This is a genomic window from Hymenobacter defluvii, assembly GCF_017589435.1.
Lineage (GTDB): Bacteria > Bacteroidota > Bacteroidia > Cytophagales > Hymenobacteraceae > Hymenobacter > Hymenobacter profundi.
Genome location: NZ_JAGETX010000018.1, coordinates 1 through 57,671 on the forward strand (window position 1 = coordinate 1; position 57,671 = coordinate 57,671).

Annotated in this window: 39 protein-coding genes and 1 pseudogene (1 of these 40 running past the window's edge); 27 read left to right on the top strand and 13 right to left on the bottom strand. The window is 56.5% G+C overall.

Annotation, left to right across the window (positions count from 1 at the left end):
- From J4D97_RS19345 to J4D97_RS19365, 5 genes are all read left to right on the top strand, one after another.
- The coding region (locus tag J4D97_RS19345; protein WP_347879370.1) for an MBL fold metallo-hydrolase at positions 1-978 on the top strand (978 nt) is incomplete at its 5' end.
- Positions 979-1,009: 31 nt separating this feature from the next.
- The gene (locus J4D97_RS19350; protein WP_208309004.1) at positions 1,010-1,609 is read left to right on the top strand and encodes a pseudouridine synthase; all 600 of its coding nucleotides are present in this window, start codon (positions 1,010-1,012) and stop codon (positions 1,607-1,609) included.
- A gap of 164 nt (positions 1,610-1,773) precedes the next feature.
- A complete protein-coding gene (locus tag J4D97_RS19355; RefSeq protein ID WP_185281818.1) occupies positions 1,774-2,235 on the top strand; it encodes a cold-shock protein in 462 nt (153 codons plus the stop codon).
- Positions 2,236-2,321: 86 nt separating this feature from the next.
- A complete protein-coding gene (gene rlmF, locus J4D97_RS19360) occupies positions 2,322-3,275 on the top strand; it encodes a 23S rRNA (adenine(1618)-N(6))-methyltransferase RlmF (RefSeq protein WP_208309005.1) in 954 nt (317 codons plus the stop codon).
- A gap of 283 nt (positions 3,276-3,558) precedes the next feature.
- Positions 3,559-5,526 (top strand): glycosyl hydrolase, encoded by a 1,968-nt coding sequence (locus J4D97_RS19365; RefSeq protein WP_208309006.1) that lies wholly within the window; start codon positions 3,559-3,561, stop codon positions 5,524-5,526.
- Positions 5,527-5,634: 108 nt separating this feature from the next.
- On the opposite strand, the gene J4D97_RS19370 is transcribed toward J4D97_RS19365, so the two are convergent.
- From J4D97_RS19370 to J4D97_RS19390, 5 genes are all read right to left on the bottom strand, one after another.
- Positions 5,635-6,420, bottom strand: coding sequence for a S1/P1 nuclease (locus J4D97_RS19370; RefSeq protein ID WP_208309007.1), 786 nt, complete (start codon positions 6,418-6,420; stop codon positions 5,635-5,637).
- Between the two features lie 82 nt (positions 6,421-6,502).
- Positions 6,503-9,895: a TonB-dependent receptor gene (locus J4D97_RS19375; protein ID WP_208309008.1), complete on the bottom strand. Its 3,393-nt coding sequence runs from the start codon at positions 9,893-9,895 to the stop codon at positions 6,503-6,505.
- 406 nt (positions 9,896-10,301) lie between these two features.
- Positions 10,302-11,708 carry a dihydrolipoyl dehydrogenase gene (gene lpdA / locus J4D97_RS19380; RefSeq protein ID WP_208309009.1) on the bottom strand — a complete coding sequence of 469 codons (1,407 nt, stop codon included), beginning with the start codon at positions 11,706-11,708 and terminating at the stop codon, positions 10,302-10,304.
- Between the two features lie 81 nt (positions 11,709-11,789).
- Positions 11,790-13,454 (bottom strand): M1 family metallopeptidase, encoded by a 1,665-nt coding sequence (locus tag J4D97_RS19385; RefSeq protein WP_208309010.1) that lies wholly within the window; start codon positions 13,452-13,454, stop codon positions 11,790-11,792.
- Between the two features lie 118 nt (positions 13,455-13,572).
- Positions 13,573-15,285: a carbamoyltransferase family protein gene (locus tag J4D97_RS19390; protein WP_208309011.1), complete on the bottom strand. Its 1,713-nt coding sequence runs from the start codon at positions 15,283-15,285 to the stop codon at positions 13,573-13,575.
- A gap of 289 nt (positions 15,286-15,574) precedes the next feature.
- Here J4D97_RS19390 and J4D97_RS19395 point away from each other — a divergent pair, with 289 nt between their 5' ends.
- On the top strand, positions 15,575-15,931 hold the full coding sequence (locus J4D97_RS19395; protein WP_185281831.1) for a group III truncated hemoglobin: 357 nt from the start codon (positions 15,575-15,577) through the stop codon (positions 15,929-15,931).
- A gap of 80 nt (positions 15,932-16,011) precedes the next feature.
- Here the strand turns inward: J4D97_RS19395 and odhB are convergent, their stop codons facing one another.
- The 3 genes from odhB to J4D97_RS19410 all read right to left on the bottom strand — a co-directional run bounded on the left by odhB (position 16,012) and on the right by J4D97_RS19410 (position 22,126).
- Complete coding sequence (gene odhB, locus J4D97_RS19400; RefSeq protein ID WP_208309012.1) at positions 16,012-17,673, bottom strand: 2-oxoglutarate dehydrogenase complex dihydrolipoyllysine-residue succinyltransferase; 1,662 nt, start codon at positions 17,671-17,673, stop codon at positions 16,012-16,014.
- Positions 17,674-17,762: 89 nt separating this feature from the next.
- On the bottom strand, positions 17,763-20,690 hold the full coding sequence (locus J4D97_RS19405) for a 2-oxoglutarate dehydrogenase E1 component (protein ID WP_208309013.1): 2,928 nt from the start codon (positions 20,688-20,690) through the stop codon (positions 17,763-17,765).
- A 227-nt stretch (positions 20,691-20,917) separates the two neighbouring features.
- Positions 20,918-22,126 (bottom strand): SMP-30/gluconolactonase/LRE family protein, encoded by a 1,209-nt coding sequence (locus J4D97_RS19410; protein ID WP_208309014.1) that lies wholly within the window; start codon positions 22,124-22,126, stop codon positions 20,918-20,920.
- A gap of 495 nt (positions 22,127-22,621) precedes the next feature.
- Here J4D97_RS19410 and J4D97_RS19415 point away from each other — a divergent pair, with 495 nt between their 5' ends.
- The gene (locus tag J4D97_RS19415; RefSeq protein WP_208309015.1) at positions 22,622-23,152 is read left to right on the top strand and encodes a hypothetical protein; all 531 of its coding nucleotides are present in this window, start codon (positions 22,622-22,624) and stop codon (positions 23,150-23,152) included.
- Here the strand turns inward: J4D97_RS19415 and J4D97_RS19420 are convergent.
- Positions 23,145-24,182 (bottom strand): hypothetical protein, encoded by a 1,038-nt coding sequence (locus J4D97_RS19420; RefSeq protein WP_243900417.1) that lies wholly within the window; start codon positions 24,180-24,182, stop codon positions 23,145-23,147. The genes J4D97_RS19415 and J4D97_RS19420 overlap by 8 nt on opposite strands.
- A 49-nt stretch (positions 24,183-24,231) precedes the next feature.
- Positions 24,232-24,933 (bottom strand): ComF family protein, encoded by a 702-nt coding sequence (locus J4D97_RS19425; protein WP_347879371.1) that lies wholly within the window; start codon positions 24,931-24,933, stop codon positions 24,232-24,234.
- Positions 24,934-25,089: 156 nt separating this feature from the next.
- On the opposite strand from J4D97_RS19425, the gene J4D97_RS19430 reads away from it, so the two are divergent.
- From J4D97_RS19430 to J4D97_RS19495, 14 genes and pseudogenes are all read left to right on the top strand, one after another.
- Positions 25,090-25,641, top strand: a complete 552-nt coding sequence (locus J4D97_RS19430) for a hypothetical protein (RefSeq protein WP_208309016.1) — start codon at positions 25,090-25,092, stop codon at positions 25,639-25,641.
- 119 nt (positions 25,642-25,760) lie between these two features.
- Positions 25,761-26,123, top strand: coding sequence for a carboxymuconolactone decarboxylase family protein (locus tag J4D97_RS19435; RefSeq protein WP_208309017.1), 363 nt, complete (start codon positions 25,761-25,763; stop codon positions 26,121-26,123).
- On the top strand, positions 26,123-26,476 hold the full coding sequence (locus J4D97_RS19440) for a hypothetical protein (RefSeq protein ID WP_208309018.1): 354 nt from the start codon (positions 26,123-26,125) through the stop codon (positions 26,474-26,476). The genes J4D97_RS19435 and J4D97_RS19440 overlap by 1 nt, the downstream gene beginning before the upstream one ends.
- Before the next feature lie 145 nt (positions 26,477-26,621).
- Positions 26,622-27,386: an exodeoxyribonuclease III gene (locus J4D97_RS19445; RefSeq protein WP_208309019.1), complete on the top strand. Its 765-nt coding sequence runs from the start codon at positions 26,622-26,624 to the stop codon at positions 27,384-27,386.
- A gap of 202 nt (positions 27,387-27,588) precedes the next feature.
- Positions 27,589-30,987 carry a DUF4175 family protein gene (locus J4D97_RS19450; RefSeq protein ID WP_347879372.1) on the top strand — a complete coding sequence of 1,133 codons (3,399 nt, stop codon included), beginning with the start codon at positions 27,589-27,591 and terminating at the stop codon, positions 30,985-30,987.
- 43 nt (positions 30,988-31,030) lie between these two features.
- The gene (locus tag J4D97_RS19455; protein WP_208309020.1) at positions 31,031-31,477 is read left to right on the top strand and encodes an ATP-binding protein; all 447 of its coding nucleotides are present in this window, start codon (positions 31,031-31,033) and stop codon (positions 31,475-31,477) included.
- A gap of 8 nt (positions 31,478-31,485) precedes the next feature.
- Positions 31,486-31,962, top strand: a complete 477-nt coding sequence (gene ybeY / locus J4D97_RS19460; RefSeq protein WP_185281840.1) for an rRNA maturation RNase YbeY — start codon at positions 31,486-31,488, stop codon at positions 31,960-31,962.
- Positions 31,963-32,151: 189 nt separating this feature from the next.
- Entirely contained in the window at positions 32,152-32,865 is a 714-nt protein-coding gene (locus tag J4D97_RS19465; protein ID WP_243900418.1) for a GNAT family N-acetyltransferase, read from the top strand.
- Between the two features lie 144 nt (positions 32,866-33,009).
- Complete coding sequence (gene mnmG, locus J4D97_RS19470) at positions 33,010-34,878, top strand: tRNA uridine-5-carboxymethylaminomethyl(34) synthesis enzyme MnmG (protein ID WP_185281841.1); 1,869 nt, start codon at positions 33,010-33,012, stop codon at positions 34,876-34,878.
- A 115-nt stretch (positions 34,879-34,993) separates the two neighbouring features.
- On the top strand, positions 34,994-35,887 hold the full coding sequence (locus J4D97_RS19475) for a class I SAM-dependent methyltransferase (protein ID WP_208309021.1): 894 nt from the start codon (positions 34,994-34,996) through the stop codon (positions 35,885-35,887).
- Positions 35,888-36,011: 124 nt separating this feature from the next.
- Positions 36,012-36,401, top strand: a pseudogene (locus tag J4D97_RS24035) (Ig-like domain-containing protein); the annotation flags it as partial.
- A 1,415-nt stretch (positions 36,402-37,816) separates the two neighbouring features.
- Positions 37,817-39,364 (top strand): FAD-dependent oxidoreductase, encoded by a 1,548-nt coding sequence (locus tag J4D97_RS19485; protein ID WP_208309023.1) that lies wholly within the window; start codon positions 37,817-37,819, stop codon positions 39,362-39,364.
- A gap of 829 nt (positions 39,365-40,193) precedes the next feature.
- On the top strand, positions 40,194-40,685 hold the full coding sequence (locus J4D97_RS19490) for a DUF4385 domain-containing protein (RefSeq protein WP_208309024.1): 492 nt from the start codon (positions 40,194-40,196) through the stop codon (positions 40,683-40,685).
- 98 nt (positions 40,686-40,783) lie between these two features.
- The gene (locus J4D97_RS19495) at positions 40,784-41,272 is read left to right on the top strand and encodes a hypothetical protein (protein WP_185281846.1); all 489 of its coding nucleotides are present in this window, start codon (positions 40,784-40,786) and stop codon (positions 41,270-41,272) included.
- 201 nt (positions 41,273-41,473) lie between these two features.
- Here the strand turns inward: J4D97_RS19495 and J4D97_RS19500 are convergent, their stop codons facing one another.
- Positions 41,474-42,874: an inorganic phosphate transporter gene (locus tag J4D97_RS19500; RefSeq protein WP_208309025.1), complete on the bottom strand. Its 1,401-nt coding sequence runs from the start codon at positions 42,872-42,874 to the stop codon at positions 41,474-41,476.
- A gap of 384 nt (positions 42,875-43,258) precedes the next feature.
- On the opposite strand from J4D97_RS19500, the gene J4D97_RS19505 reads away from it, so the two are divergent.
- Positions 43,259-44,776, top strand: coding sequence for a glycine--tRNA ligase (locus J4D97_RS19505; protein WP_208309026.1), 1,518 nt, complete (start codon positions 43,259-43,261; stop codon positions 44,774-44,776).
- A 79-nt stretch (positions 44,777-44,855) separates the two neighbouring features.
- Here J4D97_RS19505 and J4D97_RS19510 read toward each other — a convergent pair whose 3' ends face one another.
- The gene (locus J4D97_RS19510; RefSeq protein WP_208309027.1) at positions 44,856-45,257 is read right to left on the bottom strand and encodes a hypothetical protein; all 402 of its coding nucleotides are present in this window, start codon (positions 45,255-45,257) and stop codon (positions 44,856-44,858) included.
- Positions 45,258-45,496: 239 nt separating this feature from the next.
- On the opposite strand from J4D97_RS19510, the gene J4D97_RS19515 reads away from it, so the two are divergent.
- The 3 genes from J4D97_RS19515 to J4D97_RS19525 all read left to right on the top strand — a co-directional run bounded on the left by J4D97_RS19515 (position 45,497) and on the right by J4D97_RS19525 (position 52,435).
- Positions 45,497-47,920: an efflux RND transporter permease subunit gene (locus J4D97_RS19515; RefSeq protein ID WP_208309028.1), complete on the top strand. Its 2,424-nt coding sequence runs from the start codon at positions 45,497-45,499 to the stop codon at positions 47,918-47,920.
- 145 nt (positions 47,921-48,065) lie between these two features.
- Positions 48,066-51,446: an isoleucine--tRNA ligase gene (gene ileS / locus J4D97_RS19520; protein ID WP_208309029.1), complete on the top strand. Its 3,381-nt coding sequence runs from the start codon at positions 48,066-48,068 to the stop codon at positions 51,444-51,446.
- A 347-nt stretch (positions 51,447-51,793) separates the two neighbouring features.
- Positions 51,794-52,435 carry a lipoprotein signal peptidase gene (locus J4D97_RS19525; protein WP_208309030.1) on the top strand — a complete coding sequence of 214 codons (642 nt, stop codon included), beginning with the start codon at positions 51,794-51,796 and terminating at the stop codon, positions 52,433-52,435.
- A gap of 211 nt (positions 52,436-52,646) precedes the next feature.
- Here J4D97_RS19525 and J4D97_RS19530 read toward each other — a convergent pair whose 3' ends face one another.
- The gene (locus J4D97_RS19530; RefSeq protein ID WP_208309031.1) at positions 52,647-53,633 is read right to left on the bottom strand and encodes an aldo/keto reductase; all 987 of its coding nucleotides are present in this window, start codon (positions 53,631-53,633) and stop codon (positions 52,647-52,649) included.
- Between the two features lie 247 nt (positions 53,634-53,880).
- On the opposite strand from J4D97_RS19530, the gene J4D97_RS19535 reads away from it, so the two are divergent.
- Entirely contained in the window at positions 53,881-55,863 is a 1,983-nt protein-coding gene (locus J4D97_RS19535) for an ABC transporter ATP-binding protein (protein WP_208309032.1), read from the top strand.
- A 358-nt stretch (positions 55,864-56,221) separates the two neighbouring features.
- A protein-coding gene (gene rnr, locus J4D97_RS19540) for a ribonuclease R (protein WP_208309033.1) crosses the window boundary here: on the top strand, positions 56,222-57,671 show its 5' portion. Its footprint extends 1,175 nt past the window's final position; 1,450 of the gene's 2,625 nt are visible here — the first part of the coding sequence; it begins with the start codon at positions 56,222-56,224; the stop codon falls past the right edge of the window.

Here is a 57,671-nt window from a genome sequence, read left to right on the forward strand (position 1 = left end):
CCCTACCCTATGCTCTCCAACAACACCAGCCGCGCTCATACTCCTGCTTTACAGCCTATAGTTCCTGGTATCGTGGGGTGGCGTAATGTCTTTGTCAATCTATATTATATAAATGAGCCGGAAGTGGCCGGAATAGGCAGGCCTTGGGTACTACTCGATGCGGGTCTACCCTTGTCGGCAGCGCATATTCAAGAATATGCCATACAGCTATTTGGGCCAGCGAATCCGCCGCAAGCCATTTTACTTACGCATGGACACTTCGACCATGTAGGAGCGCTACCCGATTTGCTGGAAGCGTGGCCTACTGTGCAAGTGTATGCGCACCCGTTGGAGTTGCCTTACCTCACAGGACTTTCATCTTACCCCCCACCCGACCCAACCGTGGGCGGCGGTGGTATGGCCGCTATATCCTTTCTCTACCCTAAAGAGCCATTAGATCTAGGTAGTCGGGTGAAAGCGTTGCCAGACGATGGATCGGTTCCGCATCTGCCGGGGTGGCGCTGGGTGCATACACCGGGGCACACGCCGGGGCACGTGTCATTTTTTCGTGAGAGCGACCGTACGTTATTAGCTGGCGACGCTTTCGTGACGGTGAAAGGTGAATCGGTGGTAGCTACTTGGCAGCAAAAGCAAGAGGTACATGGGCCGCCCGCTTACTTCACGCCTGATTGGGAAGCTGCGCGAGCTTCGGTGGAGTTGCTGGCTGGCTTAGAGCCGGAGGTAGCCGCTACGGGACACGGTATTGCTATGCACGGCAACGAATTGCGCCGCCAACTGCAAGAGCTACGTGACCATTTTCAGACGCAAGCTGTGCCGACAAAGGGGCGCTATGTAGGACACCCGGCTGTGGCCGATGCTTCAGGGGTAGTGTCGGTGCCGCCGCCTGTGATTAGCCCTTGGGTGAAAGGCTTGGTAATAGCCGGCTTGGTAGGTGTTGCGGTGGCCGTGTTGCGCCGCCGCGACAAGGAATCGGGGTAGGAGAACAGCCGAAAGCGCTACCTTGCAGCACATGAGTACGCATCAGCATTTCTTACTTCACAAGCCATTCGGTTACCTCAGCCAGTTTGTATGCGAATTGCGAAAGAAGAAACTGCTGGGGGAGTTGTATGATTTTCCGGCTGGTACTATGGCTATTGGGCGTCTAGACGAGCATAGTGAAGGCTTGCTGCTGCTCACCACCGACGGCCGCATGAGCGAGTATGTGCGTGGCCGGAAGGTAGAGAAGGAATATTATGCTCAGGTGGATGGCCTTATTACCGAAGAAGCGGTAGCCCAACTGCAACAAGGTGTAGAAATCGGTATTCGAGATGTGCGGTACCAAACGCTACCTTGCGCGGTACGGCGCCTCGAAACTGTCCCAGACTTTCCTCCTCGTACCCGTAAAATTCGCGACGACCGCCACGGGCCTACCAGTTGGGTGTCGATTACGGTAACAGAAGGCAAATTCCGGCAGATCCGGAAGATGACGGCGGCGGCAGGGTTTCCTACCTTGCGCTTGGTGCGCGTGCGGGTAGGGGATATATGGCTCGGAGATTTAGCGGCGGGCGAGGTGCGAGAAGTGGTTTCCTTCGCGCTAAGTTGTCAGGAGCCGGAACTGAATAATGGGTAGAACAGGTCTATTTCGGCCTTTCGTAGCTGGTAAACAGGTTAGTAGGTAGTTTCTATAGAGCTCTGCTGAACTTTACCGGAAAGTTACCTGTACTATTGTATTCACGAATACTAATGCTTGGCTTTATCGGCCAACGCATCCACCCTATAAAGCTGGTAAAAGACATGGGTAGATCCCAAGCAACGTTTGGTAAGAAAGAAAACGAAAAGAAACGCCTGAAGAAGCGGCTGGATAAAGCCGAGAAAAAGGAGGAACGCCAAGCCAATGCCCAGAAAGGCCAGAGCCTAGACGAGATGATGGCTTACGTAGATGAGAATGGCAACATTGTAGACACTCCGCCAGATCCGAAGAAGAAGAAAGAAATCAAGACCGAAGACATTCAGATTGGCGTAGTGCGCCGGGAAGACATGGATCCGGCCGATTTGATTCGTACTGGTATTGTAACGTTCTTCAACGAGTCGAAGGGCTACGGTTTCATTAAGGATTCGGAGACGCAAGAAAGCGTATTTGTGCACGCCAACAACCTGCGCAACCCCATCAAGGAGAATGACCGCGTGACCTTTGAAGTGGAAATGGGACCCAAAGGCCCCAGCGCTACCGACGTGAAAGCGGCCGCCGTTGCGTAAATTTACCTCTCGATAAGCCCAAGCGGCTGAAGCTCCTGTGGCTTCAGCCGCTTTCTGTTTCTAGCCCTACCCTCTACGCCTTACTGATGCCGCAGCCGCCTAACGCTACCCCTGCTACCCTGCACCCACGCAACCGCCACCATGGCCGCTACGACTTTGCGCAGCTAGTACACACCGCGCCCGAACTAGCCGCATTTGTCATGGCTACTCCTTCGGGCGATGCTAGCCTGGATTTTGCTGATCCGGCTGCCGTGAAGGCGCTGAACCGGGCGTTGCTGAAGCAATTCTACGGCATGCGGCAGTGGGATATTCCGGCTGGCTACCTGTGCCCGCCCATCCCCGGTCGTGCCGACTATATCCACTACCTCGCTGATTTGCTGGCCGATGGCAATGCGGGCGTTGTGCCCACTGGCAAAGCTGTGCGCGTGCTGGATGTGGGGGTAGGCGCCAATTGCATCTACCCCATCATCGGACACTATGAGTACGGGTGGCGCTTTGTAGGCACCGATGTAGACACAACGGCCCTGCGGGTGGGTAAGCAACTAGTGGCCAGCAACCTTACTCTTACGGGCGCCCTAGAACTCCGGCACCAACCCGACCGCAATTCCATCTTCAGCGGTATACTGAAGCCGCGCGAGGTCTTTGATGCGACAATGTGCAATCCGCCCTTTCATAGCTCGGCAGCTGAGGCCGAAGCCAGCAACCGGCGCAAAGAGCGGAATTTGGGCACGAATCGACAGGCACGGCCTACCCCCAACTTTGGCGGGCAGGGTACAGAACTGTGGTATCCCGGCGGCGAGGCGACTTTTTTGTGGCGCATGGCCGAGGAAAGCGCATTGTTTCGGGAGTCGTGCTATTGGTTTACTACCCTCGTGTCGAAAAAGGAGACCTTGCCGGGCTTGTACAAGTCGCTGCAAAAGCTAGGAGCTACGGAGGTGCGCACCATTCCGATGGCGCAAGGGCATAAGATAAGCCGCATTGTAGCCTGGACGTTTTTGGATGCGGCGCAGCAACAGGCGTGGCGGGAGAAGCGGGGGTAGGAAAGCAGTGTAGAACGAAAAGCGACTGAAGCTTCAGCCGCTTTTCGTTCTACCTGTTCAGCATAAGCAAGGCAGGTATATAGTCTAGTGTATGCTGCACTTGGGATGCCATAGCTGTGCGCCATCATTAGGCAAACAGGCTAAGCTCAAGCGTACCGTTCTGTTCTTCATAAAGAAAGACCACCCTATACGGTGGTCTTTCTTTATTGCAACTATCTTTGAAAAACACCAAGTCTAACCAACTGGTGCTAAACGCCCTACTCCACTACTTCACCTTCCTACTATGCACAAGCTTTACAAGATTTTTCACCGGCAAGCCACGGGATGGCTGCTCGGCGCTGCGGCCTTACTGAGTTGCTGGCCGCAGCAAGCCACTGCGCAAACCAAAAGCGCAAAGCGTGGCATCGCCTACGGCTACCACTCGACTGCCGACATGCAAGCGCTGGCGCCCGGCATCAGTTGGTGGTACAACTGGTATTCCAAGCCCGAAGCTGGGGCGGCAAGTGTCTACACCAACCTAGGCATCGACTACGTGCCGATGCAGTGGGGCCGCGACCTGGACGGAACTCCCTTCACCGCCGACCGATTGTCAGCCAACATTCCGGCCGGGGCCAAGTACTTGTTAGGGTTTAATGAGCCCAACTTCCGTAGTCAGGCCAACCTTACGCCTACCCAGGCCGCCGCCCTGTGGCCTACGCTACAGGAAGTAGCCCGCCGCAAAAACCTCAAGCTGGTGTCGCCGGCGGTAAACTACTGCGGCGACTGTGTAGCGGAAAACGGCACTACCTACTACTCGCCCACGCAATACCTTGATGCTTTCTTCGCCGCCTGCCCCACTTGCCAGGTCGATTATATTGCCGTGCACACCTATGTGTGTGAGGAGCAGTGGCTGCGCGATAAGATTGAGGAGCTGAAGAAGTACGGCAAGCCGATCTGGCTCACCGAGTTTTCGTGCGGTGATATGCCCCAAAACCAGATCACGCTGGATGTGCAGAAGCGCTACCTCACTGCCGCCGTGAATTACCTGGAAAACGAGCCGGCCGTGTTTCGCTACGCCTGGTTTTCGGGCCGAAACAATGAGATACCCAACATCAATTTGCTTGGCGGTGCCTCGGGCCAGCTCACCGAGCTGGGTCAGCTGTACGTGAACCTACCCTTCAGCGGCAGCACACCTACGCCTACCCCTACCCGCCTGACGCCCGTTGCCGCCGTGGCGTCGTCCAGCGAAAATAGTGGCACCACTGCTGCGAAGGCCATTGATGGCAACCTGACTTCCCGCTGGGCCAGCGCCTTCGCCGATCCGCAGTACTTACAACTCGATTTAGGCACGGTGAAGGATATCTCACGGGTCAAGATTAACTGGGAAGCAGCTTACGGCAAAGACTACCAGCTGCAAACCTCGCTTGATGGCTCCTCCTGGACCGCCATTCACTCCGTTATCAACGGCGACGGCAGCATTGACGACATTACCGGCCTGGCTGGCCGGGGCCGTTACCTGCGTATCTACGGCACGCGCCGCGCCACCACCTACGGCTATTCCATCTACGAGGTAGAGGTATATGGGCCTGCCGCTGCTACTTCCACTACCATCAACCTGGAAGCGGAGAGCTACAGCAGCATGTCGGGGGTGCAAACCCAAACTACTACCGACACGGGCGGCGGCCAGAATGTGGGCTACATTGATGCCGGCGACTGGATGGCCTACAGCAATATCACCTTTCCTACCACCGGCACCTACACCATTGAGTACCGCGTGGCCAGTCCCAGCGGCGGCACGCTGTCGTCGGATTTCAACTCGGGCTCGACTCAGCTAGGCAAAGTAACTATTCCGGCTACCGGCGGCTGGCAAACCTGGACCACCGTATCGCAAACGGTGAGCGTGACGGCGGGCACTTACAGCTTCGGCGTATTTGCGCAAACTGGTGGCTGGAACCTCAACTGGATGCGCATTAGCCAAGCTGGCAGCAGCGTAGCAGCCAAAGCAACCGCCACCGCAACCGCTTCCATCACCGCTGCGCCTACCGTGCAGTTGTACCCCAACCCGGTAACCGATAAACTGCACTTAGTTTCTACCCTACCCCTTGCTGGCAGCCAATACCAGATTACCGACGCCTATGGTCTTGTGAATGCCCAAGGCACGCTGAGCAGCAGCAATGAACTTAACGTATCGTCGTTGCGTGCAGGCATGTACACGCTGTTGATTATCACCAAAGACCAACAGAGGACTACCTTGCGCTTGGTAAAAGAGTAAGTCAGACCCCATCAACATGTTGAAAGGCTACCAAAATGGTAGCCTTTCTCATTTACTACCTGCTTTGTGTTTCTATCTCTAGTGTAGAATCATCTACAGGACCACCCTTCAACCACCGTACACCTCATTCAGCACGCCCGCCAGCCGGATGCCGGCTTGCAATAGGCGCTGCTCTACAGTAGGGGCGTATTTGGGGTAGTAAGTATAGTCGAGGTCGGGGTGTTGCTCGGCTTCGGTGAGGAGGGGTTGGCTGAGCTGGTAGGACTCCCAGAACCACGTGGCGGGAACTGCCTGCTGCCACTGCCGCACCTCAGATTTCGTGGCGTGGTCGAGCTGCTGGGCCATTTCCAGGTAGGTAATGGCGGGGTAATCTACTAGGCCTGAGTCCCACACGCTGTGCAGGTTCGACTCCCGTCCCCGAAACTTCACTTTGATCTTGTTGCCGCCGCTGGTTTCGGCCGTGGCGGTGTGCATGGGCTGGTGCACATCGCCCACAATATGCACAATGAATTTTAGCGCAAACACTTTGTCCTCTTTCGAGGTAGCGGGGTCCTTCAGCTTCTGTAGCTGCTCCTGCAAGGCGCGGTAGGCGTTGGGCTTTTCCATCGTAGTGATGGTGCGGATGTACTCATCTTGGCCAAGGCCCACGGGCGTGTTCACGTAGTGCCAAGGCGAGGTATGGGCAAACTCAGGGTAGGGGCGGATTTCATCGGGAAAGGTGCTTACCAACGGCAGCCGCTCGGTACCCAGCAACTGCTGTATCTGGGCGCGGGCTTTCTTGCTGAGGTGGTTTTCGGCAATTTTTCCGATAACGCGGTGGCCCTCTACGCCCCAGGCCAGCAGGCTAAACGGCAGGAAGGCAAGCAGAGCTACCAAAGTGATTTTCTTGTACATGACAGTGGGTTGAGGAAATCTGAAAAGGAGGCACAAAAAAGCCTGCTACCACAGGCAGCAGGCTTTTCTAATTGATTAAGTGTTAGTTGAAAATGTAGCGCAGGCCAATCTGCATGTAGTAGGTAGAGGACAGACTCACGGCGTCGCGGTAGGTGTTGGTCAGCAGTTGACCCGTTACGTTATCGCGGCTCATGCGGAAGGTAGGCCGTGTGCCGTTAGCCGTTAGGGTAGGCGCTAGGCTGTTTGTGTTAGCGGGCTCCAGAATAGCAGCGTTATTGAATGTGCGCTGCTGGAAGCGGCCCCAGCTGTTGTTCAGCAAGTTGCCCACATTGAACACATCGAAGCTCAGCTGTAAGGTATTGCGCTTGCCGCCTATGTCGGTGAAGAGGTCCTGCAGAATTTTCACGTCGAACTGGTTGCGCCAGGGGAAGGTAGCACCATTGCGCTCAGCATACTTGCCTTTGCGCTTGCGCAGGTAATCATCCTGGTCAATGAAAGCAAAGAATGCGTCGCTTTGCTGTTGCGGTGTGAAGAGCGTCTGCTGACTGGCGCCGGTACCCGTGGTGATGGGCACAAAGGTGATTTCCGACGCATCGCGCGGGATATACATCAGGTCGGCATTGGCGCCGTCGCGGTTGAAATCCGACGAGTACAGGTAGGAAGCGCGCCCTTGGCTGGCGCCGTCGTAGAACAACGAAATAGTGGTAGCCAAGTGGCCTAGGTACTCGCGACGATACGACAAGGAACCTACCACGCGGTGGGGTAGGGTGTTACCGTTGTAGCCTAGTGCCAAATTGTTAGCCCCGTTCACCGTAGCCGTTTCCTGCCACGCCGACAGTGGCTGGCTACCACCACCATCAAATAGGTTCTTGGAAGCCGTGTAGGTGTAGGCCACTGAGCCAAACAGCCCGTTGTCGAACTGCTTATCGAGCTTGCCAGTCAGCGAGAAGTAGTACCCACGCGAGGCATTGTCGAGCACAATGGCATTGTAAGCACCGCCGCCAGACGTACCATTGGCCACTGGCTTCCCGTTGATGAGCGGATTGACGTACTTGTTGGTATTAGCGCTGGGGTAGATGATACGATTATCAGGATAGTTACTCACGTACAATGAGCTATTGATGGGCTTAACCAGGTTCGCGTTGCGGAACACGGCCGCATTAATATCGCGGTTCAGAATACCTTCCAGCGTACCCACTACCCCAAAAGGCAGCTTGGCATCCACGGCCAGACTGGATTTCCAAGTCTGCGGGAAGCGGAAATTACGGGCCAGCGACGAGGTGGTGCTCGGAATAACAGTGCCAGCGACGGGCGGCGTGTCGGGGCGGTTGCCGGTGGGGCTGGGGTCGAACCGAATGTCGCCAATGGGGCCGCTGGTACCGGGTGAGGAACCGTAGGTCTGCGTAATCTGGAGCAGGCCTGCATCGCCGGCTTGGCTCACAATCCATACGTAGGGCACACGGCCCGTGAAGATGCCTGTACCACCGCGCAGCTGCAAAGAACGGTCGCCTAGCACGTCGAAGTTGAAGCCTACCCGCGGTGACCACAGCAGTTGGGTCTTGGGCAGGTTAGCCACGTTGATCTGCTCGCCACCGGCAAATGACAGCGGCGTAATCAGCGGGTGCTCAGCCAGCTTGTTGGGGTAGCTGGTCAGGTCTACGCGCAAGCCGGGCGTGATGCGCAGGCGGTCGGTCACGGCAATTTCGTCTTGGGCGTAGACTGAATACTGACCGTACTTAAAGCTGGGGAACTGCTGCGAGTAATCGGCCGAGAGGGGGTAGGTGATACCAAAGTCTACCGGCGCGTTGCCCTGTACAAAGTCGTTCCAGGAAGCAAACGTATAATAGCCGGTGCCGAAGCGCTGGAAGCCGTTCTTCGTCTCGCTCAGGTCTACCTGTGCACCCAGGGTTACGTTGTGGCGACCCAGAATCCAGTTGAAGTCATCTTTGAAGGACAGAATCTTCACGTCGCGCAGGTTGCCGTAGGTGAAGGGCTCGTAGCCAAACGACGTGAACGGCGTACCCTCCTTCAGGATATCCACGAAGGGGAATAGCTGGCTGTCGGAGCTGCGTGGGTCGTTTTGGCGGGTGTAGGTAGCGCGTAGCGTATTGAACTTGTTGTTACCGAAGGTCGAGTTTAACTCAGCCGCCAACGAGTAAAAGTTTGCCTCCTGATAGTAGGTAGCGTTGCGGAAGAACAACGCCGTATTTGCTTGACGGTTGCCGCTACCCGCCACAAAAGCCGGCGGATTTGTACCAGTCGGATCTGGGTTAGGATACGTGTAGTTGCCGAACGGACTACGCGACGTGCTGGGGAAGCTGCTGTTTCGGCTTTCTACCTGACTGTAGCGCACATTCACGCGGTGCTTCTGGCTGATATTCCAGTCCAGGCGACCCAAGATCTTGGTGCGCGGAGCCGTGAAGCTGTAGCCTTGGTAGGGACCGGTTTCGTATCCGTACGTAGTGCGCAGGTAGTTGCTGATCTGGTCCAGTTCGGCGGCCGTGGGGCGGGCTACGTTGGTGCCACTGCCAAAGGGCACGGCATCGGTAGCGGCCACACGCTGCTGGCCGGGAGTGCGGTTTTCTTCGTCCTCAAAGTTGGCGAAGAAGAACAGCTTGTTCTTGATGATGGGGCCACCTAGGCGGAAGCCATACTGATAGAAGCGCTGGTCCTGTAGTACCACGCGCTGGTCGCCTACCTTGTCGCCCTGGTAGTTCTGGTTGCGGTAGTAGCCGTAGACTGAGCCGGAGAAGTCATTGTTCCCTGAACGCGTTACGGCATTAATAGCCGCTCCGGTAAAGCCCGATTGGCGCACGTCAAACGGCGTCACGTTCACCGATATTTCCTCAATGGCATCCAGCGAAATAGGAGCCCCACCAGCTGGTAGATTGCCTCCGGTACCAATACCGAAATTGTTGTTAAAGTCGGAGCCGTCGACGCTGAAATAGTTGGAGCGGTTGCTGCCGCCGCCAATAGCCGTGCCGTTGGCTTGGGGTGTGAGACGAGTGAAGTCGTCGAGCGAGCGGCTGATGGATGGTAGGCGCTGTAGAGCGGTGCGGTCGATATTGGTGATGGCGCCGGTTTTGTCAGCGTTTAGAATAGAGCCGGGGTTGGCCGTCACCGTCACGCCTTGCAGTTCTGTGCCCTCGGCCGTCAGGGTAGCGTTCAGCACATAGGGCTGGCCCAGCGTCAGGCTGATGTCATTGAATGTCTGCTCTTTGTAGCCGATGTAGCTTACCGTCACGGTGTAAGGTCCGCCCACGCGCATATTTTGGATGGTGTAGCGGCCCTCGGCATTGGTAGCCACACCGTATTTGGTGCCGCTGGGCACGTGCGTGGCTTGCACAGTGGCGCCAATAGATGCTTCGCCGCCGCTGTCTTTAATCAGGCCCGTCAGGCTACTGGTCGTAACCTGGGCTTGCAGGCCCAAAGCGGCTAGCAACACGAGTAGCCCCGTCAGTAAAAAATGTCTCATCAGGTGGTGATAAGGGTGAGAAAGGGAAATATAAAAGCGCACGCACTCTCCCACCGGCCACACAAGACCACCCTACCCCTCCGCAGGTAGCGAAATCTATGAACACAGAAAATCTTTTGGTACAGCTGCTATGTGGTAGCCGGATGTAAGCATCACTTTTCCAAATAATTACCTGCGACACAAACTAGAACAGGAAAATGGAACCGTGGAGTTGAGCGTGCACTTTTAAAGCGACAAAACTACAGGCGCACGTTTAAGCCAATGTTACCTCCTGTTTACGATACCTTTATTAAGTTAAATTCATCTTGATTAAAGAATATCCCTTGTAGCTAAACCTACACGCAAAAAGCGGCTGGAGCTCTAGTAGCTCCAGCCGCTTTTTGCGTGTAGGTATGCAAGCGCAGACTTACATATGTATCGCCCGGTTCTCAGTAGCCGCCAGACAAGCTTCTTTCATGGCTTCGGCGTAGGTAGGGTGAGCGTGGCTCATGCGGGCTACGTCCTCGGCCGAGGCGCGGAACTCCATGGCCGTTACGGCTTCGGCAATCAGGTCGGCAATGCGCGGCCCGATCATGTGGACGCCCAAGATTTCGTCGGTTTCCTTATCGGCCAGCACTTTCACGAAGCCGTCGAGGTCCATAGAGGCGCGGGCGCGGCCCGAAGCGCGGAAGGGGAAGTTGCCGGTTTTGTAGGCTTTGCCCTGCTCCTTCAACTGCTCCTCGGTATAGCCTACCCCAGCCACTTCGGGCCAGGTATAGACCACTCCTGGAATGAGTAAATAGTTCACGTGGGGCTTTTGGCCAGCAATGGTTTCGGCCACGAATACGCCTTCTTCCTCAGCCTTGTGGGCCAGCATGGCACCGCGCACCACGTCGCCAATGGCGTAGATGCCGGGCGTGGTGGTTTGCATGTGCTCGTCTACCTTAATGCGGCCGCGCTCTTCCAGCTGCACGCCGGCCGCTTCCAGATTTAGGCCCTGGGTGTAGGGCGCACGGCCCACGGCTACCAGGCAGTAGTCGCCTTCCAGCTTGATTTCCTCACCCTTGGGGTTGGTGGCGGTTACGGTCACGGCGTCGCCTTCGCGGGTGGCGCCGGTTACTTTGTGGCTGAGATAAAACTCAATGCCGATTTTGCCCAAGATGCGCTTCAGCTCCTTGCCAAGGGCGCGGTCCATGGTTGGAATCAGCGAATCCAGGAACTCTACCACCGATACTTTCGCACCCAGACGGGCGTATACAGAAGCCATTTCCAGGCCGATAACGCCACCACCAATCACAATCATGTGCTTAGGCACTTCCCGAATGTTCAGGGCCTCGGTGCTGGTGATGATGCGCTGCTTGTCCTGCTTGATGAAGGGTAGGACAGTAGGCTTGGAACCGGAGGCGATAATCACCTTTTTGGTTTCGATCTGCTGCTCCTCGCCGCCTTCAGTAGGCGTGATTTTGATATGCGTTTTGTCGACAAACGAACCCACGCCCCGCAGCACGTCGATTTTATTCTTCTTCATCAGGAACTGAATGCCGTCGGTGTTGGCTTTCACTACGCCGTTCTTGCGGTCAATCAGTTGGTTCATGTTGATCTGCAAGTCACTCAGCTCAATGCCATGCTCCTTGAAGGTAGTGTGGGCATTATGGTAGTGTTCTGTCGAATCGAGCAGGGCTTTGCTGGGAATGCAGCCTACGTTCAGGCAAGTGCCGCCCAGGGTAGGGTACTTCTCAATAAGGGCGGTTTTCATCCCCAGCTGTGCGCAACGGATGGCAGCCACGTAGCCCCCCGGTCCGGAGCCGATAACAGTAACGTCGTATTGATTCATGATGCGGTGAATTCGTTGGTAGTCAACAAGGGGCGAAGGTACGGAAGAAACCGGAGCCCCCACACGTCAAACGCCGCGCCGTTATTCCATCAGCACCCCCACATAATAATTGAAGGTATCGACCTCTACATTGTCGGGGGTAGCGTCGGGTAGGGCCACGGGTTGCAGACGGGTAGTGGGCGTGATGAACTGGTACTCGCTACCCTTGGTCCGAACGCGCACGGGCATAGTAAACCCGGGTGCATTGGCAATCCAGCGGGCTAGCAGCTGGTTCTGTACCACCCGCATTTCCAGCACGGGTAGGGAAGCATGGCGTAGATATTGGTCGAAAATGGGCGTAAGGTCGCGGCCGGTTTGCTGGTTGAAATAGTTGATGATCTGCGCCGTGGTGACGGTCTGATGGTAGAACGTCTGTCCTAAGCCCCGCAACAGTTGCCGCCACTTGGCGTCGTCGTTGAGAATGGTGCGCAGCATGTTCAGCATGTTGGCGCCTTTGTCGTACATGTCGCTAGAGCCTTCCGTATTCACCCCGTAGGGGCCAATGATGGGCTTGTCGTTCTGAATATTCCGGCGCTGGCCGTGTAGGTATTCCTGACCCGCCTGCTTGCCAAACATCGTTTCTACAAACAACGACTCGGAGTACGTGGTGAACGACTCGTGCACCCACATATCGGCAATATCCCTGGTGGTGATGTTGTTGCCGAACCACTCGTGGCCGCTTTCGTGAATGATGATGAAGTCCCACTTCTCGCCCCAGCCCGTGTTAGAGCGGTCGTTGCCGAGGTAGCCGTTGAGGTACTTGTTGCCGTAGGCCACCGCGCTTTGGTGCTCCATGCCTAAATGCGGCGCGTCGATGAGCTTATAGCCATCCTCATAGAAGGGGTAGGGACCAAACCAGCTTTCCATCGATTTTAGCATGGGCTTCACATTGGCCGCAAACTGCTTTTTGGCTTTTGCCAGGTTTTCGGGTAGCACCCAATAGTCGAGCGTCAGCTTGCCTTTCTCGCCCTGGTAGGTATCGCCGAAGTGCTGAAAATCGCCCACGTTCAGGGCCACATCGTAGTTGTTGATGGGGTTGCGCACGGCCCAGTCGAAGCGAGTAGCGCCGTCTTTCAGGGTAGTAATCTTGCGCAAGCGGCCGTTGGATACGTCTTTCAGGCCTTTGGGCACCGTCACGCTGATCAGCATACTGTCTACCTCATCGGCCTGCTGATCTTTATTAGGCCACCAAATGCTGGCGCCTACCCCCTGGCAGGCCGAAGCTACCCAGGGCTTGCCGGCCGCATCCTGCGCATACACCAGGCCGCCGTCCCAAGGTGCGCGCTCGGCCACGGTAGGCTGGCCGGAGTAATGCACCGTAAATTCCTCGCGGCTACCCTGTTTGATGGATTGTGGGAACGTGACAAACACCGCATTGGCCTCGCGGGTGAACGGCACCGATTTGCCCTTATACTCGACCTTTTCCACTGTTAAGTTGGCAAACAGGTCGAACTGCAAACGCGTGAAGTCCCGCGTGGCCGTGAAGCGGAATAAATTGCTACCGCTCAGAAACCGCTTGGCCGGGTCCAGGCGCACGTCGAGGTGGTAGTAGTTTAGGTCGTAGCAAGTACGCAGGGGGCTATCAATGTTACCACGGAGCGAGTCGGCGCGGGTGAAAGCGGCGGGTTTGGGTTGCAGCAGTTGGGCCGAAGCAGCGCTGGACAGGCTCAGCCCGGCAGCCAGCAGAATACTATGAGAAAGACGCATAGGAGCAAGGTAAGCAAGATTAGGCTGACGGGTGTCATTCCGAGCGCAGCGAGGAATCTGAGAAAAGATATAGCCGCGGCTCCGCCAGATTCTTCCCTACCCTCAGAGTAACTCCTTATTACTTCCGCAACAAAAACGGCCCCAGCACCAGCGCATCCAGCCCCGACTGAAAGTAGCAGTCCAGCGCGTCGGCCGGCGACTCTACCAGGGGCATGCCGTTGACGTTGAACGACGTATTGAGCAACACCGGCACACCGCGCCGCTGCTCAAACGCCAGTAATAGTTGATGAAATAACGGATCATCAGCGGCACACACGGTTTGCAGGCGGCCCGTGCCGTCGTCGTGGGTTACGGCAGGTAGGCGTGGGCGCACTTCAGGCCGTAGCGGAAACACACGCTCCATGAAGTAGGATGTTTCGCCGGCGGGCAACTCGAAAAACTCGTGCTGGCGCTCCTCGGGTACGGCCGGCGCAAAGGGCCGGAAGGCTTCGCGGTGCTTCACGCTGGCATTCACCCGCGCCTGCATGTCGGGGAGGGTAGGGTCGGCCAGGATGCTACGGTGGCCCAAGGCCCGCTGCCCCAGCTCCGATGCTCCCTGAAACCAGCCGACCACTTGGCCGGCAGCCAACAGATCGGCAGTGGTAGCAACCAGGTTTGCGGGGCGCTGGTGGGGTAGGCGGCGGCGGTGCAGTTCAGCGGCTATTTCCTCTTCCGTATAAGTGCAGCCAAAGAAATTGTGCCGGGCGGCCTTTCCTGTGCCGGGCGGGTTTCCCGTCAGCTGCTGAAAACCATATAAGGCGCTACCCACGCTGATGCCAGTGTCATCGGGCGTGCCACCGATGAAGATTTCCTGGTAAGGTGTGTGGCTACGCAGCTTGCCGTTGAGCACCGAATTCATCAACACGCCGCCGCCTAGCACCAAACGTTGCTGGCCAGTTTGAGCGTGTAGGTTGGTCAATAGCTCAAATACTACCTCCTCCGTAATACGCTGCACGGCCGCCACAATGTCGTATTCGCGCTGCGTAAGTGGTGCGCCGGTGGGTAGGGCTGGGCCTAGCAGGGCCTCTAGCTTAGGTGAGTAGTAGCGGGGCGTGAAAAACAGGAAAAACTCAAAGTAGCGCAGATCGATTTCGTAGTGCAGCCCTTCTACGGTGATGAGCGGGCGAAGCAGCTGGTAATATGTGTTCCAGTTGCCACGGGCCGCCAGTGCCATCACCTTCCACTCGTCGCTGTTGGGCCGAAACCCGAGGAAATCGGTGAAAGCGGCGTAGAACAGGCCCAGCGAATGCGGCGTGCGGTTGGCAGCTAGCTCGCGCACCGTGCTACCCTGGACAGTGCCCAGCAGCCCGGTGGTAGTTTCGCCAAAGCCATCGGCTACCAAAAAATCAGCTTCACCTCCAAATCCTGACTGCCACAGCGCATTGGCCAAGTGCGCCTGGTGGTGGTCTACGTAGTGCAAGCGCGTGGTATTACCTAGTTCGCCGAGCAGCGTTTGCTGCACGCCGCGCACATCGGTGCGTAGGGCGGCTAGCTCGTTTAGAGTGAGTTGGGCCAGTTGGCTCCGGTCGCGCAAGGCTTCGGTGGTGGTGAGGGTAGGCTGCGCAAGGTAGGGCGCGGGGTTCCAGCCTACGAAAACGTCAGTAACGTCCGTAATCTTCCTACCTGCGGCAGCACAACAATAGGTAATAGCCCGACGCGGAAATGACTTGTCCTGCTTCACGCGGGAAAGTCGCTCTTCGGCAATGGCAACCTGCACTTGTCCATCGGGACTTAGCAAACACGCAGAGGCATGAAAACCGCTACAGTTAATCCCCAGAATAACATGCTCCACAGGCAATAAGAAAAGTAACAAAACGAAACCAGGCTCTAAAATAGAGCTTCTCGAAACTATGCTGACTGTCCGAAGTGACAACAGCGTTTTGTTCTCCTACAATCAACTGCTGAACAGTGGCTTATCTATTCACTCTAATCTTATACATCGAAACTCGTCAATAAAACTTTACTGATAATATATATAACTTTTAAGTTAATTCATTTGTACCTTCGTTGCTGCAACTCCTACTCGATAATAACGTATCTCGGAAATACATCTACCCACAATTAATCTTTTCCTGACCGCTATGGCTACTACCACTTTGCCCGACATCCGTACGGAAGGGGACATCAAGACGTTGGTCGACTCTTTTTGTCAGCACCTTTACAACGACGAAGTATTGGCCCCGGCGTTCAATGCCATGGCTCGTATTCACTGGCCCTACCACCTCACCTCCATGTATCAGTACTGGAGCAGCACATTGCTGAGTGGCAGAACGGATGTCAACGGCGAAGCCATTCCCCACAACCTGGTTCTACCGGTTACCAGCCCCAACTTTCAGCGTTGGGTAAACTTATTTTACGGTACGGTAGCAGAACATTTTTCCGGCTCAAAAGCTGAAGAAGCCAAACTGAAAATGATGAGCATGGCATCGGGTGCCTAATCTGCTGATCATTATTTAGTAAAAACGAAGCGGCCGCTCACCAGATGGTGAGCGGCCGCTTCGTTTTTGTGTTTTCTACCTTATACACCCAGCAGCAGACGCGTAGGGTCTTCGAGCAACTCCTTCACGCGCACCAGGAACGATACCGACTCGCGGCCGTCGATGATGCGGTGGTCGTAGCTCAGGGCCAGGTACATCATGGGGCGAACCACTACCTGCCCGTTTTCAGCTACAGGGCGTTGGATGATGTTGTGCATCCCCAGAATAGCCGATTGCGGCGCGTTGATGATGGGCGTGCTCATCATAGAGCCAAATACGCCGCCATTGGTGATGGTGAACGTGCCGCCGGTCATCTGCTCAATGGTCAGCTTGTTGTCGCGGGCCAAGCTAGCAAGGCGCACGATTTCCTTCTCAATACCATCGAACGACAGTTCTTCGGCGTTGCGAATGACAGGTACTACTAGGCCTTTAGGAGCCGATACTGCAATGCTGATGTCGCAGAAATCGTTGTACACGATGTCGCCACCGTCGATTTGGGCATTCACGGCGGGCCACTCTTTCAGGGCTACGCACACCGCTTTGGTGAAGAACGACATGAAGCCGAGACCCACCGAGTGCTTCTCCTTGAACTTGTCTTTGAACTTGTTGCGCAGGTCCATAATCGGCTGCATGTTCACCTCGTTGAAGGTAGTGAGCATGGCCGTTTCGTTTTTCACCGATACCAAGCGGCGGGCCACCGTCTTGCGCAGGTTGCTCATCCGCTCGCGGCGCGAGTTGCGGTTGACAGTGGTAGCTTCTGTGGCGGCCGGAGCCGGCGCTGCTAGCGCCGGGGCTGCCTGCGGTGCGGGAGCAGCGGGCTTTGCTTGCGCGTTTTGGGCGTCTTCCTTGGTGATCCGGCCGTCGCGGCCGCTACCCTGCACGTCGGCAGCGTTGATACCTTTTTCGCCAAGAATCTTACCAGCAGCCGGCGAGGGCGTACTCGTAGCATAGGAGGTAGTGCCAGCGTTGACAGCAGGTTGCGCTGAAGCAGGCGCAGATTGCGCGGCGGCTGGCGCAGCAGCCGGGGCCGCTGAAGCGCCACTGTTACCACCTTCGATGCGAGCTACTACGGTACCAATGGCAATAGTTTCACCTTCACCTACAGCGTGGCGTAAGGTACCGGCTGCCTCCGCGGGTAGTTCAAACGTGGCTTTGTCCGATTCCAGCTCGGCAATTACCTCGTCGCGGTCCACTTGGGCGCCGTCGGGCTTCAGCCACTTCGACACGGTTACCTCCGTGATGGATTCGCCTACTGTCGGAATCTTCATTTCGATAGTGCCACCGCTGCTGGGAGCTTCGGCAGGAGCCGCGTCCGACGTTGCGCTGTCTTCGGGCGTACCGCCGTAGCCGGCTTGGTCGCTGGCCGCGGGGTTTTCCTCGCCTTTAGAGATGGGGTCGTTGCTAGGTGCAGCAGCAGGAGTCGCAGCGGGTTTTGTAGCGTCTGGGGTAGCGTCTGCCGCCGGGGCATCGGCACCACCGATTTCGGCAATCGTCGTTCCGATACCAATCGTTTCGCCTTCGGCTACCTGAATGCTCAGTGTGCCATCGGCTTCAGCGGGCAACTCAAACGTGGCTTTATCCGATTCCAGCTCGGCAATGATTTCGTCGCGTTTCACGGCTTCGCCGTCTTTTTTCAACCATTTGGCAATGGTTACTTCCGTAATGGATTCGCCAACGGCGGGTATTTTAATTTCCAGACCCATAGGTGGGAGAGTTAAGGGTTGTGGGGCGATGGGATAAGCATTTCTACCCGGCTGCTGACTGAGAGCCAGCAGCCGGGTAGGCAACTGAATTAATCGAGCTTCTTGGCTTCTTCTACGGTTTCCTTGATGTTCTCGTCGGCTACCTCTTCGCGGGGCTTGTCGAAGGCACGCGCTACCAAGTCTTTCTGCTCTTTCACGTGCACTTTGTTGTAGCCGGTAGCAGGCGAGGCCGAGGCTTTGCGGGCTACCACGTCTTCCAACTCGCGGCGCATGAAGCGTAGCAGATAGTTCCAGTAGCCCATGTTTTCGGGCTCTTCCTGTACCCAGTAGATTTTGGCTTTCGGATACTTTGCCAGCTCGGCATCCAGCTGCTTTTTGGGGAAGGGGTGCAGCTGCTCCATCCGCACAATCGCCACGTCGGTGCGGCCCGACTGCTGCTGTTCGTCCAGCAGATCGTAGTACACTTTGCCCGAGCACAGCAGTACGCGCTTCACTTTCTTGGCGTCGGCATAGTCATCACCCAGCACTTCCTCGAAGCGACCCGACGTGAAATCCTCCACCGGCGACACACACAGCGGATGGCGCAGCATCGACTTGGGCGACATCACCACCAGCGGCTTACGGAATTCCCATACCAACTGACGACGCAGAGCGTGGAAGAAGTTGGCCGGCGTGGTGATGTTGGCTACCACAATGTTGTTCTCGGCGGCCAGTTGCAGGAAGCGCTCGGGGCGGGCGTTGGAGTGCTCGGGGCCCTGGCCTTCGTAGCCGTGGGGTAGGAGCATCACCACGCCGTTCATGCGCTGCCACTTGCTTTCCGACGACACCACAAACTGGTCAATCATCGTCTGGGCACCGTTGGCGAAGTCACCGAACTGGGCTTCCCACACCACCAGCGCGGTGGGGTTGGCCATGGCATAACCAAACTCGAAGCCCAGCACTGCATACTCACTCAGCAGCGAGTTGTAGATGCGCAGGTTTTCGTGGTCGCCTTTCAGGTGGTTGAGCGAGTTGTAGGGCGCCGAGGTTTCGGCGTCGTGCAGCACAGCGTGGCGGTGCGAGAACGTACCGCGCTGGCAGTCCTGACCACTCACACGCACAATGTGGTTCTCGGCCAACAGCGAGCCGTAGGCCAGCAGTTCGCCGGCGGCCCAGTTCAGTTGCCGCGTCTCGAAGAACATCTTGCGGCGCTCTTTCAGCAGGTTATCAATCTGCTTAAGCGGTTTGAATCCTTCAGGTAGCGTGGTCAGCGCCTCGCCTACCTTCTGTACCGTCTCCTCGCTCACGCCCGTTTCCGGCGACTGCTCGAAGTCCTGGTTTGTGCTGCGGCGCAGGTTGCGCCACTCATTTTCCAGAGGCTGATACTTATAGGGTAGAGGCTGCTGTTTCACCTGATCGAGGCGGGCTTGCAGCAGGTCGCGGAACTCGCGGTCCATCTGCTTGGCCAACTCCGCGTCTACGTCGCCGCGCTCTACCAGGCGGGCGTTGTAAATCTCGCGCGGGTTCTTGTGCTTTGAGATGATGTTGTAGAGGGTAGGCTGCGTGAACTTCGGCTCGTCCGACTCGTTGTGGCCGTGGCGGCGGTAGCACACCATATCCACAAAAATATCGGCGTGGAACTGCTGACGGTACTCCGTGGCTAGGCGCACAGCGAATACGACTGCCTCGGGGTCGTCGCCGTTCACGTGAATCACGGGCGCGTCGATAATCTTCGCCAGATCCGTGCTGTAGATAGACGAGCGAGCGTCCTCAAAATCAGTGGTAAAGCCTACCTGGTTGTTGATGACGAAGTGAATGGTACCGCCCGTCTTGTAGCCTTCCAGCTGCGACATCTGCGTTACCTCGTAGCCAATACCCTGGCCGGCCAAGGCAGCGTCGCCGTGGATGAGGATGGGTAGGATCTTGTGATAATCGTCTTGGTACTCGTGCTCAATCTTGGCGCGTACCAGACCTTCTACCACGGGGTTCACCGCCTCTAGGTGCGAGGGGTTGGGCGCCAGCTTCAGGTTCACTTGGTGGCCCGATTCGGTGTCTACCTCCGACGAGTAGCCCATGTGGTACTTCACGTCGCCGTCGCCCATGGTTAGGTCGGGCTTGGCCGTACCTTCAAACTCCGAGAAGATCTGCTCGTACGTTTTGCCCATAATGTTGGCCAGCACGTTCAAGCGGCCGCGGTGGGCCATGCCAATCACCACTTCGCGCACGCCCAACTCAGCACCCTTTTCAATGATGGCATCAAGGGCTGGAATGGCTGTTTCGCCGCCTTCCAATGAGAAGCGCTTCTGCCCCAGGAACTTGGTATGCAGGAAGTTTTCGAACACTACGGCTTCATTTAGCTTGCGCAGAATCCGTTTCTTGTAGTCATCCGAAGGGTTGAAGTTCAGCGCGTCGTGCTCCGCTTTGGTGCGGAACCAGTCCAGCACCTGCGGGTCGCGGATATACATGTATTCGAAGCCCACTGTACCCGTGTAAATGGACTGCAAGCCGGCAATAATTTCGCGCAGGGTAGGCGCCTCACCCAATCCCAGAATAGAGCCGTTGCGGAAAGGCGTGTCCAAATCGGCTTCGCTCAGACCAAAGTTCGCCAGATCGAGGCGGGCTTTACGGTCTTTGCGCTGGCGCACCGGGTTGGTTTTGGCCAACAGGTGGCCGCGGCTGCGGTAAGCGTAAATCAGGTTACGCACGGCCGTTTCCTTATCCGGTGCAGCCTCATTGCTGTTGCGCAAAGCACCCGCGCTATCGGTAGAAGCGCTGGTGTTCAGCACACCGTAGCCGGGGCGCTGCTCCGGAATGGCTTCCAGGGTAGGCGCAGCGGGAGCGGGAGGCGTAGACGGAGTAGCCGTACCGTTGATTGCAACGGGTTTTTCGCCTTCGGCTGGGTATTGCTGCGAGAAGTCGAAACCCTCGAAGAATTTTCGCCAGCCGAAATCTACTGAATCGGGGTCCTGCTTGTACGCTTGGTACAGTTGGTCGATATACTCGCCGTGCGCGTTGGCGATATAGGAGTAAGCATCCATAGGTGGGGGTGAGGTAAGGGCGCTATGTAAGTTGAAAGCAAAAGTAAAGTACTTGAATAGAAGTCAAAAACTCATATTCGTGTTTTCAAATAAACTTTATAATCAAAACTTTACAGTAATACTGCATATTGAACTCTGTATTCTTACGAGGTTATAGGCTATAAGTAATAAAAAAAAGCCTTTTCCTGGCGGAAAAGGCTTTTAAAAACATATGCATTTATCTGTCTTTACTTGGGCAGACTCATTTTAAAGATATGATACGGCTGATCCTGTTGGCCAACACCTTTGCTCCAGGTAGGTGTTTTGTGGATGGCCGAGTTCGTTACATATAAGGTAGTGCCATCGGCGGAGAATGCAAACGTATCCGGCCACTCTAGACGGGGGTCCTGCACTACGGTTTCAATCTTGCCCGCCGGCGTGCGCCGTTTGATGGAATGATCTTCAAAAGCTGTCAAGTATAAGTTGTTCTGCGCGTCTAGAATCATGCCGTCGCAAGCAGGCACTTTGCCCAAATCTTCAATCTGCGCGGCCAGTTGCGCATCGCTCAGGCTGGCGTTGCGCAACGCTTCGGTTTTGATACGGTACAGTGCGTAGCTGGTCAGCGGCTTCCAGTAGAGGTACTGTCCATCCTGGCTCAAGGCGATGCCATCGGCGTTGAATTGGCCCTGCTTGCCGGTAGGGTCTACCAGCAGCTTGCCATCGGCCTTAATATTCAGGGTAGTGTCGCCTACCATGGAAGGGTGTTTCGCTAGCAACCGGCGCGCCTTGCCCGAGCCCAGGTCTACTACCACCAAGCTGCCCTCGCCCGACTCGGTGATGTAGGCGTAGTTCTGCTGCGTGTCTACGCGCACGTCGTTGAGGTAGGACTTGCTCGGGGCTACGCTCTCGGGAAAGACAATATTTTGCACGACCGTATTCGTTTTAGGATCGATTTTCACCAGCTTCGGGCCGCCGGGTACGGTGGCTTTCAGGCCAGGAGAGGCCGGATCGAGCACCCATAGCATGCCGGCGCGGTCGGCGTACACGCTTTGCGGGCAAATCCAGTGCTTCTGCGGTTCGTTGCGGACTGTCTCGTTCCAAGTGCACCACGCTGCATTGGGGTAGGGCTTGAGGGAGTTGTTAGCGCCTACCTCGGCTATGGGGTACACAGGGTTATTATCCCAGCGCGGAAAATCGCCAAATACGCGGCCGTCGGGCAGCACGGCTACGCCCACAATTTGCGGCTCGCGGAAGGCGGCCACAATTTGCAGTGGGGAGTTAGCATCGCCTTTGGGAGCTGCGGCCCGGCCTACCAGCGCCGTAGTATCGTTGGCGGCATTGTCTGCCATGGTAGTACCAGGGGTAGGAGAAGAGCAGCTAGCAGCCAGCAAGGCCAGCGCACCAGCTACGGCAAGTGAGCCTGCACGGCGGTGAGCAAAAGAAAAACAAGAAAGCATAGAGGGGAGAAATGGAGGTGAGGAAAAGGGCTATAGCGCAAGGAAAACTTCTTCTCATACGGCGCTCGACAAACGGCGTTAGGACCAATCCAAGTCATTTTTTTACTTCTATGCCAACCCTATGGCGTATGCGCCGTACTATGGCACCTCAAAGAATGGAATAACAACGGCACCCTGACGCTAATTTTTTTAGCACGCTTTTTTTACCTTCGCTTTGCCTTGCAGCACAACCCGTCGCAACGGCTTCACAGGATTCAATTAATAAATAGTTGTACCTTTGCCAGCAAGTAGGCAGTAAATGTCCCGCTTATTACCATTAACAAGCAGTTAAATCGCCTCTTTTCCTGCTTCACTAGCTTAATCAGGCTTCTCAATCTCTTCTGAACACACTGGCTTTGCAAGCGATTTTCGCTGCAAATTGCCTTTCCTGTTAGCCGGAATTAGCCGGCTGCCTACCCTCTTCAGGCTAAGCAAGAGTCCACTAAAGCTACTTTGATGTCCATTGCTTTATTTCTGCTCACGTTTCTCTTTCCGCCCCACGTTGTTATGCAACCGGCGGCCCTACCCTCTACGGTAGCTCAACTGAGTCCACGTCCGGTAACCCTGTTGCTACCCCAACCTGTTGTGTTGGCGCATCACACGCCGCGCCGCCTGACCTCGTACCGCGTCACGGCAACCGTTTACTCGGCCAAGGCCAGCCAGACGGATAGTGAGCCATTTGTTACGGCCGATAACTCGCGCATCTCGCGTCATCATACCAGCAAACGGCGCTGGATGGCCCTCTCCCGGGATATGTTGAAGAACTGGGGTGGTAAGTTTGATTTCGGTGACTCCGTACGTGTGAAAGGCATTTCGCCAGAGTTGGATGGCGTGTACGTCATCCACGACACCATGAACAAGCGCCTGCACCGCACCATCGATTTGCTGGTGGGCCGCCACGAAAAAATTTACGGCAAGTGGGACGACGTGACCATCAAGAAGGTGGAAGACACGCCGCCCGTACTCCCCGAATGGCAGGCTAGTTAAGCCTACTTTTGTCCTCGGGGCGCTGCGCCAGCAGCTCCGCTACCTTTTCTACCGGTTGCGGGTTCCCAGCCTCATCATACAGATAGCTAAGTGGTTGCGCTGAATTTTGCATGATTTCCGCCAGCGGAATATGCCACGTCTTCCACATTTCCAACAGCGCCTGGCCGTAGCCGCTGTTGTCCCAGGGGTTGAAAACCGGCCCCGTCACATCATCTATTAGGGTATCCATCACTACGTGGTCGTCGCCGGCTTGCACGGAACGGGCGAAGTAATCGGGCACTACATTGAACAGGTAGGCCGCATAGTACACGCGCGCTTTAAACTCGGCAATCTGGACCGGGTGTAGCGGCCGCTGGGCCTGCTGGTAGATGCCGCGCATGGCCTGCCGAATAATCCCGTTATCAACCAAGCAGCTCGTAATCACCGCGTTATCAAGCTTGATGCTGAACACCATCGTGGTCAGGTCGTCGTCGTACTCAAAGGGTAGGGCAGGTTGCGTGATATCGGCTTCCAAAATAAATATGGACGCCGGCACAAAATCATCAAACTCCATGGGCACGCGCAGGGCTTGCAGCGTCTGGAAATACGCCTGAAAGCGGCGGAACATCTGCGCGTTTTCGGCCAGCGGGTAGCGGGGCTTGATCAGCGGATTCAGCTCCGTGAGCAGCTCTGTGACCAGCACCCCGTAGAACATCTTGCCCAGCCACAAGAACAACGTTTTCTCGTCCAGTGCGCGCAGGCCGTCCAATCCGGCCGCGGCGGCTTCGGCTACCTGCGCTTCCAGCGGCTCTACGTGCTGGGTGCGGCAGCGGGCACAGCACGAAATGGTGAGGTGTTGATAGGTGGTAATGCTCTGATCGAGCAGTTGAATAGGCCGCTCGGCCAGGTGGTAGCGCTCCATCAGCCACGGTGCAAACACCGGCACGGCATCGGTAGGGGGTGTAGTAGGCGTGCCACACAAAAAGCATTGCTCAGGGCTAAAGCGCATGCCCTCGAAAGGGTCGTACAGGGTCAGATCAGAAATCGGCATACTTCTATAACAAGCGAAACCGCAAAAGTACGGCGCCGTCGGCATAGCCCTACCTGTCGGCGCAAGCCAGGGTAGCAATACTAACGCTGCTGGCGCCGGCGCCTAGCAGCGCGGCGGCACAGGCTTCGAGCGTAGCACCAGTCGTCAGCACGTCATCTACCAGCAAGATACGCTGGCCGGCTACTAGCTCGGGCGCGGCTACTTCGAATACAGTGGCTACATTTCGCCACCGCTCTAAGCGCGTTTTACTGGTTTGGGAACTGGTGTGCGTAGTGCGGCGCAGTGCGTGGGCGTGCCACGGGAGCTGCAAGCCGTTGGCAAAGCCTTCGGCCACGCAATCAGACTGATTATAACCGCGCTTCGCCAGCTTGCGCGGGTGCAGCGGCACGGGCACGACTAAGTCGAAAGATTCGTGTAGGCCGTGCTGGCGCAATTCGGCGCCGTACCACTCGCCCAGCACTACGCCTACTTGCCGCTGTCCGCGGTATTTGAGCTGGTGCAACAGGTGCTGCACCCGGCCGCGCCGCAGAAACCGCAGATAGCTAAACGCTTGTGCTACGGGCACTTTGCCCCAAAAGCGCCGGGCCAAGGGGTTATCGGTGGGGGGTAGGAGGTGGTAGTCGGTGTAGGGCAGTTGGGCGCGGCAGCCGGTGCAGATGTGGCTTTCGCCCCGCGCCAAGGGTTCCTCGCAGGCCAGACACACGCGCGGGAAAAGCAGGGAAACGAAGTCGGCAAGCGGGGCGAGTAGCACGGTGGGTATGAGAGTTTGATTTTAAGCTCAGAGTTTATTGGATTTTTAGGCGTAACTGAATAAAAATCAGCTTATTGCTTTCTTTTCATGCAACTATTTATCGCATAATCAACTCTTCTTTCTGCGCTCCTTTTACTTCTACCTATCTGTATATCAATGATTCCATACAAATACATGGCCATTGCGGCGATAAGCTCGGTGTTGCTACTCGAAGGATGTAAGGAGGATGCTGACGTAGTACAGAGTCAGGTAGATGTGCGCTTCGTGGTGCTGAACGCTCAAGGGCAGCAAACCTCTGTTTTCAAGGCAGGTGAAAATGTGGTGTTTAGGCTTCAGATCATGAACCAGTCAGATCAGATGCTCCTACTAGACAACCCTATTTTTCTTGATCAGCGCTTCTGTGAAGTACGCAAGCGAGGTAGCAGCGACGAGCAGATTTCTTTGGGCAAGCCCTATAATAGCATCTTCTGTACTTATCAGGGAGGACATGTGCTGCCAGCTCACGGCAGTCAAACCATACAGATTCCGTGGGTAGCAGATAGCACAGTGCTGACCACTACCCACTTTTGTAGTGTGCTGCATAAACAGTTTCTCCCCATTGGCCGCTATTATTCCTCCTTCACTACCCCTATCGCACTTTATCAAAATAATGAGCAGATAGGTGAAATTCCTGAAAGGACGTACACCGTCGAGTTTGAGGTTCGTTGAGCCGCGGGTGTAACTAAGAGCGGCGTTTGTGGTTAATTTTGGATTTCATTCCTACAATCAACCACTCGTGTTCCTCTCCGCCCTGTGAGCGGTACGGAACCGAATTCTACTCGCACCCTATGTCCCTCGTCACCGAATTCAACGACTACCGCCAGCAGATGAACGATAAGATCATGGCGGCTGATAACAAGGTCATCAAGCGTTTCTTCAATCTCGACACCAACACCTACCAGGAAGGCGCTGTGGATGTGAAGACCAAGGAGATGATTGGTCTGGCCTGCTCCATGGTGTTGCGCTGCGACGACTGCATCAAATATCACCTGGGTAAGTGCCACGAAGAAGGCCTAACCGACACTGAGATTTACGAAGTCTTTGCCATTGCCAACCTCATCGGCGGCAGCATTGTGATTCCGCACTTCCGCCGCGCCGTGGAATATTGGGAAGTGCTGAAAGAAGAAGCCGCTAGCGCTGCCAACGCCTGATGGAACACGAATCTGAGGAAGATTTTGAATACCGCTGGCTGAAGCTGCGCAATGAGATGAAGGCCCGCTTCGGCAAAAAGCCCGACCTAAACGCCATGCTCCTGCTCATTGGTGTGCAGGAGCTGGGCCAGGGTGCGGGACCCTTCACCAAAGAGCAGAAGCAGGACCTGATGCACATTGCTACCTGCCGGGTCTTCAGCATCTCGGGCTACTATGAGCTGGACCGCGTGGACGACGACGGATGGCCACACTACCGCTTGGTGCGCCCCGTGCCTTTTGCCAACCTCAAGGAGCAGGAACGCATGTTGCAATGGCACATTGTGGAGTATTTCGATTCGTTGGAAGACGAGTAATTAATGCTGTCATCCTGAGTGCAGCGGAGCGAAGTGAAGGACCTTATCACGTAAGAACAACCATTACAATAACGGCTCGCGCCAGCGTGATAAGGTCCTTCACTACGCTCCGCTGCGTTCAGGATGACAAAAAATTATCCTCATTTTGAACATCATCACCTACAACGTCAACGGCTTGCGCTCAGCCCTGAGCAAAGGCCTACTCGATTGGGTAGCCCAAGTCCAGCCCGACGTGCTGTGCCTACAAGAAATAAAAGCGGGTAGGGATGCCCTGAACGTGGCCGGTTTTGCCGACCTCGGCTACCATGCCTACCTACACCCAGCCGAAAAACCAGGCTACAGCGGCGTGGCCACATTCTCAAAAGTGAAGCCCAACAACGTCGCCGTAGGCTGCGGCACCGCCGATTACGATTCGGAGGGTAGGGTGCTGCGGCTGGATTTCGACGACTTTTCGGTGCTGAACACCTACATGCCATCGGGCACCAGCGGGCCGGAGCGGCAAGCGTTTAAGGTGGAGTGGCTGCACTTTTTTCGGCGCTACGTGCGCGAGTTGCAAGCGGCCGGCGTGCCCCCGCTCATCATCGGCGGCGACTTCAACTGCTGCCAAACCGACATCGACCTGCACAACCCTAAGACCAACCAGAACAGCCCCGGCTTCACGCCCGAGGAGCGCCAGTGGTTCCGGGATTTTCTAGCCGATGGCTTCACCGACTCTTTCCGCCACCATCACGGCGACGCCACTGGCCAGTATTCCTGGTGGACCTACCGCGCCGGCGCCCGCGCCCGCAATGTAGGCTGGCGCCTCGACCACCTGCTGGTAGATAAGCAGTTAGAGCCGCGTATTCTGAAAGCCGGCCTGCTGCCTGACGCGGTGCACTCCGACCATTGCCCGGCCTTCGTGGTGCTGTAGAGGCGCCTTACAGGTGCCCGTCGTTGCTGAGGATAGGGCTTTGTGCGTAAGTGTGGGGCCAAGCCGTTCAACGACGAGCGCCTGCAAGGCGCCCCTACAGTACCACACGCTTCTACGGAACAATTTCCCTACCCTCCGTTGTCGTTCTCATACCGGCGGGCAAATCCGTATCTTGCCTGAACCGAACTGAGTCCTATCGCTAGTGGAAAACAGAGATACTACAACGCCGCCGCTGCCAGCCCTACAACGGGTGCTGGACCAGCTGGAAGCCTTTAAGTGCAAGTTTTACCTGAGCCTGCTGGTGCGCGGCGGACTGGTAGCCCTGGGCCTGTTGCTGACCTTATTCGTGGTCTTCAACCTGCTTGAGTACTTCCTCTACCTGCCTACCTGGATGCGGGGCGGGCTGCTGTTTGGCTTTCTGGGATTGGTAGTCTACGCCTTTGTGCGTTGGATTTGGCAACCCCTGGCCGCCCTCACCAACCTGCGCCGCCTACTCTCCGACGAGCAAGCCGCTAGTAGGGTAGGAGAGTTGTTTCCAGAAGTACAAGACAAGCTCTTGAACGCCTTACAGCTGCAAGGCCAAGCCCGCGAAAACGCCCTGATTGCCGCCAGCCTGGAGCAGCGCGCTGGTCAGCTCGCTGGCTTTGAGTTCACGAAGGGCATTGACCTCAAAACCCAGACGCGGCCGTTGTGGAAATACGTGGCCGTACCGGCGGGCATTATTGCCTTGCTGCTGCTGGTGTACCCGGCGCTGTTCGTGCAAGGCACGGAGCGCATTTTGCATTATAACCGCGCCTACTCGCCGCCCGCGCCGTTTCGGTTTGTGGTAGAGAATAAGAATCTGCAAGCCTTTAAGGGCGAAGACTTTGCCTTGGAAGTAGCTGTAGAAGGCGACGCCCTACCCAACGATATTACAGTTCGCTACGATGGCCGGGAGCGGCACCTTAGCAAGCAAGCCAACGGCCGCTACCGCTACGAGTTCAAGCAGTTGCAGAAGAACATTTCCTTTCAGTTAGCCGCTGCCGGTTTCACCTCCGATGAGTACGACTTGCGCGTGCGCCAGCGGCCTGATTTGCGCGATTTTTCGGTGCGCGTTTCCTACCCTGCCTACCTGGGCAAAGCTGCCGAAACCATTCGCAACACCGGCAACCTGACCGTGCCGGAGGGTAGCACCGTGCAGTGGAACTTCGCCACCGAAGCCACCGACGAGTTGCAACTCGTTTTCCAAAACCCCAACGAAACCGTGACGGCTGCCGCCGACGGCGACGAGTTTACGGCCTCGCGGCGGGTGATGCGCAGCCAGCCCTACTTGGTGCGCTTGCGCAACCCAGCCAGCCTCAACCGCGACCCGATTCAGTACCAGCTCACGGCCCTACCCGACCAGGCGCCCGACATCACCCTGGAAACGTTTGCCGACACCACGGCCCGGCAGTTTCTGGCCCTGGGCGGCACCGTACGCGACGACTATGGCCTCTCGCGTCTGCAACTGCACTACCGCGTGGCGGGCGGCAGCCCCGGCGCACCCTACAAGACCCGCGCCCTACCCTTGCAATCTGGTACGGCCCAGGCCTATGCCTACCAGTGGGACGTGCGCGCCCTCAACCTGAAGCCCGGCGACCGGCTGGAGTACTTCGTGCAGGTGTGGGACAACGATGGCGTGCACGGGCCCAAGTCGGCGCGCACGCGGCAGGCCGAGTACCGCCTACCCTCGCGGGCAGCCCAGCGCGAGCAGCTGGCTCAGAAGTCAGCGGCGGTGCAGAACCAGTTGAGCCGCGCCGGCGAGCAGAGTAAGCAGCTGGAGCGCGAAATGGCCAAAACCGACAACAAGCTGAAAACCAAGCGCGAACTGAGCTTCCAGGACCGCAAGCAGTTGCAGAATATGCTGCAAGAAAAGAAGCAGGTAGATCAGCAGTTGGCCGACATGAAACAGGCCTTCGAGCAGATGATGCAGCAGCAAAATGAGCTGGACCCCAAAAGTCAGGAGTTGGCTGAGAAAGCGCAGGAGCTGCAAAAGCTGATGGAAACCTTGCTGGACCCCGAAACCAAGAAGCTCTACGAAGAGCTGCAAAAGCTACTGGAAAATCAGCAGGACCACAACCAACTGGACATGCAGCAGCTCCTGCAAAAGCTCGAAAACAAAGAGCAAACCTTGCAGAAGGAGTTGGAGCGGGCTTTGGAGATGTTCAAGCAATTGCAGTTTGAGCAGAAACAGGACGCCGCCCTCGATAAGCTGCAAAAGCTGGCCGAAGAGCAAAAGAAGCTAGCCGAGCAAACCCAGCAAAACGACAAGAATAACCAGGACAACAAGCTCAGCAACGAGCAGCAAAAGCAGAAGAACGAGGAGCTGAAACAGCAGCAGCAGCAAGCCAAAGAGCAGTTTGAAGAAATCAAGCAGGACTTGCAAGACCTGAAGAAGATGGACGAGCAGTTGGGCGGCGAAAACGAGGCCGACGAGATGAAGCAGGAGCAGCAGCAGGTAGACCAGCAGATGCAGGAAAGCCAGCAACAGCTTCAAAAAAATCAGAACCAGAAAGCTAGCCAGGCCCAGCAGCAAGCGGCCCAAAAGATGCAGCAAATGGCTCAGGAAATGCAGCAGCAGATGGACCAGGAGGAGCAGGACCAGCAACAGCAGAACATCGACGGCCTGCGCGACATCCTGGAAAACCTGCTCAAGCTGAGCTTCGACGAAGAAGGCGTAATGAAGCAGTTTCGGCAGGTAGACCAGCAGGACCCGCGCTTTGTGCAGCTGGGCCAGCAGCAGCGCAAGCTCCGCGACGACGCCCGCGTAGTGCAGGACTCGCTCTATGCCTTGGCCAAAAAAGTGTTCCAGCTCCAGAGCTTCGTGACGCGGGAGGTAGGGGAGATGAACGGCCGCATGGACGAGTCGATGAACCACATCCAGCAGCGCGACGTGCGCCGCGCCACCGCCAGCCAGCAGCAGGCCATGACCAGCATGAACAACCTGGCCCTGATGCTGAACGACGCCCTGAAGCAAATGCAGGAACAGCAGCGCCAGAGCCAGCAGCAACAGCAGCAGGGCGGCGGCAAGCCCGGCCGCAAAAAGAAGAAGGGTAGCAGCGCCGGCGAAGGCCAGCTAGGCCGCATGCAACAGCAGCTCAACCAGCAGATTCAGCAGCTCCAGCAGAGCGGCAAATCGGGTAGGGCGCTGTCCGAAGAACTAGCCAAACTAGCTGGGCAGCAGCAGATGCTGCGCGACGCGTTGCAGAAAATGGACCAGATGAAGCCCGGCGGCAAGGAAGGCAAAGGCCAGGACGGCGGGGGCGGCACCGGCGACCTGAAAAAAATGATGGAACAAACCGAAACCGACCTCGTAAACAAGCGGCTGACGGAGCAAACCATCATGCGCCAGCAACAAATCCTGACTCGTTTGCTGGAAGCCGAGAAATCGGCCCAGGAGCGCGATCAGGAAGAACGTCGGGAAGCGCAAACGGCGCAGAACCGCCCGCCGGTATTTCCGCCTGCTTTCGAAAAATACAAGCAGCAGAAAACCCGGCAAACCGAGCTGCTCCGGACGGTGCCGCCCGCCCTCACGCCCTATTATCAGCGGGAGGTCAGTGAATATTTTCAGAAAATGAAATAGCTCTCCTTATTTTTACCGCCGCTGCCCCTCTTACCAACCCCTTATGAAGCAGGTTAAAATTCAAATTCCTTCGCTGGTCGAGAACATCCGAGTAGTGGAAAGTTTCATCGACAATTCGAAGGATACCTTCCATATTGAAGACGACATCTACGGCAACATTATGGTGGCCGTCACCGAAGCGGTGAACAACGCCATCCGGCACGGAAATAAGTTCGACAAGGACAAGAACGTATTTCTGTCGCTTTACGTAGATCAGGACCGTCTAAAGTTCGAAGTACAGGACGAAGGCGAAGGCTTCGACTACGATAACCTACTGGACCCCACGGCTCCCGAAAACCTGGAAAACCCTGGTGGCCGCGGTATCTTCCTCATTCGCCACCTCGCCGACGAGGTGGAGTTCACCGAGGAGGGTCGCAACGTGCAGCTCACGTTCCTACTCGCCCCGGCGCCTGCCACTTCCGATTCTCCATCTGACCACGTCACGGCCTAAGCCCTGGTATGAACACAGCTGAACACGACGAGTTTTTGCACGAGGAGCCGCGCCACGAAACGCCTGGCATCGAGTTTATCGTAGAGGAAGTGGATTTCGAGTTGGCCGACGCTGCCGAACTCACCTCCTGGATTGAGCGGATTGCGGCGGTGCACGAGCACGAAATCGTTCAGCTGACCTACATCTTTTGCTCTGACGAGTACTTGCACCAGGTGAACGTGGAATACCTTGACCACGACACGTATACCGATGTTATCACCTTCGATAACTCGGACACGTCGGACGTGATTGAGGGCGACATCTTCATTTCGGTGGAGCGAATCCGCGAAAATGCCCAGCAACTGGGCGTGACGTTCCGCGACGAATTGCACCGCGTAATGATTCACGGTGTGCTACACCTGCTGGGCTACGCCGACAAGGACTTGCTGAGCCAGACAGCCATGCGCAAAAAGGAAGACGACTGCCTCTTGCTACGCACATTCTAGGCGTTTTGCATCCGTTTTTCATGGATTGATTTTTCAGGAACGCCCGCCGAAATGCGGGCGTTTTCTGTATTGTTGCCTACCCGTTGTCATTCCGAGCAGCGCGAGGAGTCTGAGCAAGTCTCGCCGAGGACAGTTATCCAGATTCCTCGCGCTGCTCGGAATGACCATCCCTACCCACGTTATCTTTCTATGTCCGCCGTGCCCCCTCCATTTCCTATTATTCCGGGCAACATGCTGGATTATTACCTGTGCCAGGGTTATTACCGGATGCATCAGGACTTATTCACGTGCCGTTTCCTACCCATCAACGACACGCTGCACACGGTGCATTGGCTCCGACTGGCGCTCGACAACGTGATGTGGGGGCCGGAGCAGCGCCGCTTGCTGCGCCTAAACGAGCCGTTCGGCGTTTCCATCCGGCCTTTCCGGCTTACCGATGAATACGAGATGCTGTACGCGCAGTACCGCGCCTCCATCACCTTCGACGCGCCGCCTACTGTGGAGGCCTTTCTGCTGGCCGGCGCCACCCACAACATCTTCACCACCGAGGTGCTGGAAGTGCGCGACAACGGCCAGCTGATTGCGGCCGGTATTTTCGATAGCGGCACCCGCAGCTTGGCCGGCATCATGAATTTCTATGACCCTGCCTACCGCAAAAACAGTCTAGGCAAGTACCTGATGCTGTTGAAAATAAACCACGCCCGCCAGCAGCACATGCAGTATTACTACCCTGGCTACCTGGTGCATGATTACCCCAAGTTCGACTACAAGCTGTTTCCCTGCCTACCTGCTACGGAGGTGTTCAACTGCCTACGCGACCAGTGGCTCCCATTTACCTGGGAAGAGGTGAACCGGCAAGCCACTGAGCTGATGCTTGATTGGGACGAGCAGGAACTAGACTAACTGCCTGAATTGTATCTTTGCACACGCTTTTCGCAGTGAAGGGTATCCACTCGCAAGTAGAGGTGTTTGCTAGGTTTTTAACACTCTCAAACTCGCCTTTCAAGCTTGTGTGAACTCCGGGCGAAAAAATTCTATTAAGAAGGCATGTTTCAGCAAGAAGAATACGATGTGATTGTGGTAGGCGCGGGCCACGCGGGCTGCGAAGCCGCCGCCGCTGCCGCCAACCTGGGCTCGAAAGTGCTGCTGGTGACCATGAACATGAACACCATCGCGCAGATGTCGTGCAACCCTGCCATGGGCGGGGTGGCCAAGGGGCAGATTGTGCGCGAGGTAGACGCCCTGGGCGGCCAGTCGGGCATCATCACCGACAAAACCATGATTCAGTTCCGGATGCTGAACCGCTCCAAAGGCCCCGCTATGTGGAGCCCACGCGCGCAGTCGGACCGCATGCGCTTTGCTGAGGAGTGGCGCCTCACGCTGGAAGGCATTGCCAACGTGGACTTCTGGCAAGAAGCCGTGCTGGGTTTGGTGGTGGAAAACGATACGGTGGTAGGCGTGAAAACGCAGCTCGGCATTGAGTTCCGGGGTAAGTCGGTGGTGCTCACCAATGGCACCTTCCTAAACGGTCTCATTCACATCGGTGAAAAGAACTTTGGTGGGGGTAGGGCTGCCGAGCGCGGCAGCACTGGCATCACGGAGCAGCTGAAGGAGCTGGGCTTTGAGGCTGGCCGCATGAAAACCGGCACCCCGCCCCGCGTAGACGGCCGCTCCCTGGACTACTCCAAAATGGAGGAGCAGGCCGGCGACGACGTGCCCAGCAAATTCTCCTACCTCGACACGCCCGCCCTCAGCAAGCAGCGCCCCTGCTACATCACCTATACCAACGCCGAGGTGCACGAAATCCTACGCGAGGGGTTCGAGAAGTCGCCCATGTTCCAAGGCCGTATCAAGGGCTTGGGGCCGCGTTATTGCCCGAGCGTGGAGGACAAAATCAACCGCTTTGCCGACAAGGACCGCCACCAGATTTTTGTGGAGCCCGAGGGCTGGAGCACGGTGGAGGTGTACGTAAACGGCTTCAGTTCTTCCCTACCCGAGGACGTGCAGTACCGTGCCCTGCGCAAGATTGCCGGCTTCGAGAATGCCAAGATGTTCCGGCCTGGCTACGCCATCGAGTACGACTTCTTCCCGCCTACCCAGCTCAGCCTCACGCTGGAAACTAAGCGCATTAAGAACCTGTATTTCGCGGGCCAGATCAACGGTACCACGGGCTACGAGGAAGCGGCGTGCCAGGGCCTGATGGCCGGCATCAATGCGCACAACAAAGTACACGGCAAGGCACCCTTCGTGCTCAAGCGTAGCGAGGCCTACATCGGCGTGCTCATTGATGACCTTGTGAACAAAGGCACTGACGAGCCCTACCGCATGTTCACGAGCCGCGCTGAGCACCGCATTCTACTCCGCCAGGACAACGCCGACCTGCGCCTCACGCCGCTAGGCTATGAGCTGGGTCTGGCTTCGGAAGAGCGTATGGAGCTGGTGCGCCAAAAGGAGCAACAAACCCAAGAGGTGCTGACGCTGCTAGGCAAGTTTGCCATTGAGCCCCACGAAATTAACAGTCTGTTGGAGGAACTGGGCTCGGCTACCATCCACGAGAAAACCCGCGCCGTGAACCTGCTGCGCCGCCCCAACGTGGAGCTGGCCGACCTCACCCGCGTACTGCCCGGCCTCACGCTGGCGCTGGCTCCCTACCGCGCCGAGGCGCTGGAGCAGGCCATTATCTTGGTGAAATACGAGAACTACTTAGCAAAGGAACACCAGCAAGCCGCCCGCGTGCAGGAGCTGGAAAACTTCGTAATTCAGGGTAGGCTTGACTATAAGGCTATGCCCGCCCTCTCGCACGAGGCCCGCGAGAAGCTGCTCAAGATTCAGCCCGAAACCTTGGGCCAGGCCAGCCGCATCAGCGGCGTCTCACCAGCCGACGTTTCGGTGCTGATGGTGTACCTTGGCAGGTAATTGAAAATTATGAATTAGAAATTATGAATTAGGAATTCGAGGATTGCATCGGCTGGCATATCGTTGCCACTATTTCAATTCCTAATTTCTAATTCATAATTCATAATTAAAAGCCGTGTACGAACGATTAGAAGCCTGCCCGGTGTGCGGGAAATCGGACTTCCAGAATAAGCTGGTGGTTGAAGATAAGTCGGTGAGCAAGGAGAGCTTTGCTATTCAGCAGTGCACGGCGTGCAAATTTCAGTTTACCAACCCTCGTCCCGATGCGGCCCACATTGGGCGGTATTACGAGTCAGATGAATATGTGTCGCACAACAGCGGCGCGGCTGGCCTCATCAACCAAGCGTATAAAGTAGCCCGCTTTTTCACCCTACGGCGCAAAGTGGCTCTGCTGAACCGGTTGGTGCCAAGCAAAGGCAAACTGCTAGACTACGGCTGCGGTACGGGTCATTTTGTGGCGGCAGCCAAGTCTGATGGCTGGCAGGTGCACGGCCTGGAACCCAACCCTCGCGCCCGCGAAGAGGCGATGCGTAGGGTAGGGGCCAACGTAGGCACGCCCGAAGACCTGGGCAAGCTGCCAGCTGGCTCGTTCGACGTGATTACGCTGTGGCACGTGTTAGAACACGTTCATACCCTGAACGAAACCCTGCGCCAGCTCATTCAGCTCTTGAAGCCGGAGGGTGTGCTTATCATTGCCGTTCCCAACGTAGAAAGCCTCGACGCTCAGCACTACCGCCAGGATTGGGCGGCCTACGACGTGCCGCGCCATCTCTACCATTTTGCGCCCAATACCATGCGTCAGTTGCTAAAAAAGCACAAAATGCAGGTGCGCGAAACCCTACCCATGGCCCTGGACGCCTACTACGTGAGCATGCTCAGCGAGAAACACCGCGCCGAGCAGGGGCAGGGTATGTTGGCCGTGTTGAAAGCCGGCTACCAGTCGAACCGCTACGCGGCCCAGCACGGCGGGCAATATTCCAGCCTGATTTACGTAGCTACTCGGCGCTAAGCCTGCTCCCCAATGGGGTAGGGGAGGGGCTATGTAGTTGATTGTTAAGTTGAGTGATAGTGGGCGGCGGTGAGCGAAGCCTACGCTTCGTGCCGCCGTCACTGTTTTTGTCTGTTTATTTATGATGCAATTTGTGCGTGCTGGTTGGATACGGTGGGTAGCCGGGTTGGCGCTGCTGAGCGGTTGCGCTACCATTGCCTCGCCCGATGGTGGTGCACGCGACCTGGTTCCGCCCGAGCTGGTGAGCACTAGCCCAGAACAGGGCGCCCGCAACGTGACGACCCAAACCATTCGGCTGGAGTTTTCGGAGGAAGTGCAGTTGCAGGACTTAGCCAAAAACCTGATTGTGGCCCCGCTGATTCCAGATGAGAACCACTACAAAGTGCGCGAGGACCGCACGGCTATTTCGCTGATTTACGATAAGCCGTTTGCGCCGAATACCACCTACTCCTTCAACTTTGGGGATGCCGTAGTGGATATCACCGAGAAGAACAAGGCCAAAAACGTGCGACTGGCCTTCAGTACCGGCCCGCAGCTCGACTCGGGTATGGTGCGCGGCGTGGTGACGGACCTGCTCACGACCAAGCCCGCCGAGAATGCCTCCGTGATGCTGTATCCCGCCAACGACACCGCCTTTTCGGTGCGCAAGGGTAGGCCTTATTACCTCACCCGCACCGACAAATCCGGCGCTTTCACTTTGGAAAACCTGAAGGCCGGCCCGTACCGGCTGTATGCTTTGGTGGATAAAAACCAGAGCTTCCGCTATGAAGACGGGGAGAAAATTGCCTACCTCCCCGAGCCCATTCAGGTAGGTGAAACACTCGACTCGGTGCGCCTGCAACTGGTGCGCCCCGACGCCCGCCGGGCGCTCATTACTGGTCAGCAGCCCGAGCCTACCCGGTTCAAGGTATCCTTCAACGAGGGAGTAAGCCGGGCGCGCCTGGCTCCACTGCCCGGCACCGCCGCCCGCCCCGACACGGCTACCCTCAACCAAGGCGTATTGCTAGCTGAGGAGGGCAAGACGCTATTAGTCTTCAAAACGCCCACCTTTACGGAGGGCCGCTACGTACTCACGGCCGCCGATAGTGCCGGCAACGTAGGCCGCGACACCCTCGACGTGCGCTTTCAGGGCAAAGAACCGACGCGCCGGGCAGTAGGCTACGCCGTGGAAGGCAACCCGCAGCAAGTGTACCGCCAGGGTCAGGTGCGGGTGAAGTTCGCGGTGCCCGTACGCATTGCGCCGGATAAGCCCTTTGCTACCCTCACTGAAGACTCTACCGCAGCCAAGCGCCCCCTGCGCCTACCCAAAGACGGCCGCCTGAACGATACCCGCACGGAGCTAACCATTAACCTGGATACCAAGGCCGAGAAAACGCTGGTTTTTCAGTTTGATAGTACCAACATTCAGGCCGTCACGGGGCAGTCGTTGGGCTTCCGGCCGCTGAAGCTGGGCGTGAGCGAGCAGCCGGCTTCTGGGTCGTTGTCGGGCACCATACAGACCAAGTATACCAGCTACGAGGTGCAGGTAATCGACCAAAAGGCTCAGCCGATAGCGGTGCTCAAAAGCCCCAAAAAGACGTTCCGCTTCGATAACCTGCCGCCCGGCACCTACCGCCTGCGGGTGCTCATCGACGCCAACAACGACGGCACCTGGCAGGGCAGCGACCCGAATCTGCAAGTGCCTCCCGAGCCGATTTACCTCGGCCCAGTGCTACAACCTGTGCGGGCCGGGTGGGATCAGGAAGAGATTAAGCTGGTCTTTTAGAATTGTTTTCTCGGACTCAAAGCCCCTGCCTACGTATGGCAGGGGCTTTTTTATTGATGGCATTCTTGCAAGCGTCTGCTTATGCGCATGGGTAAGGCGCAAGCTCGTCGTTAACTACCGCTCCGCCCTACCCGTACGTGCTGGGGTACCCCACTTCCTTCGCCATGTTCGACACCATCGACCCTACCCACACCTCCGGTGCTACCCAGTCTACCTGGTTTGCCACCACCGAAGCGCTACCTACTTTTTCGCCCCTACGCCAAAACCTCACGGTAGATGTGGTAGTGGTAGGTGCGGGCATTGCCGGTCTTACCACGGCCTACCTGCTGGGCAAAGAAGGAAAGCGCGTAGCCGTGCTGGAAGATGGTGAAATAGCCAGCGGCGAAACCGGCCGCACCACAGCTCACCTTTCCAATGCGCTGGATGACCGCTACACCACGCTGGAGCAGTTGTTTGGACAGGAGGGCGCCCGCCTGGCCGCCGAAAGTCATGGTGCTGCCATCGACCAAATTGAGCAAATAGTGGCCGACGAGCAGATTGATTGTGATTTCAGCCGCTTAGATGGCTACCTGTTTCTGGCGAAAGAAAACACCCACCAGGAGCTCTTGGACGAGCGCGATGCCGCGCACCGCGCCGGCCTTACTAGGGTAGAGTGGCTACCTGATGCTGGTACTGAGGGCTTCCAGACCGGCGAGTGCCTACGCTTTCCCAACCAGGGCCAGTTTCATATTTTGAAGTACCTGCGCGGGGTAGCGAAAGCCATTGTGGCGCAAGGCGGTCAGATCTTCACACATTCCCATGCCACCGAAGTGCAAGGCGGCGACACGGCGCTGGTGCGTACCACCGAAGGCTTTGAGGTACGCGCCCAGGCCGTAGTAGTGGCCACTAATACCCCGTGCATCGACCGTGTAGTGATGCACACCAAGCAGGGTGCCTACCGCACCTACGCACTGGGAGCCCAGGTGCCGCGCGGCGCCGTTACCACCGCCCTGTATTGGGATATGGCCGATCCGTACCACTACATCCGCGTGCAGCCCGTGCCGGACTCCGATACGGATCTATTGATTGTAGGCGGTGAGGACCATTCAGTGGGGCACGACGATCCGCAGGCCCGGCTGGCTTGCCTGGAAGAATGGACACGGGCGCATTTTCCGGCTATTACTTCCATCGATTTCCGCTGGTCGGGGCAGGTGCTGGAGCCCAACGACAGCCTGGCCTACGCCGGGCGCAATCCGCTGGACGAGCCCAACGTGTACATCATCACCGGCGACTCGGGCCATGGTATGACGCACGGCACGCTGGGCGCGATGCTGCTGCGCGACCTCATCCTGGAACGCTCCAACCCCTGGGAGGAGCTATACGACCCCGGCCGCGTAACACTCAAAGCAGAGTCGCTCAAAGAGTTTGCCCGCGAAAATGCCCGCGTAGTAGCCGACTACACCGACCTGCTCACGGGCAGCGACGTGGCCTCAGCCGATGCTATTGCGCCCGGCAGCGGTGCCGTACTACGGCACGGCATCACGAAGGTGGCTGTGTATAAAGACCAGGAGGGAAAGGTACACGAGTGCTCCGCCATTTGCCCGCACCTAGGTTGCGTGGTGCACTGGAATGAGTTGGAAACCAGTTGGGATTGTCCGTGCCACGGCTCCCGTTTCGATGCGTACGGCAAGTTGCTGATGGGACCCGCCAACTCAGACCTAGCACCGTCATAAGCCTACCCTTTTCCTACCCCCGTTGCAGCGCAAGGCCTGGCTTTTCAGTCAGGCCTTTGTTTTTGCAGCTTGCCCTGATTTTGGGTTTAACAGGATGGATAGAATGTCGGCTATATGAGTTATTCACACTCAAAAGTGCCCGTACGGGCTTGTAGTGCGGTACCCTTTATTTTATCCACATATTTATCCACTGCCTTTTCTGCAACCCACATAATGTGTGGATAATATGGTGGAAACCTGGGGATAACTCGTGGATAAAAAGCGGATAAGTTTTTTTGCACGGTGAATAACCCTTACAGGTGAAATTGGCTGTGGATAAGGGTGGATAACTATCCCCTAAAAAACCCACAATCCACACTGCGATGTGCGTGTGGATTGTGAATTTGTGGACAAGCCTGTGGATTGTGAATAATCGATTTAACTGCTTTAATATCTGTTGTTTAGTATCCACATACCCTGTTGATAGACAGTGGATAACTGCTTTTTTATTCACAAGTTATCAGCCATGTTGATAACCCTTCCGATTTATCCACTTATGCACACTCCTAACAACAGGGATAAAAGAGAAAAATTTAAAAAATGAATTTAAAAAGTTATTAACTCTGTGGAAAAGCGAAAGGCTTCGTTCAGGTGGTTGGGCAGAGTCGAGCTTCGCTTGGGCAGGTAGGTAGAGCCAAGTTGCGGTCGGGCGAGTAGGCAGAACCAGGCTTCGCACACGGGGGGCGTTGAGCGGCAGTTATCCACGATTTAGCCGCAGGGTGGTGGATAAGTAGGTTAAATGGCCGCTCGTCGGTTTTCAGCGTATAAACTTCTCTGAACTTCGCCTGCCATGCCCTTCGACTATAACCTGGATTTCCACCATACCGACTTCCGCCAACACCCGGAACTGTACCGGGTGGGCAAGGGCGAGCAGGGTGTACTGCTGGTAGAGCCCTATAAGTCGGAGATTCTGCCTCACTGGCGCTTCCGTACACCCGAGGTGGCCCAGGAGTCGTCGGAGAAGATTTACGCGCTGTTTGAGGCGTATTTGCGCGATGAGGACTTTGTGGGTGCCGATATGGCCCGCAAGTTTTTGCAGATGGGCTACACCCGCGCCCGGCGCTATGCCAACCACCGTGGCGGCAAGAAGTACGACGGTCCCGTGCCGGACGACAAAAAAGGCCAGAGTGGCGCCCACGGCCGGGCCGAGCTACCCCGAGCCCCCGAAGACCCTACCAAAGCCGAGGCCGCCCGCATCTTCAAAGAGAAGTGGGATGCGGCTCGGGCCTACCCTCTCTACCAAGAGCAGAAAGCCGACTTCGAACAGCGCTACGGAAAATGAGTTGTCAGTGTGGATAAAATCAGCGTACTGATAACTCTCAACGGCCAACCGGCAACTGAACTCCTACCTTTACTCTCCTTCACCAAACCCCTACCCCTATGCAAACGACCCCTAATACCCCCGACGATACGTTGGAAGAACACGAAATCATCCTAGGCACCGGCATGGGCCCTTTGAAGTTTGGCGCCACCCGCGACGAGGTGCGTCAGCTGATGGGCGAGCCCGAGGAAATTGAAGAGTCGGATGACGACGACGAGTTTGAGCACCAAGCCTGGAACTACCTCGACGAAGGCTACTCCCTGTACTTCGACCGCGAGGACGACTACCGCCTGAGCTGCATCGAAACAGACTACCCCGCTATGCGCCTGTTCGGCGAGTCTATCCACGGCAAGTCGGTGGAGGAGATTCAGGACCTGATGCGCCGCAACAACGTGGAAGACCCAGAAGTGGAAAAAATGGATACCGGTGAGATGCGTCTTTCCTATGAAGACCAGATGATTGACCTGTATTTCGACGAAGGCGAACTGCAATTTGTCAACTTCGGTGTGTTCATAGACGACGATATGGAGGTACAATGGCCGGCCTAAAACTGGAGTTATCCACAAAATCAGACTAAAATAGTGTGGATAAGTGGATAACTCATTGGTTTTCTAGTGAATTGATCTCGTTTTGCTAATCTAAGCGTGTTAGCAACCACGTTATCAACACAACTGTTAACAACGCAAAAGCCGCTCCCACAATGGGAGCGGCTTTTGTCTTCTCAGCCCAAAAAGAAGCTAGCAGCTACTCTAAATCAGCGCTCGGAATAGCAGAAACAAACTGCCAGCCAGGAACATGGTTACAGGCAGCGTGAGTATCCAGGCCAAGGCAATGCTGCGAATCATCTGCGGGTTCAGGTTCTTCACGCCGCGGTTGGCCACCATGCTACCTGCAATGGCCGACGATAATACGTGGGTAGTAGAGGATGGCAAGCTCAACCAGGTAGAGCCACCAATCATAGCCGCTGCTACCAGCTCCGAGGAAGCGCCTTGGGCATACGTTAGGTGCTCCTTGCCAATTCGCTCACCAATCGTTTTCACGATGCGCTCCCAGCCTACCATCGTGCCAATACCCAGGGATAGGGACACCATGAGGAGCACCCACCACGGGGCGTAATCCGTGAAGCGGCGCATATCGGTGATGGCGGCTTCGTAGGTGTTGCGGTCATTGGTGCTTAGGCTCACCTTATCGCTGCCAATGATTTTCTTAGCGCTGCTATAGGTGAGCAGAATAGCCTTGCGAATGCGGAACCGCTCGGCCTGGGGAAGCTGCGACACGTCGGTTTTGCCGCTGAAGATGCTGTCGAGGGTAGCGGTCTGGGACTTCACTTCCAGCAGATTCTGGCGATTATCGGCACTCAGTTCCTGCGGGTTTACTTTGTTCATCACCATCTCCACCCGCTGCAACGACTCGCGCATGTCGAGCGGGTTCAAGGTTTGGTCGATGGCGAAGTAGGTAGGCACAATGCCAATCAGGATCAGCATAATCAGGCCCACGCCTTTCTGACCGTCGTTGGAGCCGTGGAAAAAGCTCACCAGCGTACAAGTGGTTACCAATGTCAGACGAATCCAGAGGGGTGGGGGCTTGCGCTTGTGTGGCTCTTTGAAGATGGTTTTGCTCTTCACAAAGCGCTTGAGCATATACATCAGCAAAATAGTGAGCGTGAAGCCGAACAGCGGCCCTACCAGTAGGGCAAGGCCTGCCTCGCCGGCTTTGCCCCAGTTCACGCCGGAGCCATTACCACCCGAAATCAGGCTGAACGCAATGCCTACCCCTAGGATGGACCCAATGAGGGCGTGCGACGACGACGAGGGTAGGCCGTAGTACCATGTGCCCACGTTCCAGATAATGGCAGCCAGAATGAGGGCGCCTACCATGGCAATGCCGTGGTACACATTCTGATCAACTAAGCTTTCGACGGGCAATAGGTAGATAATACCCATCGCAACGCCAATACCACCGGAAAATACGCCGATGAAATTCCAGAATGCCGACCATACCACGGCCACCCACGGGCGCAGGGTGTTGGTGTAGATGACGGTAGCCACGGCATTAGCTGTGTCGTGGAAACCGTTAACGAATTCGAACGCGCAGGCTGCCAGCAAACAAACTAGCAGCAGTAGTAGCACGTGAGGCTCTAAGCCGAACATAAGAGGGTAGTTGGTGAGAAATCAGATTTCAGCAGTCAAAGGTACAGGTACCCCAAAGGGTAGCAAGATTATGAAATTGTTACTGGAATTGCCGAATCGGTAACTTATGGGTAATCTGAGAGGCTAAAGAACTGGGAGATTAAATAGGGTAGAGATGAGCAAGGACTGAACGATGGCGCGAGGTTGTGTCCCGTGCCGTCTAGTAGCAAGGCCTCTGGCCTGCGGTCGTCCGCGCCAATGGCGATATTCGGGAAAAAGTTATCCGAGTGAGTAGGCCAGAGGCCAGCTACTAGACGGCACGGCGCACAGCTCCACGCCATTGAGTCGCCACAAAATCCGTGAAATCCGTTAAAATCCACGCTAATCCGTGATACTTTTGCAGCTATGAGCAACGCCCCGCAGAAATCCTCCATCGAGAATACCCAGCTGAAAGATATTGTCAGCCACGCCAAGGAATACGGGTTCGTGTTCCCGTCCAGTGAAATCTACGACGGCCTGGCCGCCGTGTACGACTACGGCCCCAACGGCGTGGAGCTGAAAAACAACCTCAAGCGCCTCTGGTGGCAGGCTATGACGCAGCTGCACCAGAACGTGGTCGGCATCGATGCGGCTATCTTCATGGCGCCCCAAACCTGGGTTGCCTCTGGCCACGTGGCTGGTTTCAACGACCCCTTGGTGGATAACCTTGACAGCAAGAAGCGCTACCGCGCCGACGTGCTGGTGGAAGACAAAGCCGCCGAGTACGAGGCCGCCGGTCAGCAAGACCGAGCCGCCGACCTGCTCGCTACCCTCGGCCGCCTGCTTACCGACAACGACTTGGCCGCCGTGAAGGAGCTGATTGTCTCGGAAAAGATTGTGTGCCCCATCTCTGGCACCTGCAACTGGACCGACGTGCGCCAGTTCAACCTGATGTACTCCACCCAGGGCTCGGCCGTGGAAGGCGACGCCGCCCAGATTTACCTGCGCCCCGAAACCGCACAGGGTATCTTCGTGAACTTCCTGAACGTGCAGAAATCGGCGCGGCAGAAGGTGCCGTTTGGTATTGCTCAGATTGGCAAGGCCTTCCGCAACGAAATTGTGGCCCGCCAGTTTATCTTCCGCATGCGGGAGTTCGAGCAGATGGAAATGCAATTCTTTGTGCGCCCTGGCACCGAAGGTGAGTGGTACAACACCTGGAAGGCTGCCCGTCGCCGTTTCCACGAGGCCGTGGGCTTGGCGCCCGAGAAGCTGCGCTTCCACGACCACGACAAGCTGGCGCACTACGCCAAAGCTGCCGTGGATATCGAGTACGAATTTCCCTTCGGCTTCAAAGAAATCGAAGGCATCCACTCCCGCTCCGATTTCGACCTGACCCAGCACCAGGAATTGAGCCGCAAGAAGCAGCAGTACTTCGACAACGACGTGAACCCCGAGACCGGCAAGCCCTACGGCAACTACGTGCCCTACGTAGTAGAAACCTCGGTAGGCGCCGACCGCCTGTTCCTGGCTACCCTGTGCCAGGCCTACCAGGAAGAAACCATCATTGAAGGCGAAGGCGAGAAGGAGCAAACCAAAACCCGCACCTTCCTGAAGCTGCACCCGGCGCTGGCCCCCATCAAAGCGGCCATTTTCCCGCTGGTGAAAAAGGATGGAATGCCCGAGAAGGCCGAGGAAATCTTCAACAGCCTACGTTTCGACTTCCCCGTAATTATGGAGGAGCGCGATGCCATTGGCAAGCGCTACACCCGCCAGGACCTCATCGGCACACCGTTCTGCATTGTGGTAGATGGCCAAACGTTGGAAGACGACACCGTAACCGTCCGCCACCGCGACTCGCGCGAGCAGACCCGCATGCCCATCTCGGAGTTGCGCGCCTACATTGGCCAGGCCGTAAGCTTCGCCCGAATTTTCGAGAAGCTGTAGGTATGGTCTTACTCTTTCTGAAAACAAGAACGGCCCCGATTGCTCGGGGCCGTTCTTGTTTTCAGAAAGAGTAAGACCATCAATTATCACTCAGCCAGGCGCTGGCTTCGTGGCGGGAGGTGAAATAGTTGAACTCCACCTGTGCGGGCGTCAGGCTGGTGTTGCCCATCAGGTAGCTGCCGATCTGGTGTTGATACTGTCCCTCAGACAACACAGCGGCAATGTACACCGGCCGGTCGAGGGTAGGGGGAAAGGTGCGGGCCAATGGCTCCAGCAGATACTCTTCGTCGTCGGCTGGTGGGGCGTTGCGCTTGAGATCCAACAGAAGCTTACCCACGTTTTTACGCAACATCTCATCCAATGCCAGCTGATAAGCCTGTCCAAACGACATAGAGAGGCTAGTGGCACTATACGTGAGTTGCAACATATCCGTCTTACGATGGTAAGTAAGTAAGACTTCCGGAGCTTGAAACAAAATCATCAGGCGAGAAAAACAATGGTAATGATACCATATTAAAATGCGTTTATACAGCAAAAATGCGATACTATATTGTATTATACCTGTATAGCGTAATGGTAAAGGTCGCTATATTTAAAATATAATTTTATGTATGTACCTACATTTTTTTTATAAACGCCATTGCCGTTGCTTTAGTGCATTTTTCGACGCCGTAGACTAGCTGCCCCGCTTTGCGTACCTTTGCTCCATTTTAGCAGCCTATGTGGAGTAAACTCGCCTTATTCATCATCAAGAACCGGCGGCTGCTACTTCTGCTGCTGGCGGCTATTACGGTGTTTATGGCCTGGAAAGCCAAAGACGTAGAAATGACCTACGACTTTGCCCAGGTGGTCCGGCCCGATGACCCGGACATGGTGTATTTCCAACGCTTCAAAAAGCAGTTTGGGGAAGATGGCAACGTGCTGGTGCTGGGCTTGCAGGATAGCAGTATCTACCGGCTCGGCAACTTCAACGAGTTGCGCACCCTCACCGATACCCTAGGTAAAGTGCAGGGCGTGAGTGGTGTGCTGAGCATCACCAAGCTCATTCGGCTGGATAAGGATACGGCCAACCGGCAGTTCCAGGCGGTGCCCATCTTCCGCACGTTTCCGCAGACGCAGGCCCAGCTAGACTCGCTGATGCAGATCGTGAACCAGCAGGAATTCTACAAAGGCCAGCTGATTTCGCCGCGCACCGGGGCTACCCTGCTGGCCCTGACGATGGACCCGAAGTACCTGAACTCCAGCCGCCGCCAGGCTGTGATGGATAAGATTCTGGGCCACGCCGAACGTTTCAGCAAGAAAACCGGCATTCGGCTGCACTACGCCGGCCTACCCTACGTGCGGTCTACCATGACGAGCAAGGTAGCCGGCGAGATGAAGTTTTTCGTGCTGCTGACGGTGCTCATCATGGGCGCTACCCTGCTGATGTTCTTCCGCTCGTGGGCGGCCGTGGTGTTTCCGCTGCTTATTGTGCTGATTGTGGTGGTGTGGTGCATTGGCTCGATGGTGTTGCTGGGCTTCAAAATCAGCCTGCTCACGGGCCTGATTCCGAGCATTCTCATCGTAATTGGCATCCCCAACTGCACCTACCTGCTCTCGCGCTACCACTACGACTACCGCAAATCCGGCAACCAGGTGCTTGCTATGACGCGCGTAGTGCGCAAAATTGGGCTCGTAACGCTCATGAACAACACGACCACGGCCATCGGCTTTTTCGTGTTTTGCTTCACCAACATTGCCATTCTCTACGAGTTCGGGCTGGTGGCGACCATCAACATTTTCGCCGCCTTCGTCATCTCGTTTATCATGATTCCGGCCATCTTCACCTACCTGCCGCCGCCTACCCCCAAGCAGCTGGAGCACCTAGACGCCAAGCCGCTGACCAAGCTGCTGGAGTTCTTTGAGCACCTGGTACTGGAGCGGCGCGGCACGGTATACATTCTGGCCCTGGCGCTGGTAGGGCTGTCGGCGCTGAGCATTACGCGTGTGAAGGCCATTTCCTACATGGTAGACGACCTGCCCAAAGATTCGTCGGTGAATGCCGATCTGAGCTTCTTCGAGCAGCACTTCAATGGCATCATGCCCCTGGAAATTGTGGTGGATACGGGCAAGAAAAAGGGCATTCTGAAGCTGAAAAACCTGGAGCGCATCGACCGGCTGGAGAACTTCCTGCGCACCCAGCCCGAGCTAACGGCCCCCGTCAGCATCGTCACCTTCCTGAAGGCTGCTACCCAAACGTTCTACAACGGCGAGCCCGACTACTACCGCCTCCCCGACAACTCGGAAAAGAACTTTATTCTGAGCTATCTGGCCCGCTCGCAGGGAAACGGCGGCCCCATGAACAGCAAGTTGCTGCGCTCTTTCGTGGACGATTCGAGCCAGCAGGCGCGCATTTCGCTGAAGGTGGCCGACATCGGCTCCCGCAACCTCGATACGCTGCTTGCCAATAAGATTCAGCCCCAGATCCGGGAAATCTTCAATGGTACGGGCATGGATGTGAGAATGACGGGCACTACCATCATCTTCACCAAGGGCAACGAATACCTCATCAATACCCTCAAAGAAAGCCTGGCGTGGGCCTTTGGGCTGGTAGGACTGGTGGTGTTGCTACTGTTTCGTTCGGTGCGAGCGGTGTTCTTCACGCTCCTACCTAACCTCGTTACGCTGGTGCTCACGGGTGGGCTGATGGGCCTGTTTGGCATTCCCTTGAAACCCAGCACGGCCCTCATTTTCAGCATTGCGCTGGGCATTGATGGCGATAATTCCATTCACCTGCTGGCCAAGTTCCGGCAGGAACTGGCTTCCAACGGCCGCCACGTGCGCGCTGCTATCAGCACTACCCTGCGCGAGGCTGGTACTAGCATGATTTACACCAGCATTACGCTGTTTCTGGGCTTTGCGGTGTTTGCCTTCAGCGAGTTTGGCGGCACCAAGGCCCTGGGCCTACTAATGTCGGCTAGTCTTCTAATTACCAACTTCTCCAACCTGATTTTGCTACCCTCCCTGCTGGTTACTTTCGAGCACGGGGTAGACGAGGAAATTGACCGCTCTGGCCTACGCCACTACGACGACCAATACCACGAGGAAGACGACGACGTGGAATTGAACCTGGATAAGATGCAGGTGAAACGGTTGAACAGTTAACCCCTTAAAAGTAGTTGTCATCCTGAGCCTGCGAAGGACCTTCTCACGCTAGAACGACCACACGTCAGATAGTTACAATCTATCGTGAGAAGGTCCTTCGCAAGCTCAGGATGACAGTTTTGCATACGCTCCCCACAACGCATATATGAACTACCCCGAATTTAAACAGCCGCTCAACTACGCTCAGGTCGGTACCGATATCCTGGCCTGGTGGAAGCAGAACGGCATCTTCGAAAAGAGCGTGAGCAGCCGCGAAGGGCAGCCCACCTACGTGTTCTACGAAGGCCCACCGTCGGCTAACGGTGCCCCCGGCATTCACCACGTGATGGCGCGCACCGTGAAGGATATTTTCTGCCGCTACCACACCATGTTAGGCAAGCAGGTGCCGCGCAAAGGCGGCTGGGATACCCACGGCCTACCCATTGAGCTACAGGTAGAAAAGGAGCTGGGCATCACGAAGGAGGATATTGGGAAGAAAATCAGCATTGAGGACTACAACCAGCGCTGCCGCGAAACCGTGATGCGCTTTAAAGCCCAGTGGGACGACCTGACGGAGAAGATGGGCTACTGGGTGGACCTCAACGACCCCTACATCACCTTCGAGCCGGAGTACATCGAGAGCTGCTGGGCCCTGCTCAAGAAGCTCTACGACAAGGGCTTGCTCTACAAAGGCTACACCATTCAGCCCTACTCCCCGGCGGCTGGTACCGGCTTGTCGTCGCACGAGCTGAACCAGCCCGGCACCTACCGCGACGTGAAGGACACGACCATTGTGGCCGAGTTTGAGGTAAAGCGCGATGAGCAATCGGAGAAGCTATTTGCGTTGGCTGATGGCCTGCCGGTGTTCATCATGGCTTGGACGACCACGCCGTGGACGCTGCCAGCCAACACGGGTTTGGCGGTGGGTAAGAACATCCGCTACGCGGTAGTGCGCACTTTCAACCCCTATACGTTTGAGCCGCAGTTAGTGGTGTTGGCTAAGGTATTGGTGAACCGCTACTTCACGGAAAAAGGCGCGCAGGCGTCGCTGGAAGACTACAAAGCCGGTGACAAAGTGCTGCGGTGGCGTCAGGTAGGCGAGTTCAGCGGTGCTGAGCTGGTAGGCATTCACTACGAGCGTCTGTTTGGCCACGAAGCTGGTTTCCCGGCCTTCGAAAGCGAGGAAAAAGCCTTCCGCGTGATTCCCGGCGACTTCGTGACAACGGAGGACGGTACCGGCATCGTGCACATCTCGCCCACCTTCGGCGCGGATGACTTTAAAGTAGCCCAGCAGAACGACGTGCCGGCCCTGCTGGTAGCCGACGACCAGGGCAAGCTCGGTCCCATTGTAGACCGCACCGGCCGCTACGTGCAGCAAATGGGCGAATTCGGTGGCCGTTGGGTGAAAAACTACGACGGTCACGATGAATCAGCCGCCGACTACCGCACGCTGGACGTAGACATCAGCGTACGGTTGAAGGAGCGCGGCCGGGCGTTCAAAGTAGAGAAGTACGAGCACACCTACCCGCACTGCTGGCGCACCGACAAGCCGGTACTTTACTACCCCCTGGATTCGTGGTTTATCAAGACCACGGCCGTGAAGGACCGCCTCATCGAGCTAAACAAAACCATCAACTGGAAGCCTGAAAGCACCGGCACCGGCCGCTTCGGCAACTGGCTGGAAAACCTGGTGGACTGGAACCTGAGCCGCTCGCGCTACTGGGGCACGCCCCTACCCATCTGGCGCACCCAGGACGGCACGGAGGAAATCTGCATCGGCAGCATTGCCCAGCTAAGCGCCGAAATTGACAAGGCCGTAGCGGCTGAAGTGATGACGCACAACCCGTTGCAAGACGCAGAGAAAATCGACCTGCACAGGCCATACGTGGACGATATCTTCCTGGTTTCGCCCAGCGGGCTACCCATGTACCGCGAGACGGACCTCATTGACGTGTGGTTTGACTCGGGCGCTATGCCCTACGCACAGTGGCACTACCCTTTCGAAAACCAGGAGAAATTCCAGAAGAATTTCCCCGCCGATTTCATTGCCGAAGGCGTGGACCAGACCCGCGGCTGGTTCTTCACCCTGCACGCGCTGGCCGTGATGCTGGAAGACTCTGTGGCTTACAAGAACGTGATGGCCAATGGCTTGGTGCTGGACAAGAACGGCAACAAGATGAGCAAGCGCCTCGGCAACGCCGTGGACCCGTTTGCGACCATAGGCCAGTTTGGACCGGATGCCACCCGCTGGTACATGATCGTGAACGCGCCACCGTGGGACAACCTCAAGTTTGACCCGGCCGGCGTGACGGAGGTGCAGCGCCGCTTCTTCGGCACGCTGTTCAACACCTACTCGTTCTTCTCGCTCTACGCCAACCTCGACCAGTATACCTACTCTGCTGAGCAGGCCGTGCCCACTGCCGAGCGTACCGAGCTGGACCGCTGGGTACTGAGCAAGCTGCAATCTTTGGTGCGGGAGGTAGGCGGCCACTACGACAGCTACGACCCCACGAAAGCCGCCCGCGCTGTGCAGGATTTCGTGACCGATCAGCTCTCGAACTGGTACGTGCGTCTCTCGCGCCGCCGCTTCTGGAAAGGCGAACTGACCGCCGACAAGCGTGCCGCCTTCGATACGCTCTACGAATGCCTCTACGCCGTGGGGCAGTTAATGGCCCCCATCGCGCCGTTCTTCGCCGAGTGGCTCTTCCAAAACCTGACCAATGCGCAGGTAGGGGGGAAGCCCGAATCGGTGCACCTGACGCTGCTGCAAGCCGCTCAAACGGAGCTGATTGACACGGCTTTAGAGGAACGCATGGAGCTGGCTCAGCGCATTTCGTCGCTCACGCACTCCATGCGGAAGAAGTCGGTACTAAAAGTGCGCCAGCCCTTGCAGCGCATCTTGGTGCCGGTGCTCAACGAAACAACGCGCGAGCAGGTAGGCAAGGTAGAAGACCTGATTTGCGCCGAGGTGAACGTGAAGCACGTGGAGTTCTTGGACGACACGAGCGGCGTGCTGGTGAAGTCGGTGAAGCCTAATTTCAAGCGCCTAGGTCAGCAATATGGCCCGAAGCTGAAGGTAGTAGGCGCCCGCATTCAGCAGATGACGGCCGAGGAAATCAGCCAGTTAGAAAAGACCGGTTCCCTACCCGTAGAAATTGACGGCGAAGCCTATACCCTCACGCCCGACGATGTGGAAATCCGCACCCAGGACCTGCCCGGCTGGCTGGTAGCCACCGACGGACCGCTGACTGTGGCCCTCGACGTGACCCTAACCGATGAGCTGCGCCAAGAAGGCGTGGCCCGCGAGCTAGTGAACCGCCTGCAAAACCTGCGCAAAGACTCGGGCCTGGAGGTGCAGGATAAAATCCGGGTGACGCTCGGCGCCGACCAGCCCGATCTGACGGCCGCCGTGCAGTCGTTTGGCGACTACATCCGCACCGAAGTGCAGGCCGTGGCTCTGGACTTTGCGGCCGATGTAAACGGTGGCTCGGTGCTGGAATTTGACGATTATTCGGTGCCCGTGCGGCTGGAAGTCGCAAACGGCTAAAATGGGCCTTCTGGACCATCTGAACGGTGTAGAGACGCATATTTGCGTCTCGTCGTTGAACGACATTGGCCACGGGGCGCAGACGACGAGACGCAAATATGCGTCTCTACACTGTGCGCTTAGCAACGCAAACAGCTTCTAAAGCTGAAGTGCCTACCGGCTCCTACAAAAAAGTCGGTAGGCACAACGGCGTCCAAATGGTGGGGTAGGGCGTATGTAACCGTCCAAATCCTCCCGGTTCTGGTTCAAGAAGGCACAAACGGCCCGAAATTTATATACTGTTACCCGGAAGCTACGGTAGGACAGCCGTGCAGCAAAGTCAAAAATTCAGCGTCTCTTTGTACTCTATGAAGTATTGGAAATACTACCTGGTGGCCCTGCTGGTCATCCTCGTCGATCAGCTCTCAAAGTGGGCCGTGCACACCTACATGCAACCCGGTATGCCCGGCGAAATCCCACTCATAGGCGACTGGCTGAAGCTACACTACACGCTGAATCCGGGTATGGCCTTCGGGGTAGAGCTGCCACCGCCCTACGGTAAGGTGCTGCTCACTAGCTTCCGTATTGTGGCCGTAGGCTTCATTATCTACCTGATTAAGAAGTACTGGCGTCTCGGTGCGGCATCCGGCCTGTTGGCCTGTGGTGGCCTTATTCTAGGCGGCGCCATCGGCAACCTGGTTGACTCGATTTTCTACGGCGTGGTGTATGATAATGCACCTTTCAACGCGCCTACCCCCTGGCTGCACGGCCAGGTAATCGACATGATTTACGTGGACATCTACGAGGGTTTCCTGCCCGAGTCGTGGCCCCTGGTGGGCGGCATGCACCTCTCGCTGTGGCCCATTTTCAACATTGCCGATTCTGCCATCTTCGTTGGTGTGGTGTTGATTCTGATTTTTCAGGGCCGTTTTTTCGCTGAGCACACGCCCGAAGCGCATCCAGTGCAACCCATCCACCGTGACCCAGCCGAAGCCTCGGAGGTGGTTTAAACGCTAAATTTTGCCTTATACAACAACGCCCGCGGTAGCATCTACCGCGGGCGTTGTTGCTTTAAAAGAGCTTGTTTGACAAACAAAGCGTAAAAAGACCGTCATTTCAAGCTGGTCGAGAAATCTCGCGTGCTGAGGTAGGATACTATCTTTTGTCAGCGCGCGAGATTCCTCGACCAGCTTGGAATGACGGTCTACTGTGCGATTGATTTTACCACACTTGATGCACTTGCGGGCGAATTTTCTGGTCGTATACGGCGCGTACGGCCTGCATCTGATCATCTGTAAGGGCTGGTAGGTCAGCGGCTTGTAGATTAGACGTGAGCTGTTCTGACTTGGAAGCACCGGGAATCACACAGCTTACTTCGTCAAACATGAGCACCCAGCGAAGCGCGATAGGAGCGAGGTTGGGTTGATCAGGAAATAGCTTTTTTAGCTCCTCCACAGCAGCGAGGCCCGTTTCGTAGTCCACACCAGAGAAGGTTTCGCCTTTGTCGAACGCCTCGCCGTGGCGGTTGAACTGGCGGTGGTCGTCGGGTGCGAAGGTGGTTTGAGGCGTGAATTTGCCCGTGAGCAAGCCGCTGGCCAGCGGCACGCGCACAATCAAGCCCACATCGTGGCGCTTGGCTTCGGTAAACAATAGCTCCGTGGGGCGCTGCCGGAACATATTGAAGATGAGCTGAATGGTGGTCACATTTGGGAAGCTAAGCGCTTTCAAGCCTTCTTCCACGCGCTCTACGCTCACGCCCATGTTCAGAATCTTGCCTTCTTCCTTGAGTCGATCAAACAACTCAAAAATCTCGGGACGGTAGTACACGTCGGTTGGTGGGCAATGGAGCTGAATGAGATCCAGCGCTTCCAATTGCATGTTGCGCAGGCTGTTTTCCACAAACTGCCGCAGGGCTTTGGTTTGATACGCCTCGTTGGTGTGCGGCTGCAATTGTCGGCCGCACTTGGTAGCCACGTAAATGCGTTCCTGGCGGTTGCGCACGAGGCGACCTACCGCTTTTTCGCTCTCACCGTCGCCGTACACGTCAGCCGTGTCAATGAAGTTGATACCGCCATCTACAGCGGCATTTAGAATGGCATCGGCGTTTTCGTGGCTGAACGGCTCGCCCCAGCGGCCGCCTACCTGCCAGGTGCCTAGGCTAATTTCGGAGATGGAGAAGCCGGTTTTGCCAAGGGTGCGATGTTGCATAGGGTAGGGGAATAGTGGTTGGGTGTTGATTTCAGTCAAAGGGAGACGTCAGCTGAGCGCAGCGGAGTCGAAGCATCTCGCTGCTAACATTGGGTAACTAACGCAACGAGGCGAGCGAGATGCTTCGACTCCGCTCCGCTGCGCTCAGCATGACAATTTACCTCACATACGCAAAGGGCGTACTTCTTGCTACGGCGCGGCTCTTTATCTTTACTTGCGTCCCTTCTATTCTTTTACCCGCTGTTCTGTGTCTGAGCCTTTGCTTTCCGTTCGCAATCTGACCATCGATTTCCACTCGCACCGGGGCGATACGCGGGCCGTGGCAGATATCTCGTTCGATCTGCACCGGGGTGAAACGCTGGCCATTGTAGGCGAATCGGGGTCGGGCAAGTCCGTAACGTCGCTGGCACTGATGGGGCTGATTCCGCTGCCGCCCGGCAAAATCAGCAGCGGCACGGCCATATTTCAGTCGCCGGCTTTGGGTGAGGTAGACCTGCTCCGGCTCAGCGATAAGCAGCTACAGCAAGTCCGCGGCAACGACATTTCCATGATTTTTCAGGAGCCGATGACGTCCCTGAACCCGGTGTATACCTGCGGCAGCCAGGTGGTAGAGGCTCTGCGGCTGCACACCACCCTCACCGAGAAGGAAGCTGCGGCCCGCACCGTGGAGCTGTTCACGATGGCGCAGCTCCCGCGCCCGGAGAAAATATTCAGTAGCTACCCCCACGAAATCAGCGGCGGCCAGAAGCAGCGCGTGATGATTGCCATGGCCATGGCCTGCAACCCCGCCATCCTCATTGCCGATGAGCCCACCACCGCCCTCGACGTGACGGTGCAGGCCCGCATGCTCCAACTCATCGATGACCTGCGTCGGCAGCATAACACCGCCGTCCTGTTCATCACGCACGATTTGGGCGTAGTGGCCGAAATTGCCGACCGCATCATGGTGATGTACCGGGGTAGGGTAGTGGAGCAGGGTAGGGTGCTCGATATTTTCACTAACCCGCAACACCCCTATACCCGCGGCTTGCTGGCGTGCCGTCCAAAACTTTCTATTGGGCGCAAAAAACTTCCTGTAGTAGCCGATTTCATGCAGGAAACCGCCGACGGAAGCCTATTTTCTGCTTCACCTGACGATACGCAACTACCTGCTACCGAAACCGCTGTATTACCTCAGAGCGAAACTGAATTTACCAAAACGTTCCCCGTGGAACATAACAGCGTTCCACGTTCCACCAATGATATAGGGAATCTGGAAACAGCACCTCTGGAATCGGGGCAATTGGTGCCTGAAGCAACGGCTACTACCGTAGCAAAGGCTATTGATACGTCGGAAAAACCGGAGGCGGCTCTGGAGCAACAGGCACTAGTAGCATCAAACCCCGACACACTCTCAACCCAAGGCCCGCTTCTTCAGGTCGAAAATCTGAAAGTGTACTTTCCCATTCGTAAAGGCTTTTTCCGACGCACCACAGAATTTGTGCGGGCGGTGGATGATGTCAGCTTTGATATTTATCCCGGCGAGACGGTAGGGCTAGTAGGGGAATCGGGGTGTGGCAAGACTACGCTGGGTAGAACCCTGTTGCGTCTGGTGGAACCAACCAGCGGCAGTATTCTGTTCGATGGAGTGGATCTGGCTACGCTCCCAACCGGGGAGCTGCGCCGCCGCCGCCGCGAGTTTCAGATGGTGTTTCAGGATCCTTATGCCGCGCTCAACCCTACCATGACGGTGGGCGAAGCCATCCTAGAACCCATGCGGGTACACGGGGTAGGCGGTACCAAAGCCGAGCAGAAGGGACGCGTGCTGGAACTGCTGCGCACGGTAGGGCTGCGCGAAGACCACTTCCTACGCTACCCCCACGAGTTCAGCGGCGGCCAGCGCCAGCGCATTTGTATTGCGCGGGCTTTGGCGCTACAACCCAAGTGTATCATCTGCGACGAATCCGTTTCGGCTCTCGACGTATCGGTGCAGGCCCAGGTGCTCAACTTACTCAACGACCTCAAGCGCGAGTTCGGCATTACCTACCTGTTCATCACCCACGACCTGTCGGTAGCCCGCTTCATGAGCGACCGGCTCTTGGTGATGAGCAAAGGGAAGATTGTAGAAAGCGGCCCCGCGGCCGAAGTCTACGCCAACCCGCAAAACGACTACACCCGCACGCTGCTGGCAGCCATCCCCAAAGACGAGCCCGCTGACATCCGGGCTGCCGTGGCCCGCCGCGAGGTATAGTTGTCAGAACTACGGATTCGCTCTAATTTATCGGATTACGCGGATTTTGTGAACAAGCCGACCTACCTGTTCGGCTCACTCAGATCCTTCACTACGTTCGGAATGACACAGAGGTAGTCCGTCTACGAAATCCGATTAATCCGATAAATTAGAGCGAATCCGTGGTTCTGACAACCCCACATAGTTGTTTGCCGATATATTCCGTATTATTCCTACCCTGGCTGATCAGCTGTAGCATGGTTGCTTCTCGTAGCGCCACCCAATTTACTTTTTACTCTGACTGCGGCGCCCCTGCGCCCGGTCCCATTTTACACCGCCGCCTGCGAAAAAGACAACCACTGGCGGCTCCTATTTTCTAATGAAAAGAAAAGACGATTCCGCCGCTCCCCGCGCCCCACGCGCGAAAGCTGCCCGCACTCCGCAAGAAACGAGTGCCCCCACCGCATCAGTTACCATCAACCAGGTAGCCCGCGAATTTTTCACTTCCAACGAAGCCCTCATTCCCTACCGCCAGCTGGCGCGCCGCCTCGGCGTAACTACCAAGGAACAGCGCGAGGTGCTCTTCGGTCACCTGCGCACCCTGCGCGAAACGGGGCAACTGGAGCTCGTCGGCAATGATGAGTACCGCTTATACGGCACCGAGTCGGCCGAGCCGGTACCCGCTACTGCACCCGAAGTAGAGGCTTCCACCGAGTCTGCCCCCGAGTCTGCCAAAGGCAATAAGAAATCGAAGTACGCTGCTACCAAGCAACGCCAGGACGAGGAGTCTAAACCTACCTCCGAGCAATCGAGGCCCGAGGAGGATGACAACGATTCAGTTTCTAAAGGCCGACCAGTAGAAGCCGAGTTCGGCAAAGACCCCGTGATTCACCGCCGCCGCGAGGCTGGTTTTGACCACGCTGGTGATGTGCGCCACCAGAAGAAGCGCCGTCCCGAGCGCGCCGCCGAAACCGAGCGTCCCGGCGAGTACATCACCGGCCGTGTAGATCTGGCTACCCAAAAATTTGCCTTTGTGGTGAGTGAGGAGTCGGAAGAGGACGTGCGCGTGTTCACCGACCGCCTTATGTTTGCGATGGATGGCGACACGGTACGTGTGCGTCTACGCGGTCAGCGCGACGGCCGCCCGGTAGGCGACGTAGTAGAAATACTGAAGCGTGAGAAGGATACCGTAGTAGGTCGCCTGATGACGCAGAACGCCGGTTTCGGTTTCGTGAAGCCTGACTACCGCAAGCTCTACTTCGATGTGTTTGTGCCGACCGATGGTCTGCACGAAGCCCGCGACGGCGAGAAGGTGCTCGTGAAGATTACCGAGTGGCCCGAGGACCCCGGCCGCCAGCCCGTAGGCGAGGTGGTACGAAGCTTCGGCCAGGCTGGCGAGAACGAAGCCGAGATCAACGCCATCATGGCGGAGTTCGGGTTGCCGTTTGAATTTCCTGCCGAGGTGGAAGCTGAGTCGGAAGCTATTCCAGACGTGATTTCAGCCAAGGAAATTAAGCGCCGCCGCGACTTCCGCGACGTGACTACCTTCACCATCGACCCCGCCGATGCCAAGGATTTCGACGACGCTTTGTCGTTGCGCCAACTGGAAAACGGACACTGGGAAGTAGGCGTGCACATTGCCGACGTGACCCACTACGTGCGCCCCGATACGGCTCTGGAAAAGGAAGCCGAATTCCGGGCTACCTCCGTGTACCTAGTCGACCGCGTGATTCCGATGCTACCCGAGCGCCTCTCGAATGGCCTTTGTTCGCTACGTCCCAATGAAGACAAGCTGACCTTCTCGGCGGTGTTTGAGCTGGACGAAAAGG

Excerpts from the sequence above, each read along its gene's own strand:
- J4D97_RS19395 (WP_185281831.1), top strand. The coding sequence starts at position 15,575 with ATGGCTACTACCACTTTGCCCGACATCCGTACGGAAGGGGACATCAAG.
- J4D97_RS19375 (WP_208309008.1), bottom strand. The coding sequence starts at position 9,895 with ATGAGACATTTTTTACTGACGGGGCTACTCGTGTTGCTAGCCGCTTTG.
- odhB (WP_208309012.1), bottom strand. The coding sequence starts at position 17,673 with ATGGGTCTGGAAATTAAAATACCCGCCGTTGGCGAATCCATTACGGAA.
- J4D97_RS19420 (WP_243900417.1), bottom strand. The coding sequence starts at position 24,182 with ATGCCGATTTCTGATCTGACCCTGTACGACCCTTTCGAGGGCATGCGC.
- J4D97_RS19365 (WP_208309006.1), top strand. The coding sequence starts at position 3,559 with ATGCACAAGCTTTACAAGATTTTTCACCGGCAAGCCACGGGATGGCTG.
- J4D97_RS19410 (WP_208309014.1), bottom strand. The coding sequence starts at position 22,126 with ATGCTTTCTTGTTTTTCTTTTGCTCACCGCCGTGCAGGCTCACTTGCC.
- mnmG (WP_185281841.1), top strand. The coding sequence starts at position 33,010 with ATGTTTCAGCAAGAAGAATACGATGTGATTGTGGTAGGCGCGGGCCAC.
- J4D97_RS19435 (WP_208309017.1), top strand. The coding sequence starts at position 25,761 with ATGTCCCTCGTCACCGAATTCAACGACTACCGCCAGCAGATGAACGAT.
- J4D97_RS19490 (WP_208309024.1), top strand. The coding sequence starts at position 40,194 with ATGCCCTTCGACTATAACCTGGATTTCCACCATACCGACTTCCGCCAA.
- ybeY (WP_185281840.1), top strand. The coding sequence starts at position 31,486 with ATGAACACAGCTGAACACGACGAGTTTTTGCACGAGGAGCCGCGCCAC.
- J4D97_RS19405 (WP_208309013.1), bottom strand. The coding sequence starts at position 20,690 with ATGGATGCTTACTCCTATATCGCCAACGCGCACGGCGAGTATATCGAC.
- J4D97_RS19525 (WP_208309030.1), top strand. The coding sequence starts at position 51,794 with ATGAAGTATTGGAAATACTACCTGGTGGCCCTGCTGGTCATCCTCGTC.
- J4D97_RS19510 (WP_208309027.1), bottom strand. The coding sequence starts at position 45,257 with ATGATTTTGTTTCAAGCTCCGGAAGTCTTACTTACTTACCATCGTAAG.
- lpdA (WP_208309009.1), bottom strand. The coding sequence starts at position 11,708 with ATGAATCAATACGACGTTACTGTTATCGGCTCCGGACCGGGGGGCTAC.
- J4D97_RS19415 (WP_208309015.1), top strand. The coding sequence starts at position 22,622 with ATGTCCATTGCTTTATTTCTGCTCACGTTTCTCTTTCCGCCCCACGTT.
- J4D97_RS19355 (WP_185281818.1), top strand. The coding sequence starts at position 1,774 with ATGGGTAGATCCCAAGCAACGTTTGGTAAGAAAGAAAACGAAAAGAAA.
- J4D97_RS19440 (WP_208309018.1), top strand. The coding sequence starts at position 26,123 with ATGGAACACGAATCTGAGGAAGATTTTGAATACCGCTGGCTGAAGCTG.
- ileS (WP_208309029.1), top strand. The coding sequence starts at position 48,066 with ATGAACTACCCCGAATTTAAACAGCCGCTCAACTACGCTCAGGTCGGT.
- J4D97_RS19350 (WP_208309004.1), top strand. The coding sequence starts at position 1,010 with ATGAGTACGCATCAGCATTTCTTACTTCACAAGCCATTCGGTTACCTC.
- J4D97_RS19515 (WP_208309028.1), top strand. The coding sequence starts at position 45,497 with ATGTGGAGTAAACTCGCCTTATTCATCATCAAGAACCGGCGGCTGCTA.
- J4D97_RS19495 (WP_185281846.1), top strand. The coding sequence starts at position 40,784 with ATGCAAACGACCCCTAATACCCCCGACGATACGTTGGAAGAACACGAA.
- J4D97_RS19465 (WP_243900418.1), top strand. The coding sequence starts at position 32,152 with ATGTCCGCCGTGCCCCCTCCATTTCCTATTATTCCGGGCAACATGCTG.
- J4D97_RS19455 (WP_208309020.1), top strand. The coding sequence starts at position 31,031 with ATGAAGCAGGTTAAAATTCAAATTCCTTCGCTGGTCGAGAACATCCGA.
- J4D97_RS19430 (WP_208309016.1), top strand. The coding sequence starts at position 25,090 with ATGATTCCATACAAATACATGGCCATTGCGGCGATAAGCTCGGTGTTG.
- J4D97_RS19385 (WP_208309010.1), bottom strand. The coding sequence starts at position 13,454 with ATGCGTCTTTCTCATAGTATTCTGCTGGCTGCCGGGCTGAGCCTGTCC.
- J4D97_RS19500 (WP_208309025.1), bottom strand. The coding sequence starts at position 42,874 with ATGTTCGGCTTAGAGCCTCACGTGCTACTACTGCTGCTAGTTTGTTTG.
- J4D97_RS19485 (WP_208309023.1), top strand. The coding sequence starts at position 37,817 with ATGTTCGACACCATCGACCCTACCCACACCTCCGGTGCTACCCAGTCT.
- J4D97_RS19530 (WP_208309031.1), bottom strand. The coding sequence starts at position 53,633 with ATGCAACATCGCACCCTTGGCAAAACCGGCTTCTCCATCTCCGAAATT.
- J4D97_RS19505 (WP_208309026.1), top strand. The coding sequence starts at position 43,259 with ATGAGCAACGCCCCGCAGAAATCCTCCATCGAGAATACCCAGCTGAAA.
- J4D97_RS19370 (WP_208309007.1), bottom strand. The coding sequence starts at position 6,420 with ATGTACAAGAAAATCACTTTGGTAGCTCTGCTTGCCTTCCTGCCGTTT.
- rlmF (WP_208309005.1), top strand. The coding sequence starts at position 2,322 with ATGCCGCAGCCGCCTAACGCTACCCCTGCTACCCTGCACCCACGCAAC.